We start from the raw sequence: 57,671 nt of genomic DNA on the forward strand, positions 1-57,671 counted from the left end.
AAAACATTACCAAGACTAAGTTACTAGAAGGCTATGGCCTAACAGAGGCTGCGCCTTTGGTGACTTGTTGTCCCTATAACCTCGAAGGTTACAATGGAGCAATCGGTTTTCCTGTTGCTATGACAGACATTCAAATTCGTGACGACGATGGTAAGGTGTTACCTCAAGGCGAAATTGGTGAACTCTTCGCTAAAGGCCCGCAAATTATGCAGGGATATTGGCAACGACCTGAAGAAACTGCCACAGTCATCGATAAGCAGGGCTACCTAGCTACGGGTGATATCGGTTACATGGATAAGCTAGGGTATTTCTATATTGTTGATCGTAAGAAAGATATGATTTTAGTCTCTGGTTTTAACGTCTTCCCAAATGAAGTGGAAGAAGTGATTGCCATGCATAAAGATGTGATTGAAGTCGCAGCGGTTGGGGTACCTAACGAGCTGTCTGGCGAAACGGTTAAGGTATTTGTGGTGCCAAGTGATAAATCTTTAAGCGAACGCGATATCATTAACCATTGCCGTGAGCATTTAACGGGATATAAAGTGCCTAAGCTGGTAGAATTCAGGGATGAGCTACCGAAAACCAACGTAGGTAAGATCTTACGTAGAGAGTTAAGGGATGAGGTTAAGTCAGCTTAAACCTGTTCCTGAATATATCAACTCTTGAAGCCGGCTATATGCCGGCTTTTATTATGGTTACGCCACGATCCCTGGGAGAATAATTTGTTAGCGTTTGAATATATAAAGGATGATGCGAGATTAACTGAGCTCGTGTCGCAATATCGCCAGAGCCATCTACTGGTAATAGATACTGAGTTTGTTCGCACACGTACTTATTATGCCCGCTTAGGTCTGATCCAAGCATACGACGGCAAAACGTTGGCTCTTATCGATCCTGTGGCAGTCTCTAATTTGTCTGAATTTTGGGACTTGCTTGTATTACCTGAAATAACCACTGTACTTCACTCTTGCAGTGAAGATTTAGAGGTGTTTGCGCGAAATGGTCAATGTCAGCCATATAAACTATTTGATAGCCAGATAGCGGCATCATTATGTGGCTTTGGCCATGGGCTGGGTTATGGCAAGCTGGTAGAGCAAACGTTAGACATTAGTCTAGATAAAGGCGAGTCACGCACTGACTGGATGAAGCGTCCCTTGAGTGAGGCTCAGTTAAATTATGCCGCGAACGATGTTTATTACCTCTATAACCTTTATCCTCAGTTGCTGGAAAAACTTGAGCAGCAAGGACGATTAGATTGGGTCTACGAGGAAGGCGCACGTATGACTAATGGTCGGCTCGCGGCGCCTAATGTCGAGCAAGCCTATCTCAAGGTTAAAAATGCATTTCAGTTAAGCTCTAGGCAACTCGCTTTTCTAAAAGTATTGGCTCAGTGGCGCTTAAAGCGAGCCATCACACGTGACTTAGCGGTAGGTTTCGTCGTTAAAGATCATGCTTTGATTGCCTTAGCTAAAAAGCAGCCGAAGAATAGTCAAGAACTGTTCAATATGACGGAGCTGACAGAGCAAGAAAAGCGAATTCACGGTAAGGATATTCTCGCTTTACTGCAGACTGCAGATGTAGAGAACCCACCGAAAACTATCGATGTTATAGCACTAAAAACGGGTTATAAGACGTCGTTTAAAGCGATTAAAAACTGTTTAGTCGCTATCGCAGAAGAGCAACTTGTACCGATCGAACTATTAGGTTCAAAACGCCATATTCATGAATACTTACAATGGCTTTGGGATGGTAAACAGGGTGATGCACCTTTACTGCTGTCAGGGTGGCGCAAAGGGCTTGTAGAAGCTAAATTGTCAGAACTGGTATTATCAAACATCTAGTTTTAATCTGAAAATAAATAAAAAAAACGCCGTGTCATTACTGATACGGCGTTTTTATTAGTAGATAAAATCTTAGTTACTTTTCAGGTAACGTCACGTTTAATTCGAGAACAGATAACTTATCATCGTTTTGGTCTAATTGTACTGAGACTTGATCTGTGTCGATCTTGACATATTTTCTGATGACATCAATAATTTCCTGCTTCATTTGAGGAAAATAATCAGGAGCATCACGTTCACCACGTTGATGGGCAACGATGATCTGCAATCGCTCTTTTGCCGTCGATGCAGTACTGGACTTCTTTTTTGTTTTGAAATAATCAAGTAAAGACATAATTAGCTACCAAATATCCTTTTTAAGAAACCTTTCTTCTCTTCTGTTACAAAGCGTAAAGGTAATTCCTGTCCTAGTAAACGTGCAACACTGTCACTGTATGCTTTTCCTGCGTCACTTTCTTGATCCATGATCACTGGCACGCCAGAGTTAGATGCTTTCAATACTGCTTGAGACTCCGGGATCACACCGATAAGCGGTATCGCTAAGATCTCCTCTACATCTTCAACACTGAGCATTTCACCAGTAGCAACACGAGCAGGAGAATAACGAGTCAGTAATAAGTACTCTTTTACGGGCTCTAAACCCTCTTCTGCGCGCTTAGATTTACTCTGTAACATTCCTAGGATTCGATCTGAATCGCGAACAGAACTCACCTCAGGATTGGTTGTGACAATTGCAATGTCGGCAAAATACAGTGCCATCATAGCACCGGTTTCGATTCCAGCTGGCGAGTCACAAATAATATATTCAAAATCTTTGGATAAATCTTGTAATACTTTACCAACGCCTTCCTTGGTTAAGGCATCTTTATCTCGGGTCTGTGAAGCGGGTAAAATAAATAATTTGTCGCAACGCTTATCTTTTATCAAGGTTTGGTTCAAATTAGCTTCACCATTGATTACGTTGACGAAGTCATATACAACACGACGTTCGCAGCCCATGATTAAATCTAAATTACGTAGTCCTATATCAAAATCGACAACGACAGTCTTATGTCCCTTCAATGCCAAACCTGTAGCAATAGCTGCACTGGTAGTTGTTTTACCAACGCCGCCTTTGCCTGAGGTGACAACAATAATTTGCGCCATGTGTTGTTCTATCCTTATATCTGTCTTTTAAAGTGGCAAGGCTTCGATAGTGAGAGATTCACCGTCTAGCCTAATGCAACCACTTTTCGTTGTACTATTTGCTTGTATATTTTCAGTAAGCCAATATTGCCCGGAGATCGAAACGAGCTCTGCTTCAATAGATTTGGCAATAATAACAGCATGTTTATCGCCGGCAGCACCTGCCATAGCTTTGCCTCTTAACGGGCCATAAACATGAATACTCCCGTCTGCAATTAACTCTGCACCGTTACCAACAGTTCCGACTACAATCAAGTCAGCATTTTTTGCATAAACCTGCTGGCCAGAACGGACATTTTGCTTAATGATTTTTGTGGTCTTAGGTAGCTGAGGTTGATTCGTTGATTGCTTACCTGATTTTATTTGCGCTAGGCCAAGCTGCTTAGCTTGTACAGCAATATCAGTGATCGCAGCAGTGATCCCGACAATGACGAGTTGCCTTGAAGTGAGCAGATCTTTGAGCGCCGCAAGATTATAATCAGGATCGGTAATCGCACTAAGATTGACAACCAAAGGGGCGCCAATAAAAAACTGCGGGGCGATAGCTAATTTGCTATCTAACTCTGCTGCGACTTTGTCCAGATCAAAATGATTGATATGAAGCACAGAAAGTGTAAAAGAGGAGCCTTTCAACTCTAGGCTGGGTTTCTGCATTCCGATATTGCTCTTTATAAATAATCAGCGCGAACGCTGATATGCATTATATTCCTAACCGTCCATGTTATAGTGTGACTCAATAGCTGGCAAGTTGAATAGTTTGGAAAGTTGGTAGTATATGATCTGTGCGGTATATAAGAGTCGTTGTAAAGCTGATAGTTATCTTTTTGTCGAGAAACGCAACGAATTTGAGCGTGTCCCTGAACCATTAATGGAAATGTTTGGTACTCCGACTTTGGTGATGATATTACCCCTGTCAAAGAGAGACCATTTAGGCTTTGCAGATATTAATAAAGTTAAAACTGAATTGGTAAAAAACGGATATTATTTACAATTACCCCCTCCAAAGGTTAACTTACTCGAACAGCATAAAAAAGAGATCGGCTATAGTAGGGATTAATAGTCAAAGGGAAGGGTATGGTGCTAAAAAAATTGAGTTTGTCTTGGGTATCATTATTGGTGACTTCGTTACTGTTAATGCCTACCGTTAGTGTGTTGGCCAGTGACAATCAATCCGTCACTAATTTCAATGACTTTTTGTCTCAGTTAGAGCAAGAGGCTAAAACATTAGGGATCAATGAATCGATACTGGCATCTACCTTTTCACAGATAAAACTGTTTAAGCAATCTACCCCCCCAAGGGTTCATGATAAAAACACTCAAGTTGCAACCCGCCCGCAGACTCTTGAAACTTATCTTCCTGAAATAATCACAGAAGCCAATGTGATCACTGTAAGAGCTATGTACAAAGAACATAAGACAGAGCTCGACGCTTTAGGTGATAAATACGGGATTCAACCTAGATTTATACTTGCATTATGGGGCATAGAGTCCAATTTTGGCGCTCAACGAGTCTCCTATCCAGCGCTGTCTGTCATAGCATCTTTGGCATATCAAGGGGATCAAGCGGACTTTTATAGGGCTGAATTTTTTGCTGCACTTAAGATTCTGGCTCAAGAACAGCTTGAGTATCGTGATTTAAGGGCTTCAAGAACCGGCGGAATAGGGCAAACCCAAATGAAGCCGAGCCAGTACTTGGCACATGCCCAAGATGGTAACGGTGATGGTAATAAAGATGTTTGGAATAGCTCTTTTGATGCCATGGCTTCAGCCGCAGCATTTCTTCAGCATTCCGGTTGGAAAATCAAAGAAACATGGGGTCGACAGGTGAGAACGCCTGAAAACCTGGATATCAGTTTAGCGTCTCTGTCTGTGAAAAAAACCTTTCCTCAATGGTCTGCTCTTGGTTTGACACGCTTTGATGGTAGCAAATTACCCAATCGCTCAGATATGCAAGTTTCTCTTATCATGCCTGATGGAGCTTCTGGTCGAAAATATCTGGTTTATGATAATTACCGAACACTGCTAGCGTGGAAGTCTTCAGATTACTTTGCTATATCTGTGACAAATTTATCCGAAAGAATTAAATATCCGCAGATTGATTAAAGGCAGTCATGTTCATTTGAGAGCACTCAGGTTCGATAATGCCTGCGGTGTTCTTCTTTTGTGCAACAGACAAGCCAGATCCTGTTTGAACAACTTCAATGATTTATCCATATAGTGTAAAATAGCCTGCGAAAGTAGGCTTTTTTATAGAATCAAATAATGGCATTTTGGAAAGAAAAAACATTAGCTGAGATGAATACATCTGAGTGGGAATCTTTGTGTGATGGTTGCGGTAAATGTTGCTTGAATAAGATCATCGATGATGAGACTGAAGAGCTGTACTACACCAACGCTGCATGTAAACTGCTTGACCCTCATGAGGCACATTGTATTCATTACACTCAACGGTTTAATTTCGTGCCATTATGCACTCAAGTGACAATAGATAATGTTGCTGAATTAACTTGGTTACCGGATAGTTGTGCCTATCGTCGACTCTATTCAGGCAAGTCATTACCGAGCTGGCACCCTTTACTGACAGGGTCTAAGAGTGAGATGCACCAACAAGGAATGTCGACCCAAGACAAAATCACTTGTGAGACAAAAGTGAAGTATATGGAAGATCATATCGTACTCTGGCCACTGAAAGATCTGGATTAAACGGTTTTTAATACTTTAAAAAAAACGCCCATCAGGGCGTTTTTTGATCTGACAGCTAATGGCGCTATCGGGCTTTATACCGATTGGTATTAGTTGCCGATAATGCTGGAATGAAGAAGATGGCAAGGGCAATGAGGTAAGCTGCAAAGGCGCCTATCATATATTGACCCATGGTTATTCCCATCATCTCCCACGGTATATCACTGCACATGCCACTTGGCATGAAGATAGACGGTAGCCATTCGTGTAGTGGCATCCAAGCAGGGAATTCAGGTAAGAAAGAGCAGGTAGAGAAAGGTGATGGGTTCATCTGCATATCTACAAGCTCAAGTGCGAGCTTTAACCCCCAAACGGCACTAATACCCCAGCCAATCAATGCCAAAAGCCTAGCAAAGCGGTTTCTATGGCCAATAACACCGATTAAGCCCGAGGCAAAAATACCTAATATGGCGAGTCTTTGATAAATACACATGACACATGGGTCTAGCTTCATCACATACTGGAAAAAGAGGGCACAGAGTTCTAATCCTAGCGCTGTGCCGCCAAGGATTAGCCACGCCATACGTGATTGAGCAAAACGAGTCATTGGGTTCAAAGCATATTCTCCATAATGTTCTTTAAAATATATCTGCAATTGCTGACATTATTTGTGCAATAAAAAAACGCCCGTAAAGGGCGTTTATAGGACTTTTATGAACCCAAAAAGTTCATTCAGTTGTCATAATTAATGACTAGATATAGCACCGTTAGCGACTTCTTTGACAGTATGATGAATAATCATTTGCGAGTCATAGAAATACTGGGTCATATCCTCTAGGAAACCAAATTGAATCGTCAATACACCAACAATAGATAACACAATGGTGTAAGGCAAAGCCATCCATACCATACGACCATAGGATAGTCTGACTAATGGCGCAATGGCCGAGGTCAATAGGAATAGAAACGCAGCTTGTCCGTTAGGTGTTGCAACAGATGGCAAGTTAGTGCCTGTGTTAACTGCGACCGCAAGTAGGTCGAACTGATCACGAGTGATCTGGCCGTCAATCAATGCCGATTTAAGCTCATTAATATAGACGGTGCCAACAAACACGTTATCACTGACCATAGACAATAAGCCATTAGCGATATAGAAAATCACTAACTGAGTATTACCTTCATAACTCAATGCCCATTGAATGACTGGAGCAAACAGTTGTTGATCGATAATGACACCGACAATAGCAAAGAATACCGCTAATAGCGCTGTAAATGGCAATGCTTCTTCGAAAGCTTTACCTAATGCATGTTCATTAGTCACACCATTAAAAGCAGTGGCAAGAATAATGACAGATAGACCAATCAGACCCACAGAGGCTAAATGTAATGCTAGACCTAAGACTAACCATACTCCAATAATAGCCTGGACAACCAGCTTCATCTTGTCGTGTTTAGTTCGGTGTGCATCTTCATAAGCATCATAATCAGATAAGATTTTATGAACGGCGTCAGGAAGCTGGACTCCATAGCTAAAGACTTTGAATTTTTCGACAAGAAAACATGTCATAACACCGGCGATAAACACTGGCACAGTGACTGGTGACATACGAAGTGCAAATTCTGCGAATTGCCAGTTGGCCTGAGCTGCAATGATTAAGTTTTGCGGCTCTCCAACCATAGTACATACGCCACCTAAGGCAGTACCCACACCTGCGTGCATTAATAAATTACGCAAGAAACCGCGAAATGCCTCTAACTCATCCTCACAAAGTTGATTGCCACCTTCATCAGTGTGGTCGTGATCTTCAGCAAAGTTTTTCCCTGAAGCGACTTTATGATAAATAGAGTAAAAGCCGACAGCGACTGCGATGATGACAGCGATAACCGTTAGCGCATCCAAAAATGCGGATAGGAAGGCTGACGCAACACAAAACATCAAAGAGACAACCACTTTTGAGCGGACTTTGGTGATCATTTTAGTGAAAGCAAATAATAATAATTGCTTCATAAAATAGATACCGGCCACCATGAAAATTAGAAGTAGTAATACTTCTAAGTTAGCTTCTATCTCATGTAAAACTTGGTTAGGTGATGTCATTCCTATGACCACGGCTTCAATTGCAAGCAAACCACCGGGCTGAAGCGGGTAACATTTTAACGCCATAGCTAAGGTAAAGATGAACTCAATAACGAGTAACCAACCTGCCGTAAAGGGGTCAATATAGAAAATAATTGGATTGATGATTAAAAAAGATAAAATCGCGATTTTGAACCACTTAGGTGAATTACCTAAGAAGTTATCAATAAACGCCTGACTCATTGTCACAGGCATGGCACCCTCTCAAATTGAAATTATATTATTGTAAGTATAAAGCTACAGTCTATTAGAATCGCCACAGTTTAGCCTAAAGAAAGCATTTAATTAATACCTTACTCACATCTAAAGCTTAAAATTGTCTTAAAAAATAGCTTTAGATAGCAAAAAAGTACTAAAAAGGTGATTCGAAATGGATTTTGTGGTTTTTTGAAGGATTAAACTTTGATCTTAGCCAGTATTACTTCAGATAAGGTTTCCATTTTTTGAAGCTCTGGTATGATCAGTTATCAAAATAACCCTAACTAGAGTGGGAAAATTACCCTGATGACAATTGCCCCAAAAGCTCCTACATCGTTAAAGTCCACCGACATTATTGAAGCTAAAGGACCGGCGAGCTTTGCTGAGAAATATATTGTTCGATCAATTTGGGAAGATAAATTTCCCCCAGGTACGATTTTACCTGCAGAGCGTGAGTTATCTGAGCTGATTGGAGTGACCCGAACCACCTTAAGAGAAGTACTCCAGCGTCTAGCACGAGATGGCTGGTTAACCATCCAACATGGCAAGCCAACCAAAGTTAATGATATTTGGGAAACATCTGGCCTAAATGTCTTAGAGACTATCGCGGATCTTAATCCGGCTGGTGAGCCTGTGCTACTCGAACAGTTATTGTCAGCACGAACCAATATTAGTGCCATTTACTTTAAAGGGGCGGTTCGACACAATCCAGACAAAGTATTAGAAGCCCTAGAGCAACTGATTAATTTAAGTGATGATCCCAAGGCTTATGTCGAGTTCGACTATCAGTTACATCACTGTTTAGCCTTTAACTCAGGTAATCCACTTTATGTACTCATTCTTAATGGGTTTAAAGGTCTATACAGCCGTGTAGGCGAAGATTATTTTGCCATTCCAAAAGCTCGCGAGTTAGCCTTTGAGTTTTATGAGGCATTGAAGCAGCTAGCTGTAGATAAGAATCACAACGCTATCCCAGCATTGATGCGCAGCTATGGTATTAACAGTGGTAAAGTGTGGCAAAAGTTTAAAAACTCTCAAACTGAGCAGGCTTAACGCCTGGCAGCGTGAGAATGATGAAACAGTAAAATGCTTCTTTTATGAGGCATTTTTTTACTTGAAAATAAGTGGTTCTCACCATTTACACGTTTATTTAGCGATTTAGCATAGGTTGAAGTTTAATCAATATCGAAGTTGTAATAGATATCTAATGATTGCTCTATCGTGCCAGAGACGGTTTCTAAATAGAGTTGTGATAACAGGTAGTATCTTACCGTCATCTCATAACCTGGATTAAAAACACCATAGCCGTACTTGACCATGAGGTCATCGCCAATAAAGCCACTGATCGCTACGCGTCCATCATCATTGGCATCGAGCTGCACATTCGAAAAACCTAATTTTTCAATCAAGCCAGTCGCAGAGTCGCCAATATTGTTCACTGCTCCCCCCCCTATTTGGTTCGTTAAGGTGAGAGCCGCCCCTAACATTAAACCGCTATTTTGAGCATTATCATTGCTGTGGAATCCAGTCCCCTTAATGATGTAGGAAAGGATCTCTGCTTGCTCTTTGGCGGGGGAAGAGAAAAGCGTAACGACAGGTTTGAGCGGTGTGCCTGTGATCCTGACCCCAGCAACAACATCCTCATCTTTAATTTCTCTGACAGCCTCAATATTGAGATTTGGCACTTCTAATGGGCCAATAAATTGTACTTCACCCGCTTTGATGTCTAGAGTTTGCCCCATAAATTTATATTTCCCATCAATAACACGGATATCGCCGTATAGGAGTGGAGGCTTAAATGCTTCTTGTTTTAAATCTAAGGTGCCGATTAATTTTCCTCTCAATCCCATACCGTCAATGCGTAATTTATCGGAAATATTTATCTTGATATCTGTGGTTAGGGCGACCGGGCTTTGGTTTACCACACCTGATGAGGTACGGTCATTGAAAACAACATCTTGGGAAACAGCGACACCGCCTTCTGGTAATTGCACTATTTTGATATGACCCGATGGCACATCGATGGCTCCAACCACATCAAAACTGTCTTTATTGAAATTTAACGTTAAATTTGGAGATAAATTGACGATGGCAAACGGTGGTTGAATAATGGCTAGATTGTCGCCATCTAATTTAATTGCGCCTTTGAACTGTTCTGCGCTCCAGTCAAGACTGCCAGACAGTTCTGCTTGGCCTTCCCCCATTTGCCATTGACCTTCTAGGATCGCTTTTTGTCCTGATAATGACATCGATATTTGAATGTCTTCCAGTAAGGTTGGATTAGCAGCAGCTAAGAGTTCGCCATTTTCTAGCTGCAACTTACCTGAGATGCTCGGCTTTGCTAAGGTACCTGCGATCTGCAACTGGCTTGAAATATTTCCTTCTATAGTCTCTAGTTGGGGCAAAAATTCTGATAGAGCCTTAAGGTTAATCTTATGTAGCCTTGTATAGCCGGATAAACTTCTGTCTGGCGTGACAGAGATATCCAGTTTACCTTCCCAGCTAGCAATGTCATGAGAGTCAAATTGTAGCCGAGTCGACAGGTACTCTTCATCAAGTCTTGCCTGTAATGCCAGGGTTTTATAGCCAATATCAACATTACGATTATTATCATTTAAGCTGAGGTGGCCAGGCTCAAAGGCTAAGTCTAGTGCCCCTTGTGGTTTTTGGTTCTCGGCCCATATGATGTGAGAGGTTAATTTAGCCTGTGCTTGCCATAAAATATTATCAGGTAATAACGGTGCTAAAATGGCACCAACATCACCTTCAAATAATAGACTGGCATCACCATTTTCACCGAGTTCAGCGGGGTCATCTAAACAAAGTTTGCCGTTGAGGTTAAATAAGCAAAACCTTGTAACAAGACCTGTTTGCTTGAGGTTATCCCAACTAACGGTCAAAGCATCTTCTAGGGACCAGGCCCCTAAGAAAGAGTCGATATTGAATGCACGAACTTCTGCCTGTAGGGTTTCAGTTTCACGATTAAAATTGGAATAGACCTTAGTGTTAACTTGATAGTCTCCTCTGGTTTCAAGTCTCAACTTTTGTTTGTTTTCGTCTCCTTTTACCCCCAGCGTGATGGAATCTAGCTTTACTGAATCGTAATTGAGGTTTCCCGCTCTGACTGATAATGCAAAATCTTGATTATCAAGAGGACGATAAGTACCTTTTATTAAGGCGTGATCCAATTGAATGTCTGTATACTGCAATTGCTGAACATCCGCATAGATGAAGACTTCAGGGTGTTCATTTTCACCAGAGACATTTATCTTAGCGTTAATACTGCCGGATGAATCAGCTTGCCAAAGGTTGAGATCGGGAATATCCAAATTAGCGTTAACAGCCCAATTTTCATCGGCTGTACCGGAAATGGTCAATACTGACTGTAGAGCGCTGAAGGTTAAATTTTCGGCACTAAGATTAAACTTCTCATTTAAACTCAGATCACCAATAAGCTCAAAGGGATAGCCTTGGATCTCTCCGGCTAATTCAGAGCGTGATATCGCAACATGCCATTGACTATCCTTAACCTGACCTTGAGTGCTTAATCTGCCACTAATGAAGCTTTCCGGTAATGGATTTTCCAGCATTAATGCTAATTGCTGCATATCGAAGTCGATCGTATTGATATCAGCATCCCAGCTAATGATGTTGCCGTAGCTGATATGTCCAGATGCTTCTACTTCGCCAATCAAGCCTTTTGCCCTAAGGTGGGATATGTCAACTCGGGAGCCACTATGGGTTAATTGGGTATCGACATTCAGTATGGGGTGATAGGGGGTATTTACTCGTCCTGAAAAACTCACCTTTTGACTATCTGTGTTACCGCTAGTTGATAACTCAATGTCTTTGGCTGAATAAGTATTACTATCAATAGGCCAACCAAGTTGCCGAGCGGTTAGAGATAGCTGATAAGCTAATCTGGGTTCGGCAAGGGCTATATCGCCATTGAGGCTAAAATCGACATCCCCTTGTCCCTTAGCCTCAACGCTTAGTTTGTTGAAACCACCTGATACATTTAGGTTTAGATGCTGCTGACTGAGGCTAGGTACTTCTTTGACATTACTGGCATTTATGTCGGCAATAAAGTCCATTGGGTAATCATCGATAAGGGATATTTCCCCTTCGAGAATGACATTACCGTAGGTATGCTCCACGAGGAGCTTTTCGACGTGAATGAGGAAGCTATGATAACTGGCTTCAAATTCAATTTTATTAAAAATATCGTCTCGCTGCCCTAATCTGAGGTGGCTGTTGTTCAGTGAAACCTGTTCGGCAAAAACTGGAATGGGCATAAACACTTGGGGCAGGTTTGCCATGGTCCAGCTCTCAGCTTGTTCATTTTTATCTTTAGATTGCTCAGCTGAATCGCCCGATAAAGGTATATCGACCAAGAGGCCATTGGACGTTAAATAGTTAACTCTTATTCCAGTAGCTTGCCACTGCGCTCTTGTTTGTAGTCGAGTGGCATTGAAATGCATATCATCGACTCTGACTTTTACATTGGCTAAATCGGCTTTAGTGAGGTCGATGCCAAAGGGGAGGGTGATCTCTTCATGGATATCATCGCCAGCTTCTTCAGCTTGGATGTGTGTGTTTACTTTGTGGTCCGCATTTGGAATCGGCGACGAATTAGCTTTAATACCTGTTTCATCTTCTTTAGCAGGAATAGAAGTGTCTACGTCGACAATGACTCTCGAGGCTGATAATTCATCCACGCAGAGCTGCTTACGCAGTAAACATAAGGGGTGCCAATCGAGGACTAAGTCATCAAGTTCAACTGAAACGCCAACCATTTTCCAGTGAACATTTGTGAGTGATAATCTGTTGTTGATCGCGCCATCGACATAGGTGATATCTAAGTCTGGTACTAAGCTATCTGCAACAAATACCGTTATGCGACTACCGAAATCGGTACCAATCAAGATGGCGACAGTGATCAGTATGCCTAAGGGGATATATATGACAGTTCGACAAAAACCTTTGAAACTGCGCCAAAGTACGTATCGTCGATTCGATTTTACTGATGATGCTTCATCTTGTTGTTCAACTTGATGGGTCATAGTTCGGCTCCCATCGTTAAGTGGATCCGCCAAGACCTATCTACCGTTTCTGTTTCTTTGAGTCCAACACCAAGATCTAGCTTAATGGGGCCGATTGGAGAGATCCAGTGTAGTCCTCCGCCGACAGAGACAATAGGTTCAATTTGATTAACATCGAATGCGTTACCCGCATCGATAAAGGTACCTACGCGCCATGTCGGGGTGACATAATATTGGTACTCGACACTGCCGACCATTAGATAGCGTCCACCAACAACCTCTCTTGCCTTATTGCCTTCACTATTTTCATACTCTATGTACGGACCAAGCTCTTGATAACTATAGCCTCTGATACTCTGATCGCCACCAGCAAAGTAGCGCAATGAAGGGGGTATAAGCGCTAAATCCGCTTCATCGGCTAAGTTCACTCCTAAGTCTAAGCGGGAGACAATTCTGTGCTTATCGAAAAAAGTCTCAATCCACTTGTATTTTGTCTGTAGTCGAGTGAGCTGGATAGCGGATCCCAAATTAGGATTAGCATACTCAATACTATAATGCTGAAAAAAGCCCGACTTGGGATCTAAGGTATTATCTCCACGACTCGTTTTGGAGATGCTGGCACCAAACAGTAAAAACTCAGGAGAATAATCAATGTCTGATTGGGTGTAATACTCTTTCATCCCTTCAACGGAATAGCTGAGTAGCCAGTTGTTACCCAGTCTTTGTTGTCGGATCACGGCAAGTAAGCCTTTACTGCCCTCAAGCTCACCTGTGTTTGAGTATTTATTTTCATCAGCATCATAGACTTGAGTGACGCCATATTTATCCCTGAGCATACCAAAACGAAATTTGAGCTGGTCATCTAAGGGATGGGTCAACGGGATCGTGTAAGTGGTGAGGTATTTTGGGCGGTCGGGAGACCATTCCAAGCTGGTTTCTTGAGAGTGACCATAGTTGTTTATCTGTGGAGTACGCCAGTTAATACTGACCCTAGGCTCTAATGTGTTGTCTGTCGTATTACCTATATCGACACCAAGACCTAACTCAATGGAGTGGCTGGGTTTTGGGCTTAATTCAACTTTTATGGGTACATCAAGACCTACCGCTTTATCTATCTGAGGTAATACCTTGATATTAGAAAAGTAGCTGGTGTCTAGTAACTCTCTATTTAACCGCGATAAACTTCCAGTGCTATAGGGTGAATTGTCTTCGAAAGGGATGAGTTCATCCAGAAAGCCATCTTGCAGAGTATGACCATCGAAACTCACTGCTCCCATATGGTACCTAAGGCCGGAATCATAATGCAGGGTGATTTTTGCTGTGTTCATATCGCGGTTTACTTCGATGGAAGACTTGATGTATTTTCCGTCAAAATAGCCTCTGGCCACAGCGAGAGTGATGAGCTGAGATTTTACCTGCTCATATACACCATGATTGAGTTTGTCACCCGGTTTGATATTAAGATTATCTAGCCATTGTAGGATAAATGAGTCATCGAGTATTTCACCATCAAAATGTAAGTCAACCCACTCTATTAACGTCGGTTTACCAGGTGTTATGGTCAATGATAATAGCCAAGGAGCGTCTTGGTTATTATTTACTTCTTGGTGTATTTTTGCGTGGTAATAACCTAAAGAGTTTAGCGCGGCATTGACATTATCTTCAGCATTGAAAACAAATGCCCTACGTTGAACCTTTGAGGTGGGTAAGGTCCCCAAATGTGCCTCAATATTGCGGGTCAGTGACCCACTTACCCCCGTTATTTTAAGGGTGAGGAGTTCACTAGCCATCACCGAGGTTGTACACAGTACATTGCACAACATTAAGAGGCTTAAAAATCTGAGGCGAATAGAAAACAAATGCAAAAATGGCGCTCTAATCTAGTCAATAAGAAATACTGTCTTTATTGTCTCTATATAATTGATTTCTAGCAAGCTGATGATTGTAATTAAATGAAAAAATGGTTACAAAGAGTGCAAATAAAAAATAAAGGACCTCTCTGTGAAAAATAACAACGTTTTTTGGGCTGTGCTTCTTACCCTCTCAACGCTTTCAGCGCCTTTCTCCTGGGCAGATGATAAGCCCATTTCGATTGCAATACACGGTGGTGCAGGCACCATTAAGCCGAGCAGTTTTACGCCTGAAAAGGAGCAGGCTTATCGCGAGAAGTTAAAAGAAGCGGTAGATGCAGGTTACGCCGTTTTAGATAAAGGCGGCTCGAGCCTAAATGCGGTTACATCAGCCATTAATGTTCTCGAGAATTCGCCATTCTTTAATGCGGGTAAAGGTGCGGTATACACGCATAACGAACAGCATGAGATGGATGCATCTATTATGGATGGTCAAACCATGAATGCTGGCGCCGTAGCTGGGGTTAAGCATATCAAGAACCCCATTGATCTGGCGCGTCTGGTCATGGATAAATCGGTTCATGTCATGCTCTATGGTGAAGGCGCCGAGGAGTTTGCACTCACTCAAGGTGTGACCTTAGTTGCTAATGAGAGTTTCGATACTCAACATAGATACGAGGCATTGCAGCGCGCTAAGGCTAAGATGGAAAAAGCCAAATTCGAGAACAAGGATTATCTCGCAGCCCATAGTGAACTCGACACCGAATATAAAGTGGGTACCGTTGGCGCAGTGGCGCTCGATAAACAAGGCAACATCAGCGCGGGGACATCGACCGGTGGAATGACTAACAAGCGTTATGGTCGTATCGGCGATTCACCTATTATAGGTGCTGGAACCTATGCCGAAAATGGTGTTTGTGCGGTATCCGCAACCGGTCATGGTGAGTATTTTATTCGTTATCAAGTGGCAGGGGATATCTGCGCCAAGGTGAAATACCAGAATAAATCTATTATCCAAGCGGCTGATGAAGTCATTAACCAGCGTCTAATCACGGCTGGTGGTACTGGTGGTGTGATAGCCATTGATCATCGCGGTAATATTGCCACGCCATTTAACACCGATGGAATGTATCGCGCTACTCGTAAGAATGGTGAAGAAGCACAAGTGATGATTTGGCGAGATAAGTAAGCCCAATATCGATGGGTATAAAAGGTCATTATAAGTTGTTTAAACTCGTGTTTAGCAGACAAGAAAGCTATTTCCTGTCTGCTAATTATTATGTTAACCCTACTACCTTCTTTGCTTTAAATACAGGGCTCCTATAGCGAGATTATTGCCATCGATATCAAGTTGCCGATTCACTGTTAAAGGGAAATTTCGGCCAAGTCTTAATGCCAGACGTTGGCTCAGTACTTCATTGGCAAACTCACTGCCTGCAAATATCACCGATTTGACACTTAAGTTTAGATCTAGGTGCTCGATCCAGTTTGCGATAAAGTCAGCGAGAGAATCCTGTAATCCAAAAGCGAGCTTTTGGGTGTTGTTATCATCAGCCAACCTGTAACTGATTAATGAACCGATTGTTTTGCACCAGTTCAGACTTCTGTGAGCCTCTCCTTTAGTGAGTGGGAAGTCGATACGAGGCGCGTTACTTCCCTGATGCTGCATTGCCGAGCTGATTAATGCATCACTTAGGCACTGTTTGGATGTGCTGTCGCTTTTTAGTCCTAGAATAACGGCTGCGATTGCCCATAAACTCTGTAGGTTATCTGTGGGAGGAGAAAAATTCAAATCGAGTAAGGTTAAATAATCATCAGGGTATTTAGTCTTAAACTTTTCAACGACCTGTTGTTGTGGGCTTTGCTCTAGTTGATAATAGATGTCATAACCCGTTGCCGGCAAAGAGGGGAGACTAAAAAATAGCTCGGTAGCCTGTTTACGGTCTTGTGTGATGATTTGACCTGTTTGTTGTTCACTGAAATAGATAACTGCACTGTTTTTACTCTGTTTATATTCCAGGTTACCAGCATGAAGTGCACAAAAACCGGCATTGCCTTTACTGGTTGAATTATCTTCATTGTTATATGGCTCACAGTAAATTTGGCCCTTTTCACTGCGCACAGAAAACTGATTAAAGCTGGCATTATCATGAAGTGGTTCAGGGTGATCATCCAAAGATGATATCGCGCTCTCTTCTCGTGGGATGCTGCTGATGTCACTCCATGCTGATTGAATCCAAGCCATTGGTTTTTTGTCAGTTTCAGAGTTGAAATAGATCCAGTCTATGCCTTTTTGTCTTAAGATTTCGCAGATAACAACCAGTGCTCGGTTATGGGCAAAACAGACATCGTACAGAGGAGAGGTCAATCTTGGGTGGCCATTAATTGGACGAAGCGTGATCATCGGTTTTTCAATACTCGATAGTGCGAGTACCTGATGATCTTTGAGGTGAAATTGAGCATTTAATGTGTTTGGGTTACAGATGAGTAGCTTTGGTCGCTTTACATTAGAAAAAGAGTTAAGGCTTAGGCTTAACGTGTCCTTTCCCCTAAAATCACAGGTACCCGATTGCAGTAGTTGTTGTGCCATTAATTGCAAGTCAGTCAGCTTTAGCTGCTGGTGATGATCATGAAGCCGTGTAGAGCCATGACAGCAATGGCATGGTATTGAAATTTCTCCAAATTTTACAGACTGATTATCACCAAACTGGGGGAAGCATTGCTGGCAAAATTCTTGTCTAACTTCGGCATTATCCAGGAGTTGGTAATTACCTAAGCGAGATTCAATTAAGATAATCTGTGAATCAACCAGCCAGACAGATATTAAAAAGTCATGAGCGATGGCGTCTGCGAGGTCCTCGAGCTGTTGTATTTGCCCCTGAGCCTCAATGAAATAGCAATTTTTAATACAGCCAACGGTAATATCGAGCTCACTGTGGTTAAGATATTGATTACACAGGTGAGCATACAGCGCTACGGGTCTAGAGCAAGTAAACTCGAATTTAATCATTTTCATGTTGTAGTACACCACGTTTGTATGAGCTTGGGATCAATGTGTTGATGCTCACATCATTGACACGCTTAAAGCCAAAACCGAGTTGTTCCATGTGTTGAAGCAAGGTCTTTTCCATCAGCGGTACCGCAGCTTCAATTTGCGGTGTAATACCCAGTACCATAGGTTCAAGAATGGTAGGTGTTACGCCCAGAATGAATGTTTTAGGCCTATCACCGACCATATCCATCATGTGTAGTGTTTGCAGCATCTCTACTTCATGGGCACTGCCTTGCCAGTCAATTTCAGCAGGTGCTTTATCAAAATCAAAAAAGTAAACCTCACCAGGTTTTACTCCAGCAGCATTCACGGTATCGACGACTATCATATAATCGTATTGACAGAGCATAGGAATAAGCCCTTGTGCTAACGTGCCCCCATCTGTGATATCTAACGTATCTTGAGGATGAGTAAATCTATAATTCTCAGAAATATAGTTAATAAAATGTACCCCGATGCCTTCATCAGCGAAGAGAACATTACCGATCCCTAATAGCAATATTTTCATTAAAAATTTGCCTTATTTATAATTATTTTAATTTAAACGTGAAAATACGCCGATAAAATATCGGCGTATTTGATAACGAAATATGACTATCTAATGCTTGTGGTAGTCATAACCGGAGACAATCGAGTCTACGGAGTTGTGCTTAAATCGAATTCCTGACCAAACAGCCATATAGACATGTATTAGTGTGAATATGATAAACACCCAAGTGAGGTAATGATGCCATGTCCTAACTGGAGCGAGTCCACCCATTTGAGCGATAAACCAGTTCGATATTTCCCATATCGCCCCCCCCATTCCTTGATGGTAGACATTTGCATAAAGCGCAAGCCCTGTGATGCAGATAAAAATAGCAACAACAGAGATGGCTAAATAGGTCATAAATTGCAAAGGCCCATAGATCCCGGCTTTATGCAGGTGACCGCTCCACATATATGACTTAAGCTGAGTTACCCAACTTTTTGGATTTATTACATCTTTAAAAGAGCGGCGTTCAATGTCACTTTTACTAAAGAAAAATAAGTACATCCTGACCAAAGTAACGGCGGTTAAAACAAAGCCGAATACTAGGTGGGCAAAGCGAATATAGCTTTGTACCTGAATATCATTTGTTTCAGGAGCCACTAAAAATGGCCATGAAATATAAAACCCTGTAATAACAAGTACAAGAATTGACAGCGCACGAAGCCAATGGAAAACTCGGATCGCAGGACTGAAAATCTGATGCCTAGTGTGGGTTGCAGAATGATTCATTTGCTATCCCTCCCTATCAATTATTACCCGTGGGGTCGATTCTAAACTTTCCTAGCTCTTGCCCCTTGAAATCCATGACATGTACTGAACATGCCATACATGGATCAAATGAATGGATGATACGAATAACTTCTAATGGTTTAGTGGGATCTTCTAGCTCCAAACCAATTAATGATGCCTCATAGGGCCCCATCTTACCGTTCGCATCCACAGGCCCCGCGTTCCAAGTTGTTGGGACCACGGCTTGGTAGTTCTCAACAAGACCATTCTTTATTCGGATCCAATGACTTAGCATGCCACGGGGGGCTTCAATCATTGAGTGGCCGATATACTCTTTAGTCGAGTCGATTTCAGGTTTTGTGTATGTGCTCTCATCCGATTGCAAGTTGACGAGCATGGCATCAAATGTCTTTAATCCCTCTTGTGCCACGATCACGGTTTGCAGCATTCGAGCCGCTGTGCGCCCTAAGGTGGTGAATAGGGCTTCAATAGGTAAGCCTGTGGTCTCGAGTAAGTCATTGACTGCGTCAATAACCACTTGGTTACCACGTGCATAGCTCACAAGAAGACATGCAAGTGGACCCACCTCCATCGGTTCATCATCATAGCGAGGAGACTTAACCCAACTGTATTTGCCGTCACCATCGACGGTAGGCAGCTTGCCATAAACGGTATCGCGTTCAACAAAACCGGTATAGTCAGGCACTGTTGTGCCGTCATAAGGGTGCTGTGCGCCGTCGGCCTTGTACCAGGCGTGAGTGACATCCTCTTTAATGAGATCAGGATTGATATCGGTAACACCAGCAAGATCACCATCCATGATCACACCTTGATCAAACATGTACTTGCCGTCAGCTAAGACAAAATCATTGGTGGCCATAAAGTTCTTAACATTCACACCACCTAGAACACTAGGCTCATTACCAAATGCCGCCGCTGCCATCACGATGTCAGCCTTGTATGCACGGTGGATGAAGTCTGTCACTATCGCATGCTTTTGTTTCCACTCTTGGAGACGAGCTGGGCTTAACATATCTCGAACCGAGGTGACTCCCCCCACAACCAATGATTGAGGATGAGGAGATTTCCCACCAAAAATAGCTAACATTTCTGATGCGACTCGTTGTACTTCCAACGCTTTAAGGTAGTGGGAGAGGGCTATCAGGTTTTGCTCTGGAGTAAACCTATAGGTTCTATTTCCCCAATAGGCATTGGCAAACGGCCCAAGCTTTCCTGTTTCTACAAACCCTTTTACCCGCTCTTGGACAGCTCTAAGATCGCCTTCACCCGCAGCAATTGGCTTATCTGTGTATTTAAGTGCTTCTTGGGCGGCTAAAGCTGGGTCAGCACTCAATGCAGACACTATATCGACGAAGTCTAGGCCATGGAGATGATAGAAGTGCACAATATGATCATGCATATAGAGTGAGGTTTGCATCAATGAACGCAAATACTTGGCATTGAGTGGAATTTCAGTACCCAGTGCGTTTTCTACGGCTTCAATACCACAGCGATAGTGAGAATAGGTACATACGCCACATATTCTCTGTACGATTAAGCCAACATCCATAGGGGTTCGCCCCTTAAGGATGACTTCAATACCGCGCCATAGAGTGGAAGATGACCATGCTTTGGTTATTACATTGTTTTCGTCAACTTCAACTTCGATGCGCAAGTGACCCTCAATACGGGTAATAGGGTCGATAACAACACGCTTGCTCATGGATTAATCCTCTAATGGTTTGGCAAAAATACTGGCAACTGCATGGGCACCGATGCCGACTGCTGTTGCGCCAAGAATAACGGCACCTACGGTATCTGCGGTCGCATCAACGCCATGAAGTAACTGTCTACCAAGTGGCTTTTCAAAATCAGCCATATCGTCCCAGAAGTTGGGCTCAGAGCAGCCCATACAGCCATGTCCTGCTAATACTGGCCAACTGGTGTGATGGTTAAAACGCTCAGTTGGGCAGTTGTTATAGGTGTATGGACCTTTGCAGCCGACTTTATAAAGGCAGTAGCCATCTTTAGCACCTTGATCACCAAACTCTTCGACAAACTCACCTGCGTCAAATCGACCGCGGCGTTCACAGTTATCGTGTACGCGTGCACCGTAAGCCCACTTAGGACGATTGAACATGTCTAATGCTGGTAGTTTTCCGAACATAATGAAGTACATTAACGTACCGACGATATTTTTTTCACTGGGTGGGCAACCACCTAGATTGATTACTGTTTTGTCGACAACTTCATATACCCCTTTAGCACCTGTAGGGTTTGGCGCCGCAGCTTGAACACCACCAAATGAAGAACAAGTCCCCACTGAGATAATCGCGGCTGCGTTCTGTGCCGCATGTTTCACGATCTCAAGACCAGTATGTCCCTTACAACCGACTGTGAGAAACGCACCATTGTTAGCAGTAGGAACCGCGCCTTCTACAGCGAGAAGATAGTTTCCTTTATAGGCCTCTAATGCATGCTCAAGGTTCTCTTCTGCCTGCCAGCCAGAAGCCGCCATTAACGTTTCATGATATTCAAGGGAGATATGATCGAAAATGAGCGAATCTAAGTTGGGCGTATCAGTACGAATAAGGGACTCTGAACAGCCAGTACATTCCGCTAAATGTAACCAGACTAAAGGCACTCTATCGGATAGTTCAGCAGCTTCAGCTACCAATGAGCTAAAGGGAAGGGGAAGCGCAAACATCGCTGAGACTGATGCTGTCCACTTCATAAAATCACGACGAGTGATCCCGTGATTTTCCATCTTTTTATTAAATGATTCTGATTGGCGAGGTTGGAGTTGTCTAAGCATCTCCAAGCGTGCCTTACCCTGTTCAAAAAGGGCTGCATGTGTATCCATGTTAAACCTTTATAGTTGTCTATAGTTTTGTTTTTGTTTACTCACTTGCTGAATCAATTCTATGCCTAATAAAATGAAAAATATTGACATGCATCAAGCTTTAATTTGCTTCGTTATAAAGTGATATTTATGTGTTTCTGAATATGAAGTGGATCGTCATTTATGTCGAAAGCGGGTCATTTTGTCGCAATTTTTGTGTTTTGATTCGTCACGTCACACTTTTTCAGTGGCATAATATTTTCACGTAGATCATTGAATATTTAAGCGTTGTACGGTAGGGAAGCTAGAGTGTAAAAGCCAATCAATAAAATTATGTATCAATATGCAGCGGTATTTAAAGTGATTAACTCTTGCTCAATTTCCTCATCTATAGGTATATTGGTAAATGCGAATTTACCAATCGATAAAAACAACAGGGGAAATATATGGATTCAATTAAAGTGAGTGAGCATATGGATCGTCAACCCGTACTACTGACCCCAGAAATGCCATTGGCAACTGCCGTTGAGGCACTATTAGATAGGAAGAAGTTAGGTGCCCCCGTTGTTGATGAGCATGGCAAGTTGGTGGGTTTTTTATCTCAGCAAGACTGTATGTCTGTGATGCTCAAGAGTAGCTATCATTGTGATTTGGTCGCAAGGGTGAAAGATTGTATGAGTGCAGAAGTACTTAGTGTTTCACCTGAACATAGCGTGTTACAGCTTGCAGAGCAGATGCTTGGTTCCAAACCTAAGGTCTACCCAGTCGTTGAGCAAGATAAAGTCATTGGCACCATTAACCGAACCAATGTGCTCAATGCGATAAATATTTATATGCAGCAGTGCTACTTGGCACCAGCCTAATTTGCCTAGCTTCGAATGAAGCTAGATGACATTTTGTCTTGGTTTTATTCGGTTTCATTTTGCTTCATTTGGTTTTAGCGTTACTTTTCGTCATTTTGGCAGATATTTTGAGCCGGAATCCAGTGGTTTTTGTTTTGTATTGAGGGGAGAGGTTGAAGCTTGTACTTTCAATTAAACCTAACGCCTGTCCGGCGGGGATTGTGCAGACGCTTCTGCGAGTCGCTATGACTTTTTGCAAAATGAAAGGTCCCTATACGCTCTGCGGTTTCATCTGACCCACACGGATGTGGGAAATGTCGAAAAATGTATGGAACATTTTTGGCCCTGATTTGGAAGCTCGCAGCTGCATCTACACTGGGTTATTCAAAAGGAGGTTATTTATTTAACCTTCCCTGTAAAAATTTTTTGAATCATGAGACCTAACTAATTCGCTATGACCCTGGCGAATCCCCACAAAAAGATAAGCAGAAATAATGAGATAGGAAAAATACTGAGGAACATTCATGGCATTTGGTGATCAAATTTATCGCCAAACAAAAATTACCACGAGTAAATGCCATGAATGCAAAGCAAGTTTTATCAAAATGTCTCTCCCTTGTCACCCCATTAATGCATAAAACTCGCCGACAGAGTTTGTTTTCAGCAATCGAAAGCTCAATGAATGGTGGCTCCCTATCAATCACAGGCCTTGGCCGCGACATTGATAGTAATACCTTGGAAAAACATAAGATTAAGCGTGTAGACAGACTCTGCTCTAACACTCAGCTACACCGTGATATCAAGCTCATCTATACTCGCATGGCTTACCTATTGGTGAGCAAAATGTCACAGCCAATAATCCATATCGATTGGTCTGATTTAGATGACAGGAAGGAGAGCTTTCTCATCCGCGCCTCCCTTGCAGCTCAAGGGCGCTCTTTAACACTCTATGAAGAGATTTATCCGTTAAACCTGAAAGAGAAACCTAAAATTCACCTGCAATTTATGACTCGGCTGAAGGCGATGCTACCAAGCAACTGCAAGCCAATTATCGTGACCGATGCAGGGTTTCGTATACCTTGGTTTAAGCAAGTGTTATCGCTTGAGTGGGATTACATAGGCCGCGTTAGAAACAGAACTCAATGCTTCAAATCGGGTGAGTATGATTGGCAACCAATCAAAAACTTATACCTGAAAGCGACCTCTCGCGCTAAGAGCCTAGGTGAATTTCTGCTAGGCCAAACTGTTGGATTTAAAACCCGTTTAGTTATCTATAAACGTCACCCAAAAGGTCGCACCTATTAACAGTGCCACCCACAATATTTTTGCTGTTCTAGGTGTTCGCAACTAAGCTAGAAAGAGAGTTGTTTAGTGAGGGGAGGCTGCTATGCCACGCCCAAGAAGAACGCAAGTTAGTATTGAAGACACGCCAATTTATCATTGCTGCAGTCGCGTAACTCGTCGAGCCTATCTCTTTGGCGACGATAAATTCACCGGTAAAAATTATGACCACAGACGGGGTTGGGTTGAATCTCAACTTCTTAAGCTCGGTGATATTTTTGCCATTGATATAGCAGCTTATGCTGTAATGTCTAACCATCTTCACCTTGTACTTCAGATAGATATCTATCAAGCGAATAGTTGGTCAGATAGAGAAGTCGTTGAGCGTTGGCATCGGCTATTTAAAGGGACGGATATCACGCAGAAGTTTGTAAATGGTGAGGTAATTGAAAGTCATGAAGTTACCAGGCTCAAATATGCTGTTGCACAGTATCGAAGTCGACTCAGTGATATCAGTTGGTTTATGAGGGCGCTAAATGAGCCTATTGCTCGTATGGCGAATAAAGAAGATAACTGTACAGGTCGTTTTTGGGAGGGAAGATTTAAAAGCCAAGCGTTACTCGATGAAGTGGCAGTCCTTGCTTGTATGGCTTATGTTGACCTCAATCCCATTCGCGCCAAGATGGCTCAAACACCAGAGAGCTCAGATTTCACCAGCATTCAACGGCGTATAAAAGCTGCGATGAATGGTGAACAGCCGCAAGTCCTGCTGCCTTTTGTGGGTAATGAGCGAAAAGAGATACCAAAAGGACTGATGTTCATCGCTAAAGATTACCTACAACTTGTTGATGATACGGGCCGTATCATAAGAGGTGATAAGCGTGGTGCCATCAGTTTTGAAAGCCAAAAACTTCTATCTAGATTAAATATTCCTGCCGATAACTGGCTTAAAATCACCAAAGAGTTTGGCAAGTTATTTAAAGGGCCCGTAGGTACTCTGCAAGAGCTGACATCATATTGTGAGCACTTAGATAAGCGAAGGCGACATTACAGCCAGTCCTGCCAGTACTTAACTGAAAGTTAGGTAAGATTTATCTTACTTAAAATTAACCTCTAAGCGGGCCCTTTTACCTGCTTGTCATTCGGTAAATCGCAAAGTTGCTCTCTAAATATAACTTCAAATGAATTGTTTTTGCTTTTTTAGCGCCTGTAGGTGATACCTATATCGAGTAGCGACCAGATGTTAAGTCATTATTGGCTGCATATTAGCGATGTGATACTAAATAGAATTTAGTATGGATGGCACTATTAAGTAATGTCGAATTTTATTTAATATGACAGGCACAAAAAAGGCCGCGTTGGCGACCTTCTTTTTTAATATCAGCTTGCGTTATTAGCGCTTCATTAAAGAGCGATAACATTGCTTGCTTGCAGACCTTTTGGGCCTTGCTCTACTTCGAAAGTCACTTTTTGACCTTCATCAAGAGTTTTGAAACCTTCTGATGCGATAGCACGAAAATGTACGAATACGTCAGCGCCACCATTATCTTGAGTAAGGAAACCGAATCCTTTATCTTCGTTAAACCATTTTACAGTACCAGTAATTGAATTAGACATGTGATGCCCCTTATTTATTTAATTTAAAAAAGTTCAACATTAACAATATGTTAATTTATTGAATTATATCATGTTACGCTAAATAAAAGGGAAACGTCTAGCTACAAAACACGGTTTTAGTAGTGGATGTTTTACTTGTACTTGATGCTGCATTTAATAACTCTCTGAACAACTGAGCGCTATAATAGCGATCGTTTGTTTTTTGCACAGTGTTTTTTTTGCTTTTTTTTTAATATCATTATTTAACAGTGATATACACATTTAAGTTTTAACCAGCATTGACCTTTGGTTACGATAAAGATTTTTCTCTGTGAGTGAAACCTTCCTGCCTAACGGTCAAAAGTCTGTCCTGAATGTCGACATGTTTTTGAAAGTAATGGTTAATATTGTATTGATGCTCACTAGACGTCATGCTATATGAAGCTGGACATCGCTATGCAAAGACCTGAAGCGGTAACCGATTGATGCACCAAAGTTAGCTAGCCTTCGAATGAAGACTGATTACATGTTCTTGATTCATTTCATTTTCGTTGATACATCCGTCTTTCCGGCAGAGCTTTTGAGCCGGAATCCAGTGCTCTTTGCGGTTGGAATAAGTCATTGAAGATCATAACTTCATTGTTATCTATCGCTTGCGGCTTGCTAATGTGCAGTCTTACTTTGACAAGAGTCTACGAGTCGCCGGCTCTTGGTTTCATAAAGAGTCTTCTATGTGGGCTCTGCGATTCCCAATAACTTCCATGTTTAACGGCCACTTCGGCATCCCAGCCTCTTATATGGACTCCCGTACCAAAAATATGGACAGGCATGCTTACCTTCCTCCGACTAAGAATTAATGATGAGTCTTATATAGGAGGTTATTATGCCCCGTCCCGCAGCACTCAAATTAGTATTGAAGATACGCCATATTATCATTGCTGCAGCCGAACAGTTAGACACGTCTACCTTACGGGAGTAGATGATTTTACGGGAATGAGCATCGTAGCATAACCAAGACACCCACAATTGTTAGGTAGAGGTTCCTCTCCCATAAAAGCGGTCACGTGAAGTGACCCTGTAAATTCAACCAAGAATTTAGTATGGATGGCACTGTTAAGTACATTGAAGTGAAAGCTGGTTACGGCAGCGTTGTGTTGTTGATTTATTATGGGTGGCCTGATTAAAGATGGGGAAATTCACCTTCTGCAGAATGTGGATTATTAACATTCAATAAATGATTACTAGTCAGCAGCTTTAATGGAGCGTATGAGCCCTATTAGTGCTAGCAAGTTTTTTCACCTTAATACCGTTCGATTCGAAATTTATTTATCTTAGTACCTGCCTCAGGCGTGAGTGCATTATTTAAGGAGATTAGTTTATTGTATTCATCAGGTAAAAACTTTTTAATTCGCGCAACTCTGGCGTAATGACTAGGTTTGAACTCAGGGTAAAGGGTTAGTAATTCGGTAATACTTTCGGTTAACTTGCCGCTTTCATAGATTTGCTCTAACAGTAGATCAAGTGCGTCTAGACCATACTTTTCTGTATTCAATTTAAAATTATTATCTACTAAAAACCTGATTGCTTGTGAAGAGTTTAATGCCGCAGCCATAAAAGCATCATTCCCCAATTGATCTGTAATAGAAAAATCAAATCCCTGATGGAGTAAATCCTGCCATTTTTCAACCGGTAAATGTTTTAATGAAATTAAAGATGATGGCGTTTTCGGTTCAATTCGTGCTTTCCATATTGGCGCGAATTCGCTATTTTCATTGAGCATAAACCTAAACAAGGTATCAGTCTCAGATAATGTGAGTGGGGTTAGTATGCTATATTCCAGAGCCAGTTCCGTTTTACCGTCATTTAATAAGTGTCTGAATTCATCATCAGGCTTTGAACTTAAGTGAAAGTCTTTGGCATTGAGTTCAAGTTCTTTCCATAGACTAACGAGAACAGGATCAATCTCTTGTAAGCGTGCCTCAATCTTCTGTGGGTTTTTCTTAATATTATCGATTAGTTGATATGTTTTCTTCCTGCTCTCAAAGCCTTCTTCAGCAAGCAATTGCTGCTTTATTGATACGCATGCTTCAGACTCACGTTTAAAAGCCATTTGTTTGATTTTCATCTCTGCAATGGCAGCTGACACTATGGAATCATCTATTTTACGTTGTTTTATATTGTGACTTTTATCTATCAGCTCAATACTTTGTATGAGCTCCCGCAACTTAGATTCTGGCAGCATATGGCTATTAAACTGCCTTTTTCCTGGGGCTCTAAAAAAGGTAATGGTTGCACTATCAAATTGCTTGTCTTTGCCGTGGGCTTTATAACCATTTTCTTTTAGATAAGTTAGGGTATTTAGATACTTATTGGAGTCGCTATCTAGTTCCTTGTAAACCTTGTCCTCTGAGGGCAAATTCATTATCGCTATGTCCATAGCCGTCATTATACCTGGCTCATTGGTTGGCTTAACACCATGTTGGTTTAATACTTTCAAAGCTTCAACATTAAAGTTAGCAACCGCTATATCTGCTAGATTTTCATAAGAGTCAGAATAGTCTTGGCGCGGTATAGGCATATCTTCAATATCAGCTGCTTGATCAAGTAATAAGATTAAGTATTCATTTGGCATATTGTTTTGTATTGCAAGTGCAACTTCATTTACGGTAAATGAACGCAAGGATATTGTCTGCTTATACTCATCAATATTCAGTTTTTCGGCGCTTAATATAAATAGAATCGATGGAGATAAAAAGGGGCTGTTTGCAATATAAAGGGGAGATTCTAAATACGTTGAAAAACTATGATTGTTATCAAGTAAAGCATAAACATCAGACTTAGTTATATTCTCAGATAAAGAGACAGACATATTTAGTCCGTGGTTTTTCCCTTCTAACGGCTCAAGCGCTTCGATTAGCTCACTGAGACTATCAGAGTTAACCCCTTCAATCACCGAAAGACCATTCCAGTTGTTTAATATTGAAACTGATTGTGTAAAGTGGTATTTAGTTTTTTCGATATTAATTTTAGCTTGTAAGAGTAAGTCATCGTAGCTTTTGTAATATGTTTCATATTGGTTTGAATAGGCTAATAGATCACGGTCTGATTTACCTTGTTTTAATTCATGCTCTAATGCTTCAATTATGTCCTGGTGGACATAAGCTATTTGATCGCCAATATCATAATTTTTTTGTTTGCATTGAGTATGGGCAATGGTGAGTTGCTCTAATTTTTTTGTGGCAAACTGTTTGTCATCTACCGTTTTAATCTTACCGTTAATCGTGTCACTAGGGCTTTTCGTGTTGAGAATGCTATCTCTGCCTTTTGAAAAGCCATCAGCCTCATAAAGGTAATAGGTAGTGGCACAAGTGAGTGTGACGAGCGACACTATCGCCAATTTCCGTATCATTGTATATCCATCCCTGTTATCTAAATTTTATTTATCAGCGAGCTACTGTTTTATCGGCATTATAAGCCTCAATACTCTTGCTTTGCCCTGTTTTAAGTTGCCGACATATTCCTTTAAATTGTCAAAACTTCAGGCTAAATAAGATGCTGTTAACACATATATATGCGATAAGTTTGCCACAATCCTACAGCTTCATGTGGATTATTCAATGCCATTTTACAGGAGGGGGGATGGAGCCTCAGGATCAGAGTAAACATTTTTATAGAAGATGATTGCAGTGCCTATTATTAGGGACTAACGCTTAATTGATTGCCAGGCTTTTCCTAATAAAACTTCACACATTAAAGGTCCCTTTCTCATAAAAAAAGCCGCCATGCTTAACTCTGCTATGGCATTGAGCTAGCGGCTTTTCTACTTTCAACTTTAGGCTATAACCCTATCGCTTAAAGGTCACGGCCTCAGTTTCCGCTAAATGGATCTCTGTCGTCGCTAATTGAGTCTGTGACAGTAATTTTCCGTGACGGATAGAGTATTGAACTGGCACCTGCCTGCGTACCGCATCGAAGCCATTATCGGCGGGTAAGATAAGTAAACTGCCAGGCTTGCCTTCCTCTAATCCGTAACTAGATTCGATATTCATGGTGCGTGCCGAGTTATTGCTGATCAATTCAAGAGACTGATTTATCTGCTCATAGCCCATTATCTGACAGATATGTAAGCCCATATGCAGTACCTGCAGCATATTTGCCGTACCCAGTGGATACCAAGGGTCGAAGATATCATCGTGGCCAAAGCAAACATTGATGTCTGCTGCCATCATCTCTTTGACTCGAGTAATGCCGCGGCGTTTCGGGTAGTCATCGAAACGTCCCTGAAGATGGATATTGACCAGTGGGTTGGCGACAAAGTTAATGCCTGACATCTTCAGTAAACGAAACAGACGAGAGGCGTATGCGCCGTTGTATGAGTGCATAGCTGTGGTGTGACTTGCTGTGACTCTCTCGCCCATCTCAAACTTATGGGCAAGTGCTGCTAGGGTCTCAATAAAACGAGATTGCTCATCATCTATCTCATCACAGTGTACATCGATGAGGCGATCATACTTTTGCGCCAGCTCAAAAACATAATGTAGCGACTCTATGCCATATTCCCGGGTGAATTCAAAATGAGGAATTGCGCCAATCACGTCGGCGCCCAGTTTGACGGCTTCTTCTAACAGTGCCTTACCATTGGGGTAGGAGAGTATGCCTTCCTGAGGAAAGGCGACGATTTGAATATCGACCCAAGCTTTCATCTCCTCTTTCACTTCGAGCATAGCTTTAAGTGCAATAAGCGTAGGATCTGACACATCAACATGAGTACGTACATGTTGAATGCCGTTAGCTATTTGCCATTTTAATGTCTGCTTAGCCCGTGTTTTTACATCTTGAATAGACAAGGTTTTCTTACGTTCTGACCAACGCTCGATACCCTCAAACAAGGTGCCCGATATATTCCAACTGGGCTCCCCGGCTGTTTGCGTGGTATCGAGGTGAACATGAGGCTCGCAAAAAGGGGCGATGGCCATTCCACCTTCACCGTCAATGACCTTAACGGAAGGGTCATATACTGTCATGGCCTCTGACATGGCCGTGAAGGAGGCAAACTCACCATGTTCAATGACGATCTGATGAAGGCCATCTTTCCCTGTGAGCGTCACATTGTTAATCAGCATGGTATTTGTACTATTCATTGGTGATCTCTTTTGTTGAATCTGAAGTTGACGTTAACCGTTTGAGCAGTGAGTCTAAGATGAGATAACTCATGGCGCCGGCTAATACTGCATTTATAGGGACAATACCCGGGAGAAGGTGACCGGCAGCGACACCTATTGCAACACCTAAGATAGCTGCCCAGTTGATATTGGAAAATTTGGCGGTTGAAAAATCTTTGTATTTGTCACGATTCTTTAAGTAATCGGCAATGATTATCCCGCCTATAGGGGGGATTGCTGCAGACAGAAAGGTCAACCATCCCACAAAATTATTATACAACCAAAGTGCACAAAGTGTACCTATTATGCCGTTGAGTATAGACAGGTACTTGCTGGGCAGCCCGGTGATATTCGAAAATCCCAGCCCCGAGGCATAGAGGGCATTATCGTTAGTGGTCCAAATGTTTAAACCCAAAATGACAATCGCTGGGATGAGTAGACCTTGGGCTATCATCACCTCAGAAATATCAGACTGACCAGTGGCCGCAGCGCCTGCTGCGCCGAAGATAAACATCAGAGAGTTACCAATAAAAAAGGCTGTCATCGTGATAAATACAGCCCCCATAGGCTTCTTACCGAAACGGACGAAGTCGGCGGTGAGGGTCCCCGCAGAGATAAATGAGCCAACCACAAGCACTAAAGCGGTTGAGAAGGCCATCGGCTCCTTAGGAATAAGACTATTTAACCCCTCCAGTCCACCGATACTCTCAATGGCAGTCAAGGCTGAGAAACCACCAAATAGGGCGATAGCGGGTACTGCTATGGCGGATAGCACCATCAAGGCGGCAATGCCGAAGTAAACCGTGGCCGTCATCATAAGACCTGAGATGATGATCAGTACGTTGGTATCTATACCCGTAGCTTTATGAACTGGAATAGCGAACATGGCGACTCCAACGCCAAACCAACCGACTTGTGTGCCGCCTAGCAGTAATGAAGGTAGCCACGAGCCCTTAATGCCAAAAGAGTAACGGGCCAGTAGATGGGTAGATAGTCCGGTTTTAGCCCCTATATACCCTAAACAAGATGTATAAATGCCGAGGATGAGGTTACCTAGTAGCACTGCCAGCAGAAAATCATTAAAGGAGAGTCCGGTGCCTAAGGTACCGCCAGTCCACATGCTGGCCGAAAAGAAGGTCAGTCCCAGCATCACCATGGTTAGCGAGAGCATCCCCTTTCTTGCCGATATTGGCACTGGCCCTAAGCTGTAATTATTATCGTTTGCCACTTTTCCCCCGAAAATATTCTGACTAAAGTTTATTGAATTGAAACTCGTTTGTTAATCGGCAAAAAGGGATCTTCATCACCATGATACAGACAAACGGCGCGTATTCTATGAGCTCTCGCTAAGGTGTCAACCGCTCTCTGCAGTATTTATGCATAATGACTTTATAGCTGACAAGATATCATTTAACTTCAAGGTGTTGAGATTGTTTTCTGAGGAGAATTTATAATTCACACAATAGTATTTTGGGTATATTGTTAACTAAAATAACGCTTTGTGTTGGCATGTATGCAAGTTAACAGGGAAAATACCAATCGGAATAAATGCAGGTTAAGTATTTCATCCAGTATTGCGCTGATTACTCATTCAATTGATTGAACATCCGCTAATAAGGCAAATAAAATTAAGTTGGCGGTTATTTATTAGACATATAGCGTTAATTTTCCGTACCAATAAGAATCGTTACTTGCTAGGATCGCTTTTTTGCTCTGAGTAATGGGATCTGACTTGAGTTCGCAACAACACCCGCTATCTAACAGTTATTTAAAACAGTGTTATCAGTCCGATGCTTCAAGGATCAAGCGTCGTCTCTTTAGACTCAATAAAGAGGTCGATTCGGATAAGAAGCGAGCGGATCTTGATAAGCTCGAGGCTCAGGCTGTTGCAGCATTCGAAAAAGTTGAGCGACGCCGACAAGCCCGTCCAGAGATCACCTATCCTGAAAGCTTACCAATATCCCAGAAGCGGGATGAGATTGCTCGAGCGATTGCTGGCAATCAGGTCGTTATTATCGCTGGGGAAACGGGCTCGGGTAAGACGACTCAGTTACCAAAAATCTGTTTAGAATTAGGCTTAGGTTGTCGCGGGTTAATTGGCCATACTCAACCCCGGCGTCTTGCGGCGCGAAGCGTTGCCAGCCGGGTTGCCGATGAGCTTAATAGCCCGCTCGGTGAGGTGGTAGGCTTTAAAGTTCGATTTGCCGATGCCATCAACCAAAACTCATATATTAAGTTGATGACAGACGGTATTTTACTGGCTGAACTCACTAACGATAAGCTTCTCGAACAATATGACACCATCATTATCGATGAGGCTCATGAGCGAAGCCTAAATATCGATTTTATCTTGGGTTATCTCAAGAATGTGTTGAAGAAGCGCCCAGATCTTAAGGTGATCATCACCTCGGCCACTATCGATCTGGAGAAGTTCTCTAAACATTTTAACGATGCACCGGTTATTGAGGTCTCAGGCCGTACTTATCCGGTGGAGACTCGCTATCGTCCTTTGGTGCGGGACGAAGGTGAAGATCTTGATCTCACCGAGGGCATATTCGAAGCGGTGGATGAACTGGTTGCCGAAGGGCCAGGCGATATTTTGATCTTTATGAACGGTGAGCGTGAGATCCGCGATGTAGCGGATCAACTCAACCGTCGTCAATACCGCGACACCGAGATTTTACCACTCTATGCCCGCCTGTCATATGGTGAGCAGTCTAAGGTATTTAAGAGTCATATTGGCCGCCGAATAGTGCTGGCCACTAACGTTGCAGAGACATCTCTGACGGTTCCCGGCATTCGTTACGTTATCGATCCCGGTACTGCGAGAATTAGCCGTTATAGTTACCGAACTAAAGTTCAACGTCTGCCTATCGAGCCTATCTCACAAGCCAGTGCCAACCAGCGTCAAGGACGTTGTGGCCGTGTTGCTGCGGGTATTTGTATCCGTTTATTTGCCGATGATGATTTCAATAACAGGCCCGAGTTTACCGATCCTGAGATCTTAAGGACTAACCTTGCCTCGGTTATCTTGAAAATGCTGTCAGTGGGCCTTGGCGACATAGAAGCATTTCCTTTCCTTCAATCGCCGGATCCCCGTTATATCCGTGATGGATTCCTGTTACTGGAAGAGTTAGAAGCGGTTAAACAATCACAAGGTCGCTTATCCTTGACGACATTGGGCAAGCAGCTTGCACATATTCCCGTGGATCCACGTCTGGCTCGTATGGTTATCGCCGCGAATGGTAATGGCTGTCTTCATGAAGCCTTGGTCATCACCTCTGCCTTGTCTATACAAGATCCCAGAGAGCGCCCCATGGACAAGAAACAGGCGGCGGATGAGGTGCACAAGAAGCACAGCGACAAGGACTCAGATTTTGTCTCATTCGTTAATCTGTGGGATCACCTAAAACTTCAACAGAAGTCCCTTTCCAGTAGTCAGTTCAGAAAGCAGTGTAAGAAAGAGTTTCTTGCCTACTTGAGGGTGCGTGAGTGGCAAGATCTCTATGCCCAGATGCGACAAGCCGTGCATGATTTGAAATGGCGTCTCAACAGCGAAGCTGCCGATTATGAACTGCTGCACAAGTCTCTGCTCACAGGTCTGTTGAGTCATGTGGGTTTCAAAGATAAAGACAACGAGTACCTCGGCGCACGTAATCGTAAATTCTTCGTATTTCCAGGATCGCCTCTGGCACGAAAAGGCCCTAAATGGATCATGGCCGCTGAGCTCACCGAGACCTCACGCCTGTTTGCACGATGTTGTGCAAAAATTCAACCTGAATGGATTGAGCCCTTGGCAGGCCATCTGGTTAAGAAAAACTATCTTGAGCCCCACTTTGAGGCGAAACAGGGCAGTGTGGTGGCCCTTGAAAATCAAATCCTCTATGGACTGACGATTGTTAACCGCCGTAAGACACAATACGGCCCTGTCAATCCACTGGAAGCGCGTGAAATCTTCATTCGCAGCGCCTTGGCCGATGGCGAGCTGCGAACCAACGAAGCCTTCTTTATCAAAAACCGCGACTTGCTCAAAGAGGTTGAGGACTTAGAGCACAAATCACGTCGTCGAGATATCTTGGTGGATGAGCAGGCCTTGGTGGATTTCTATGAGCCAAGGATCCCAGAAGGGATCTACAACGCACCAAAGTTCTTCAGCTGGTGGAAGCTTGAGCGTAAGAAAACCCCAGAGTTACTCGATTTCGAACGTGAGCAATTAATGCAGCGAGGAGATAGTCATATCTCGGCGCTGGATTTTCCGGATTTTTGGCATCAAGGCAACCTAAAGCTTTCCTTGAGTTATCATTTCGAGCCTTCGGCCGAAGATGATGGCGTGGCTGTGCATATTCCAGTTGCGCTACTCAATCAGATAGAAGATGTCGATTTTGACTGGCAGGTCCCCGGGCTAAGAGAAGAAAAGTGTATTGCTTTGATACGGTCTCTGCCTAAGAGCCTTAGACGTAATTTTGTTCCGGCGCCCGATTATGCTAATGCCTGTATGCAGGCGATGAAGCCCTTCGAGATGAGTTTCATCGATGCCATGTGTAAACAGTTGCTGCGCATGAGTGGCGTGCGCGTGAGCATCGATGATTTTGATCTCAGTCAATTGAGCAAGCACCTGTTAATGAATTTTAAGGTGGAGGATGATAGCGGCAAGTTAGTGGCTCAGTCACGAGACATTGAGCAGCTTAAAGCCAGCTTGCAAGGGCATGTTACTCAGGCTATTCGTAAAGTTGCCGATTCTGGCATCGAAAAAACTGAGCTAACCCAGTGGTCCTTCGGTGATCTACCAAAGGCATTTAAACAGAAGAAAGGCAATTTCGAGGTCAAGGCATTTCCGGCGCTAGTGGACGATAAATCCAGTGTTTCGATCAAATTATTTGATGATGAAAATGAGGCGGTTCGCTCCCATCAACTGGGTCTGCAGCGCTTGTTGTTAATCAATATACCGTCGCCGGTGAAACATCTGCAAAAAACCTTACCCAACAAGGCTAAACTGGCCATGTACTTTAACCCTTTCGGTCAAATACAGATCTTATTGGATGATATTTTATCGGCTGCGGTGCAGCAGCTACTCGATGAAAAAGGTCTGGATGTACGCTGTGAATCAGATTTTGAACAGGCTAAAGATTGGGTGAGACAAGAGCTTAATCCTACGGCGGCTAAGATAGCCCTCAGAGTCGAAGAGATATTAACCCTGTACCAAAAGGTAAAGAAGCGCTTGAAGGGCAAGATAAGCTTAGATATCGCCTTCGCGATGAGTGATATCCAGACTCAACTTGATAAGCTCGTATTCAGAGGCTTTGTCGAGGCTTGTGGCTGGAAGCGTTTACCCGACATGGTTCGGTATTTAAAAGCCATTGATAATCGCTTAGACAAGCTGCCTGTAGACCCTAATCGCGACCGCTTGCACATGCTCAGTATTGCCAATGTGCAGAAGGAACTGGATGGTCAATTAGCTAAAGTGCCGCGATCGGCAGCTATCCCTGAGTCACTGCTTGAGGCGAGATGGATGATCGAAGAGTATCGAGTCTCCTGTTTTGCACAAGTATTAGGGACCGCTTATCCGATCTCTGAAAAGCGCGTATTAAATAAAATCGAGCAGAATTAACTCTGTAGTAAAATAATCACTAGTGATTAAAAAGCACTCATCATTTGATGAGTGCTTTTTTTTTGAGCATATTGAGAGTGAGAAAAATATTGAGACCCTACCTATTAAGGTGTAATTTTAACAATTTCGTCACCTGGCAGGTTGATATTTAATCGGTTGTAACTCATTGTTTAGATGATGCTGAATAGTTACGCCCTGTTGCTTTGGCACGCTTCAATCTAAATACCTGTTTACACAGGGTGATCTAAGATTTATTTGCATAAAAAGGATGATCCAGATCAAGCTAATAGACCTTTACCAAATTGTGGGTATACTGTTTGTTACCAACTTGCGACTATGATCACCGGCACGTAAAGAGCATGAAAAAACAGAACGTTAGTTTCTATGAAAATCTTGAGCCAATGTTTGTTGACTCAACTTGCGAAGGGTTGAAGCCCTAAGTTGGAGTGTTTATGAATTCCATTTCAGTATTTTTTCCCCAGATAGATAAGGAACGCCCCCATGTCGTTACCTGAGGCGCATATCTCAAGCCTACTTGTTCAGGTTAGTCCTGAACATTTAGATGAAACTAAAAAAAGAATTGAAGCATTTGATGAAGCCGAAATTTATGGCGTCAGTGAAGTTGGAAAAATCGTTGTAGTCCTAGAGACTCAAGCAGAAGGCTTTATTACCGACGTGATTGAAAAAATTAATAATATGCCAGGCGTGCTTGGTGCCACTATGGTTTATCACCAAATTGATAGTGAACCCAATAACGATACTGATAACAGTTATAGTGTTAGCGAGGAACAAGTATGAAAATGTCTAGACGTGAGTTTATCAAAGCAAATGCAGCGGCATCAGCTGCAGCACTTGCAGGGATCACTCTTCCAGCCACAGCAACGAATTTAATTGCATCGAGTGAACAATCAAAAATTCATTGGGATAAAGCGCCTTGTCGTTTCTGTGGTACAGGTTGCTCGGTACTTGTTGGGACTCAAGAGGGTAAAGTTGTTGCGACTCAAGGCGACCCTGAAGCGCCTGTCAACAAAGGACTTAACTGTATTAAGGGTTACTTCCTTTCAAAAATCATGTACGGCAACGATCGCTTAACTCAGCCACTGTTACGTCAAACTAATGGAAAATTTGATAAAAATGGTGACTTTGCACCAGTAAGCTGGGATCAAGCCTTCGATATCATGGCTGATAAGTGGAAAGCGGCTTTAAAAGAGAAAGGGCCTACCAGTGTGGGCATGTTTGGCTCTGGTCAGTGGACCGTAATGGAAGGCTATGCTGCATCTAAGATGATGAAAGCAGGTTTTCGCTCTAACAACATCGACCCTAATGCACGTCACTGTATGGCTTCAGCCGTTGGTGGCTTTATGCGTAGCTTTGGTATCGATGAGCCAATGGGTTGTTATGATGATTTCGAAGAAGCCGATGCCTTTGTGTTATGGGGCTCGAATATGGCAGAGATGCACCCCATTTTATGGAGTCGCATCACCGACCGTCGCTTAAGTCATCCCCATGTGAAAGTGAACGTATTATCAACCTATTATCACCGTTCATTTGAACTTGCTGATAAAGGCTATATCTTTAAGCCGCAAACCGATCTTGCGATAGCCAACTTTATTGCTCACTACATCATTGAAAACGATGCAGTCAACTGGGATTTTGTTACTAAGCATACCCATTTCAAGCAAGCCACTACAGACATTGGTTATGGTCTAAGGGATGAGCATCCGCTGCAACAAAAGGCAGCTAACCCCAATGTAGGTAAAATACATTCAATTGACTTTGAAGAGTATAAAAAATCAGTAGCGCCATATACGCTTGAAAAAACAGCTGAAATGACCGGTCTAACTGAAGAGAAACTGATCACACTCGCTAAGCAGTTTGCCGATCCAAAGATTAAGGTGATGTCACTTTGGACTATGGGGATGAATCAACATACCCGTGGTGTGTGGATGAACTCTTTGGTTTATAACATTCATCTTTTAGTGGGTAAAATATCAACTCCTGGTAATGGACCATTCTCGTTAACTGGCCAACCTTCGGCGTGCGGTACTGCACGTGAAGTGGGAACGTTCTCGCATCGTTTACCTGCAGACATGGTCGTTGCCAACCCTAAGCATCGAAAGCTTGCTGAGAAGCTATGGAAAATTCCTGAAGGCACTATTCCACCAAAGCCTGGGTTCCATGCAGTACAGCAAGACCGTAAATTAAATGACGGTGTGCTTAATGCTTACTGGACTATGTGTAACAACAATATGCAGGCCGGTCCTAACATCAATGGTGAGCGTTTACCTGGCTACCGTAATCCGAAAAACTTTATTGTTTGTTCAGACCCATACCCAACGGCAACAGCACAAGCGGCTGACCTTATCTTACCGACTTCTATGTGGGTAGAAAAAGAGGGGGCTTACGGTAATGCTGAGCGTCGTACTCAGGTTTGGTATCAGCAGGTTAAAGCGCCTGGTGAATCTAAATCAGATTTATGGCAGATTATGGAATTTGCAAAACGCTTCAAAATTGAAGAAGTGTGGACCGAAGAACTGATCGCTAAGATGCCAGAAGTACGTGGTAAGAATATGTGTGAAGTGTTATTCGAAAACGGCCAAGTAAATAAGTTCCCATTATCAGAAGCGCAAGCGCTCAATGATGATGCACAAGATCAAGGTTACTATGTTCAAAAAGGTCTATTTGAAGAGTACGCAAGCTTTGGACGTGGACATGGCCATGATTTAGCGCCATACGAACGCTACCATAAAGAGCGTGGTTTACGCTGGCCTGTTGTCGATGGCAAAGAGACAAAATGGCGCTTTAAAGAGGGTTCAGATCCCTATGTTGGCAAAGGCAAAGGATTTGAATTCTATGGCAAGCCAGATGGCAAAGCGTGGATAATCTCAGCACCTTACGAGGCGCCACCAGAATCTCCAGATGAAGAGTTTCCTCTCTGGTTATGTACTGGTCGTGTACTTGAGCATTGGCATACGGGAACCATGACACGTCGTGTACCTGAGCTTTATAAGGCCGTCCCTGATGGGCTTTGTTACATGCATCCAGATGATGCTAAGTCTCATGGTGTACGTCGTGGTGATGAAGTGCTAATGAGTAACAAGCGTGGTGATATTCGTGTTCGTGTAGAGACTCGAGGCCGTAACCGTCCACCAAAAGGTTTGGTGTTTGTGCCTTTCTTTGATGCACGTATCTTAATTAATAAACTTATTTTAGATGCAACCGATCCGTTATCGAAACAGACAGACTATAAAAAGTGTCCTGTTAAAATTACTAAAATAGCATAAGGCAGGGTTAGGATGAAAAAATCAATTTTATTGACGTTGAGCATTACCTTAACTCTGATCAGTGGTTTTGCTATCAGTCAGGATCGTGGTATTGGTGGTGTTGAGTCTTTACGCGGCACTGCTGAGTTAGAAGTCACAAGAGCGGCAGATCCTATGAAGAAGGTGCCGCGAGATCAGGTGGATATTGAAAGCAGTTATGTGTTTCAGCCACCACTGATCCCGCATCACATCAGAAGCTATGAAGTCTCTCTTAATGCAAACAAGTGTTTATCATGCCATGGTTGGAAAAATGCCAAGCAGATGGGCGCGACTAAAATTAGTGTGACTCACTTTACTAATCGAAACGATGAAGTGTTGGCTGATGTTTCTCCTCGACGATACTTTTGCCTGCAGTGTCACGTGACACAAGCAGATGCGAAACCGTTAGTGGGTAACTCGTTTGAACGTGTTCAGTCACTGCAAAAATAGAATAGGCAGGTAATAATATGAAATTAATTATTAATGCCTTAAAAGGCTTCTGGAGCATATTGAGGCGGCCGAGTAAAGCCGCGGTAGGTATCGTTCTATTTATGGGCTTTGCAGGTGGACTCATGTTCTGGGGTGCATTTAACACAGGTATGGAAGCGACAAACACTGAAGAGTTTTGTTCTGGATGTCACGCCCCAATTGTGGCGGAAATTCGAGAAACTATTCACTACGCTAACCGCTCTGGTGTTCGTGCTATCTGTTCAGATTGTCACGTGCCTCATGCTTGGACGGATAAAATCATCCGTAAAGTTCAGGCTTCTAAAGAACTGTTTGCGTATTTTGTTACTCAAACCATTAACTCGCCAGAGAAGTTCAAAGAGCGACGCGCTCATTTAGCCGAAAGGGAGTGGGCAAGAATGAAAAAGAACGACTCTTTAGAGTGTCGTAACTGTCATAACTTTGAATTTATGGACTTCTCTGAGCAGAGCCCACGCAGTGTTAGACAGCACTCTACTGCGCTTGCTAGTGGTGAAAAGACCTGTGTGGATTGCCATAAAGGTATTGCCCATAGATTACCAGATATGCACAAAGTTGAAGGTTGGAATTAAGGAGCCATTATGAGTACATTAGAGAATGTTATATGGCATGTCCTTGGCTACAGCGCCATGCCGGTCATTATACTAGGTGGTTTTTCTGTCGTTGCAGTTGCCTCTATTTGGATTCTGTCCAAAACAGCAGATAAGTAAAGAGGCTTGTATCAGTCGGCTAAGAGCAAGGTGACTTAAACCGACTGGTATTAAACAATAAATGATGCAATAAAACCTAAAAGCCTGACTTTAATATTAAAGTCAGGCTTTTTTATGCGCTGCACTTCTACTTTGGTGCCTGATATGACCCCCTAAAAGTGGACACCTTATATAAGCGATAAGGTGCCATGAAAATAATAACTCGTAAGACCCACACAGCAGCCTTCAAATTAGCTGCTGTTCAACAATCCTTAAACTCTCCCGATACAGTAAAGGCTTTAGCTGGTAAATTAGGTATCCATCCCGCTTTGCTCAGTAAATGGAGAGCTCAATTGACGTCGAAGAAACACACTTCTAAACCTATTAAAAATGTCGGTCCTAATAAGGGGCTAGCTGAACTTGAACGTGAAAACCGTGGGCTAAAAAAACGATTAGAGCGTGCAGAGTTGGAGAACGATATCTTAAAAAAGGCGAAGGAGTTCTTCGACAAACACCAGGGATAAAGTTTCAGTTTATCCAAGGTTATTGCTCAACTCGAAGAACGATAAAATTGCTCTGTGATATTTTTGGTGTATCTCGCTCAGGCTATTACAGCTGGCTTGTTCGTAAGCCTTCTCAACGCGATAAAGATAACGAAGTACTGTCTGACTTTCTCAAAGAAAAGATAGCTGAGCACAGGAGCATAGCGGGTTATAGGAAGTTATGGCTGGATGCTGTAGCTAATGGTTTCGATTGTAATAAAAAGCGAGTACAAAGCTTGTTACAGGTGTTTGATTACAGGTCTAAAGCATGTAAAAGGAAGTTCGGTGTAGTGAAGCCTAGGTTGATTGAAACAAGAGCGCCGAATTACTTAAACAGAGAGTTTGAAGTAGCTAAACCTAATACTGTTTGGGTATCAGATATTACACAAATTAGGTGCAAAGAGGGCTGGCAGTATCTATGTGTCATCATCGATTTGTACTCACGTAAAGTGGTGGGCTGGGCAACGAGCTACATAAATTCGAGCGAACTGGTGATGAAGTCACTCAAACAAGCTTGGGTAGAACGAAGGCCAAATGGGAGTGAGCTGATGTTTCACTCTGACCAGGGGGCTCAATACAGAAGCTTTGAAGTACTTAAGTGGCTAACGAAGCGTAAGGTCACAGTGAGTATGTCGAGAAAGGGGAATTGCTGGGATAATGCTTGCTCAGAAAGCTTTTTTGCTCAGTTAAAGAAAGAATGGTTCTCTAACTTAGAAGAGCTAAGCAGAAAAGAAATGACAACACAGTGTCGATTTTATATCGATGATTATTATAATATGGTGAGAAGACATGGGACTCTAAATGGAGTGAGTCCCATAGTATTTGAATCAAGAATTTAAACCCTGTGTCCACTTTACTGGGGTCATATCAGCCTAGTGCCTAGTGCCTAGTGCCTAGTAACTTAAACCTTAAACCGGATAAACTTGCTGCACCGACTCTATGATCATCTCCCTGAGCCATCGATGACTCGGGTCTAAGTCAAAATGCCTGTGCCAGAGTAAAACGTAAGTACCCGGCACGAGTTTAGTGGGAACAGGCAGTGTGATTAGTTGGTAATGTCCCAACATCTCCTTGGCGTATTTGGCGGGGGAGCAAAGAATGAGATCGCTCTTCTCACAGAGCAGCATGGCACTATTGAAGTCGGTGAGGTTAATGGCGATATCTCGTTTCAGGTGCTGTATTTGTAGCACATCGTCTAATAGCCATTGGGCGATACCGCCAAAGGTCACTTGCAGGTGACGATATTTAAGAAATGTGTCTAAATTCCACTCTTCTTTTAATAAGGGGTGGTCTTTTCTTACCAGACACACAGAATGATCGCGAGTCAGTTCGGTATAGTTAAGCTCGTCGGGTAGATTCTTTATGTGTAAAAGGGAGCGTTCATCCCATTCTCGGCAGGCTATCCCAATATCGGTTTCGCAGCGTAATAACTTATCCATGCTCTGGCTGTGCCAAGTTTTACTGTCGATACTGACATTCGGTGCCTGTTTGAGCAGCTCGGGCATAAAATTGGGATAGGTGAGTGAGTAAGCCGTCTCAACCAATTCTATACGAAATTTTCTCCGGCTCAAGGAGGGATCAAACTCGCTGGGTCTGGTTAGCTGTTCGACTTGATTGAGGACCCGTCGTAATTCTGGTGCCAGTTGCTTGGCCTTAGGCGTCGGTCGAAGACCATAGGCGGTGCGCTCAAACAGTTTATCGTCGAAGGTTTCTCTGAGCTTTGAAAGCTGTTTGCTCACCGCCGACTGGCTCAGGTGTAGACGCGCCGCCGCTGCGGTGACGCTTTGCTCTTCGAGTAATACTTCAAGTACCGTGAGTAAGTTAAAGTCAAAATTCTTCAATCAACTACCGCCATTAAGGTTTTAATTTGTCCAAGAAAATTAAATATTCTCTCTTGGCTTAGTGTAATTATTTTTATCCGAAAAACAAGGAGATGATTGGCACAAACATAGCGCCTCAGCCATAGTTATAGAAGGTTGAATTTGACATGTTAGATAATTGGAGAGGGCAAGTGATACATCCTAATAAACATTATTTACTCTTTGTGCTATTTATCTTCTTAGTGTTTATCAGTTTCACTGTTACCGCAGAGTTTAAGCCTAAGTCAAATGCTGCTAAGCATTGGGTTAATAATGAGTTCCAGCCATCAACTTTGACTGTAGATGAGCAGATGCAAGAGATGGCCTGGTTTACATCGGCCAGTCAACCATTTGTGGGCATGAAAATCCGTGTGGTGTCCGAGCGAATTGCGACCCATTGGTATGAGGCCAGTACGTTGGCAAAGGCTTTTTATGAGATCACTGGTATTCATGTTGTGCATGAATTAACTGGTGAAGATGATGTGATCAAGAAGTTGTCTGCACAGATCATGACCCAGCAAAATCTCTATGATGCTTATATCAATGACAGCGACTTGATAGGGACTCACTTTAGATCCAATGCGGTGGTTTCTCTGTCTGATTTCATGAAATTAGAGGGAGAAAGTGTCACCTTACCTACGTTAGATCTACAGGACTTTATCGGACTTAAATTTACCACTGGCCCCGATGGTCACTTGTATCAGTTACCTGATCAGCAGTTTGCCAACCTCTACTGGTATCGCCATGATTGGTTCAATCGAAAAGATTTCCAGAAACGATTCAGATCCCGTTATGGCTATGAGCTTGGGGTGCCACAAAACTGGCAGGCTTATGAAGATATCGCTGAGTTTTTCAGTGAAGATATTAAGGAGATTGATGGCGAACGTATTTATGGTCATATGGATTATGCTAAAACAGATCCCTCTCTGGGTTGGCGTATGTCCGATGCTTGGCTTTCCATGGCTGGAGTGGGAGATAAAGGGTTACCCAATGGTTTACCTGTCGATGAGTGGGGAATACGCGTAGAAGGATGCCACCCGGTCGGAGCCAGCGTTGAGCGAGGTGGGGCGTTAAATGGTCCGGCGGCAGTCTATGCGGTGGATAAGTTCATCTATTGGTTAAACCGATTCGCACCAGAAGAGTCGATTCACCTCAACTTTACTCAGGCCGGAGAGTGGCCAGGAAAAGGGCTAATCGCCCAACAGATCTTCTGGTATACGGCATTTGTTGCCGATCTAACGAATCCTAGCTTGCCTGTCGTTAATCAAGATGGCACCCCAAAATGGCGCGTGGCACCATCGCCTGTCGGCAAGTATTGGCAGGCAGGAATGAAATCTGGTTATCAGGATGCGGGCTCATGGACGTTACTTAAATCGACACCTCTGAAGCGCCAACAGGCGGCCTGGCTCTATGCTCAGTTCGTCGTCTCGAAAACGGTGTCATTAAAGAAGACCTTAGTGGGGCTAACGCCTATTAGGCGATCCGATATAGAGTCTGAAGTGATGACGCAGCGAGCCCCTTATCTCGGCGGTTTGGTAGAGTTTTATCGCAGCCGAGGTCGTGACGTATGGACGCCAACCGGTACCAATGTGCCGGATTATCCTGGGCTCGCTAATTATTGGTGGCAATATATCTCCTTGATCATAGAGGGTAAGGTTACCACTCAGAAAGGCATGGATAATTTTGCCGCCGCGGTTGATGAGCGATTAGCATTAATCGCCGATAATAATGGAATGAGCTGCGAGCCTAAGTTAAACCCTAAATCGACACGTGAATTCTGGCTTGAAAAAACAGGATCGCCTAAGCAAAAAATACTCCAGCAGCCCAAGGGAAGAACCCTTCAATATGAGGAGGCAATTAATGTGTGGCAATAATGGGAGATATGGTCTTCTCACTAGTGTGCTTATCATCATGTCACTGACTGTGACCCAACTAAGGGCTGAAACTTTGCAGATCCTCACCTATGAGGAGTCTCCCTTCGCCTTAAGAGTTGGAAAGACGCATAAGGGGCTGTTGGTTGACATGTTAAAGGAGCTATTTTCCCGTACCGATCTTCAATATGAACTTAAGTTTATTCCACTTAAACGAGCCATCATTACCACAGAAAGGATGCCGGGTCATTGCGTGCTTCCCGTTGGTCGCAGTCAAGAGAGGGAAGCGAGTTTTCACTGGATAAGTCCAGTGCTGGTATCTCGTTACGGCCTCTATAGCCGAGATGATGTCATCATTCCCCTAACCACACTCAGTGATGCTAAACCTTATACAATTGGGAGTTTTCTGGGCAGTGGCATAGGCGAATACCTCACCGATCTTGGCTTCGATGTCGACCTTGCATCTGTGAGTGCACAAAATTTACGTAAGCTTAAGCGCTCCAGGATTGAACTCTGGGCGGCTGAATTGATCAGTGCCCGGGAGCAGATGCAGAAACAGGCGATTAACTTTGGTGCTCCCGAGCTTATCTTCTACACCTCATTACGTGCAATGGCATGCAATCGTGAGATGTCTCTAGAGACAACATTGAAGCTGGAACAGGCGTTGACCAGCATGTACCTTGATGGCTATATGAGTGAACTCTATCTTGAATATGGCGTGGAAATATAGGACTAAATATAGGGTTTATCGCTTAATACTCAGTCCATAGATACTCAGGCCACAGGTATTATGTGGCCGGAGTTTAATCATCAGACGTTCTTACTCAGTTGGTCCATTATGTTGCGGTTGAGGTAATCGCTGAAATCATCACCGTGGTTTTGTAACATCTTGGGAAACATGGAGATGGGAGTTAGACCTGGAAAGGTATTAATCTCATTGAGAAGAATCTCATTGTCCTGGGTGAGAAAGAAGTCGATACGGGACAGATGACTGAGCTTCATTCCCTTAAATATCTTGACTGCATATTCACGGATCTCTTGGCTGACACTCTCACTGATATCGGCAACCACCTTAGTTTCTGCCTGACTGTTCTCGGCGTACTTTTCCTCGAAGGTGTAGAAGGTGTTGCTCGCACAGATGATCTCACCAGGCTGAGTCGCAATGACTTCGCCATTGATTTCGTAAACGGCCACTTCTAGCTCTCTGGCTTCAATGGTCTTTTCAATGATGACATAGGGTGAATAGGTGAAAGCTTGTTTCAATGACTCAGTTAGCTCTTCTTGGCTGTCTACACGGTAACAACCTACCGAGGACCCTTGTGACGCGGCTTTGATGAATATAGAGCCCCAAGATACTAAAGCCTGCTTGGCCTGAGTGATGGCGTCATCATTAAATTCATTGAGAAAAATATAGGGGGTATTGGGGATCCCAAGCGCCGAGAACCACATTTTTGCGGTGACCTTATTGAAGCAATTACGACTCGCTTCTGAATCGCAACCAAAATAGGGCAAGTTGATCAGCTCGAAATAGGACTGAATATCACCCGTTTCTCCCGGGTAACCGTGAATGCAGGGAATGACGTAATCTACTGGCCAAGGTGCTTTATTCGTATCGTCAAAACGGATCTGCTTGCGGTTGGTCAATTCACAGAGTTCGCCGTCGCTAGTCCGATAATGGCCCTGGGCATCAAGCTCGACTTTCAATAGGTTTATATGGGCAAGTTTGGCCAGTGAGGCTTCAAAAAATTTGGCTGACATTAGTGATATAGCGTGTTCATCCCCACCGCCACCACATAATAATAGTAGATTCGTTTGGCTCATTGTCTCTCCATATCCTGACAGTATTCTCGATTGCAGGCTCACTATGACGCTATGGTTATTTATTGCAACCACAGACACCAAACTTCTGCACTAAGTGATGATTTTCTATGCTGAGTCGATTTATCTATACTCGAATATCAGCCCCCGCAACTTATACTCGTCTTTCCAGCAACTTAATACTTGTCTTTCCAGCAACTTAATACTTGTCTTTCCCGCAACTTAATACTCGTCATTCCCGCAATGCTTGTGGGCGGAAATCCAGCCCCTTTGATGATTCTTCGAATGAAGGCTGATTACATTTTCTGGTTTAGCTTTTGGCTGAGTTGGTATTGAGGAGTGTGTTTGAAAGTCGTACTTTCATGTCAACCTAACGCTTCCCAGCGGAGGGCTATGTAGACACTTCTGCGAGTCGCCGCAAGCACATCCCTGTGGGCTCTGCGATGACTTCCATGTCATCGAAGCTCGCAGCCGTATCTACACTTGATTATCTGTCTCTTCGATTTTGATTTTGTTGGTTGAGTCGCTAGATCAGAAATGGCCAAAGTTTGCTAGCCTTGGAATGAAAGCTTAATACATGTTTTTGGTCGTTACTTTTCGTCATTCCGGCAATTCAATACTCATCTTTCCCGCAACTTTATACTCATCTTTCCCACAACTTAATACTCGTCATTCCCGCAATGCTTGTGGGCGGGAATCTAGCTCTTTGGTGATTCTTCGAATGAAGACTGATTACATTTTTTGTTCGATTCACTTGGCTTAATTCGTATTGGGATTTGTGATTGAAGGTCGTACCTTCAATGTAACCAAACGCCTGTCCGGCGAGGAATGTGCAGCTACTTCTGCGGCGCGCTGACTATTGATTTCATAAGAGTTATCCCTATACGCTCTGCGGCTTCACTGATGTGAATGGATTCACAAATGCCGTGGAGACATGGATGTCATAGAACGGCCCTGAAGCCGAACTCCGCAGTCGCACCTACACTCGGTTATTTCTCTCTTCGATTGTGGTTATGGCTAGTGTTCCGTAACTCACTTATGTCCCAAAGTGAGTTATAAATTGATATCTCTTGAGGTAAAGCTATTTTCACCTCCCCTTAAAAAGGTAATACCACCTTTAATCAGATGGCCAGATTCGTTATATAGCTATACCTCTACCTCTAGGCACTAACTGTGATGGAAGAACAAGTTAACATTGCCGCGTCTCACCTAACGCGATACGCTCTGTGATATGAATGATATATTACTAATAATTATTACTATCGCTGCAGGATTTTTAGGCTTCGGCGCGTTAATCTTTGGAGCTCTTGGTCTTTATTCTGTTGCCGAGCAAAAAGGTGTACTAGGCATATCAATATATATTGCTTGCTGGTTGTTTCTAGGACCCTTCATAGCGACGATGTCGATAATAGCGGGTCTATATCTATTGTTTCAACTCGTAAACGGTTCTAGTGCAAGTACCACCTAGCTCCAAAATAATAGTGCCACCCTCATTAAATAATTGATTAATAATGGTTGGCTAAATTTTTTGTTGATTTGCCGCCGCGTTCAACATGCAAATGCGCCAATACGATCATTAAGGCCAATAACATTCTGACCTTAAACAGGCTGACACAGACACGTTTATGCGCCAAAGTCTGCTAGCCTTCGAATGAAGACTGGTTATTGGCAGCTTTATTTTTGAGTAGTCGTTTGAAGTTCGTTCCTTCATTGTAACCTTACGCCTGTTGGCGAGGATTGTGCAGTCTTTATTTTGAGAAGGTTCTGCGAGTCGCAGCAAGTCTATCCATGGAAGCTCTGCCAAATAATCACTGATCTGGAAGCTCGCACGCAGCCATATCTACACTTGATTATCTATCTCTTCGATTTTGATTTTGTTGGTTGAGTCGCTAAATCAGAAATGGTCAAAGTTTGCTAGCCTGGAATGAAAGCTTAATACATGTTTTTGGTCGTTACTTTTCGTTATTCCGGCAATTCAATACTCATCTTCCCAGCAACTTTATACTCATCTTTCCCGCAACTTAATACTCGTCATTCCCGCAATGCTTGTGGGCGGGAATCCAGCCCCCTTTGATGATTCTTCGAATGAAGGCTGATTACATTTTCTGGTTTAGCTTTTGGCTGAGTTGATATTGAGGAGTGTGTTTGAAGCTCGTTCCTCCATGGTTATCTATCGCCTGTCCGGCGAGATTGTGCACTCTGATTTTATAAGAGTACATCTGACCTCCAAGGGCCAATGATACTCCCGGTATCATTATGGCATTCCCTACATCCCTGTAGGTCAAGGAGGGAATGCCAATTTTTGTATGGAACAAAAATGGCCATGTAGTCTCTGCGGCAGCGTCCATGCTGCCGAAGCTTTCTTTAGCAACAAACCCTGAAGCAAGCATGTGCCACAGTAGAAACTGTCATGATAATGCAGTAGTTGAATGCTTTTTTCATTGTTGAAGAAAGATAGAGTGAAGCGGAGAAGCGATAAAAGCAGGGACGAGTCACACTCCGAGAGATTAGCTACTGCTAACCCCCTAGAACAGTAGTTAATTCATTGAATTCAGTCTATTGTTTTTATACTAATTAGGTAAATTAATTTACAATAGTGATGTTTAAACAACAACATTAATGATGGCTATAATGACAAATGATAAACCGTGGTTAAAACAATATCCTGAGGATGTGCCCACAAGAATAGATTCAAGTATGTATAACAATATCAATGATTTGTTTAAAGAGTCTTTTAGTGCACATGCTAAAAAAGCAGCATATATTAATATGGGACATAGCTTATCCTACCAAGATCTCGAAAATAAAAGTAACGCTTTTGCTGCTTATCTACAATCTGAACTAAAAATGAAAAAAGGCGAACGAATCGCCTTGATGATGCCTAATTTATTGCAATATCCCATAACTATTCTAGGTGCATTAAAAGCAGGGCTCATTATTGTAAATGTTAATCCACTTTATACCCCTCGAGAGTTAAAACATCAATTACGAGACTCTGGGTCCAGTGCTATTGTTGCCGTAACAAATTTTGGTAATAACCTTCAGCAAATACTGCATGAGACTAACATTAAGCATGTTATTTTAACCAAAATAGGCGATGAGTTAGCTATTCATAAGCGTACATTGGTTAACTTTCTTATCAAACATGTCAAAAAAATAGTGCCTAAATATCATATTACCGACGCTATTTCATTGCGTAGAGCGTTAACCGAAGGCAAGAAACTTCCCTTTATTGATCCCCAAATAACAGTAGATGATTTAGCATACCTCCAATATACAGGTGGAACGACGGGTCCTGCGAAAGGGGCAATGCTTACTCATAGTAATATTATTTCTAACGTTCTACAGGTTCATGCTCATTTTAGCCCAAGAACCTTATATGATAAGGAATATGCAGTAACCCCACTTCCGCTTTATCATATTTTTGCCAACTCAGTGAGTATGATGTTTATGCTCTTTCTCGGTGCAACGAATTTACTCATTACCAATCCAAGAGATATAGATGGTTTCGTAGCAGATTTAAGTAAATATCCATTCACAATGGTTTTTGGTTTAAATACACTTTTTAATGGTCTAAACAATCATGCTGGTTTTCAAGAATTAGATTTTAGTCACGCTCGTTTTACTATTGCAGGTGGAATGCCGACGCAGAAACATATTGCTGATCGTTGGCTAGAGCTCACTGGAATGCCTGTCATTGAAGGTTATGGCTTAACTGAATGTTCCCCAGTGGTCGCTGCAGGTACTCATCAACAACAATCATTTATTTCTTCAATTGGTGTTCCTTTACCCAGCACTGAACTCCGTATCGTTAATGATAAAAATGAACCTTTAGGTCCCAACCAAATTGGTGAAATTCAAATTAGAGGGCCCCAAGTGATGAAAGGCTATTGGCAACAAGAAGCCGAAACCAATACTGTAATGCATGCAGGAGGTTGGTTAAGCTCTGGCGATATAGGAAGAATGGATGACGATGGGATTTTTTATATTGAAGACCGTAAAAAAGATATGATTCTAGTTTCGGGATTTAATGTTTTTCCAACTGAAATTGAAGAAGTTGCAACACTTCACCCTCACATCCTTGAAGCTGCGGCCATTGGCATTCCTGATGACGCCACAGGAGAAAAAGTTAAATTATTTATTGTACGCAAAGGTAATGTGACGGTTGATGAGATAAAAAAACATTGTAGAAAATATCTTACCGGTTATAAAAACCCAAGGATAATCGAATTTAGAGATGAATTGCCAAAATCAAATGTTGGGAAGATCTTACGTCGAGAATTGCGAGATTCATAGGAGCTATTGCTGACGTCTTAAGGATAACCAACATATTTGGCATAGATAAAGGAGATAAAGGGGTAAGAGCGAATTAGGGGGGTTAGATAAACTAAGATACTTTTTCTAATCAATGTCAGGCTTATTCGACTCAATGATCTAAAACGTTTTTGTCCAAAAGTGAGTTACTAACAGTAAACCCCAATCGTAGAGATGAATAATCAGGTGTAGATGCAGCTGAGAGCTTCGATGACATGGATGTCATCGCAGAGACTACAGGGATTGTACTTGCGGCGGCTCACAGAGGTATCTGCACATTAGCCTGCTGCAGGCAATAAACACCAATGAAGCTTTGGTACTCAGTAAACTAACCAAGTATCAAACCAGCCAAATGAACCCTACTCAAAGAATATTTAAGTAACTTGTTATCCGACAAGCACAAAAAAATAGGACTGGCACATCTTTATTATCTGATGTTTATTAAGTGTCGATAGCTGGTTTGATAATCCAGATAATCAAGTGGTATCGGGCTAAGGCTGCCATTGTGTTCCAACACCAAGGAGGGAAAGCCTTGAATGGGCAGTGCCCGAACCTGGTGGATTTCTGTCATCAAGTCATGGTTTATCGCCTCGCTACTCAGTTGCAGGGCAAACTCTTTGGGGTCTATGTCTAAGTTTATGGATGCGGCAATTGATATTAGGGTGGTGAGATCAGATGGGTTCATGGCTTTCAGGTAGTAGGCCTGCTGAATGCCATCAAGCATGGCTTGTTCTAGACCTTGCTCCCGTGCGATCAAGGCGGCGCGGCACGCCGGATAGGTCGAGCGCCTAGGCTGGCACTGGCGCCAAAAGTCGAAATTAAACTCGGTACCAAGCTCAACCGCTATCTTATGCCAGGTCTGCTCGAGAAAGGCTTTCATCTCATCTGGCATAGGCAGATCTGAATCAGGAGCCAGACCACCGAGACGATATTCGACGCTTATTCCTGATTCTCTTAGCGCTGCCCTGAGCTTATTCCAGGTTGGGGCATAGCCCCAGCACCAACTGCACATAGGATCGTAGACGTAATAGAGTGTTGGTTTGCGGCTATTGTTCATTTGCATATTGTCTACAGCCATAGTCGCCTCGCCAGTCCAGATGAGCGCTTGGTTGCCTGCAGGCTGGCCTGCTCGAAGACGGTTTGACTCCCCAAACAGGTAAAGTGATGCTTGGCTCGGGTGATGGCCGTATACACCAGCTCCTTGGTGAGTAGCTGTTTCTGCGCCTGGCTGGGCCAGAGGGGGAGCACCATGGCGACCTTGCTAAACTCACTGCCTTGACTCTTATGTACTGTCATGGCGAAACAGGTATCGTGGCTCGGCAGGCGTGCGGGGAGTACCTTCAAGATACTGCCATCGGCCTGGATAAAGTGAGCCATCAAGCGGGGGGCTGTGTGGGTTGCTTGCTGGTGGGCGCTATCGGGTAAGATGAGGCCGATATCACCGTTAAACAGGCCTAAGTTATAATCATTGCTCTGTATGATGACGGGGCGTCCCGGGTAGAACTCGTGTTCAGGCGAGATTAACTTGGCCTGTTTCAAGGCGTCTTTGACTCCCTGATTGATGCCATCGACGCCGTATTCGCCCGCGCGCATGGCGCACAATATACGGAACTCGTTGTAACACTCTATGATATCCAGAGGATCACTTTGCGGATCTTTAGCCATTTCCAGATACGCCCTGTAGTGACTCACTGACTGAGTCAGTAACTGTTCGAGTCCGGCATTTCCTGTGCTTGTTTTCTGATGTTCAATCCAATACAGCTCATCGTAGCCTGATTGCCACACCTGCATGATGCGTGACTTATCTGAATTATTGACGGCACTTGCTAACTGGCCGATCCCCGCGTCGCCCTTAAATCTATGGCTGTGCATCAACATGCATAAACTGTCACCTATGCCTGGGGATGCGCTGATAAAGCCACTTAAATCATGACCTGTTAGCTGAGATAAACGTTTGGCATAGGGAGCCGAGTAACACATCTGCCATTTTTCCGATTGGCTCTTGTCTGCCTTGAGCCCGGCGCAGATATCGGCGAGTACGGCGCCAGCTTCGACTGAGGCCAGCTGATCCTGATCGCCCAGCAAGATGAGCCTGGCATGGCTAGGTAAGGCCGACAGTAACTTGTGCATCATGGGCAGGTCGACCATGGAGGCTTCATCGACGACTAACAGATCCAACCTGAGAGGATTATCCTTGTGGTGGCGAAATTGAGGTGAGTTAGGGATCACGCCAAGTAACCTGTGCAGGGTCGATGCTTCCTCGGGAACCCGGCTTAAGCTATTGATATCGATTTTGTCGGCGAAGGGGGCCAGTTCAGATTTTAATCGCACCTTAGAGGCCTTGATTGATTCACTGAGTCTGGCGGCTGCCTTACCCGTTGGGGCGACCAGCTTGATGGTCAAGTCGGCTTCTTGGGTCATTAGAAACAGGAGTTTGGTGACTGTGGTGGTTTTTCCCGTGCCTGGCCCGCCGGTTATTACTGCCAGGCGTTTGGTGAAGGCGGTGGCCGTGGCTATCTTCTGCCAATCATACACACTCTCATGCTTAGGAAAAGGGGACTCTGTGGCCGCATTTTTTGGGGGATTGTGGGGAAACAGTATGTTCAAGGTCTCCTGCGTCGCAGTGGGTAGCCCTTGGACCTCATCTTGGGCAAGGTATCTAAGTTTGTCTGCTACCTGAGTCTCAAATTGATAATAGCGCTGCAGATAGAGAGAGCCTTGATCTAATACCAGAGGCGTCGAGCTACTCTCCTGCAGGCTATCTTGAGGAACACTATCTTGAGGTACCCCAATCGCACTGAACTGACTCAATAAGGCCATAAGTTCGGCGTGACTGCAGGTGATTTTACACTGGGCAGTCTGCTCATTCATGGGGTTATCCAGCGAGATTTGCTCTATGGGCAAACAGGTGTGCTGCTGGGAAAGCTGATGACTGAGCAGGGCACATATGAGTAGAAACAACTCATTGTGAGACTCGTTGTGCTGGTCAAGCTGTTGTCGATGAAACTCAGCGAGCTCGAGTGCAAAATGACGATCCAATGGGGTGATGAGTCGCTCGATTTCCCATGATTTAAGCAGGGCTTTTATGGATTGCTTTGACTGGATCATAACTTAAGCCCCATCTGATCATTATCTATTGCCGCCTGTAGCGCTTTTTTGTGCGCCATATCATCCACAGGTGGTGTTTGTTTACTGTCAAATAGTGCGTCTAGGGCCTGAATAAGCGCTTTAGGCGGCTTATCATAGAAGATCCCTGACAGTGGTGAATCCACCGACATGCCACGCAGGAAGAGGTAATAACTGCCACCAATGTGCTGGTCATAATCGTAGTGGGTCATTCTCAAATTTAAGTATCTGTGCAGGGCTAAGGTATAGATGATGTACTGCAAGTCGTATCTGTGGCTACGAATGGCGCCTGCCATAGCGTCAATACCATAATGAGAAAACTCATCACCCAGATGGTTCGATTTGTAATCGGCGATAAAAAATTGTCCTTTATGCTCGAAGGTCAGATCGATAAAGCCTTTAAGCATCCCCTTGAGGGATTCAAAATTGAGTCCGGCGCTGTAACCATAACCTTCGAGCAGTTCATTGAGCTCATCCGCCTTAAGCTGATCAATGGGCAGATAAAACTCCATCTCCACCAACTTTTGACTCGGGGTCAGCTGAGCGAGTGTCAGTGAGCCATCTTGAGTCAGGGGCGCGTCGAGAATATCCAGATACCAAGTATTGAGCATGCTAAACCAAGACTCATCGATGCCATATTTCTCCATGGCGACGGGCAGCTGTACTGGCAATTCAGCCTCGGCCAAGGTGAAATCAATCAGCTCAAGCACTAGGTGCATAAAGCTACCGGCATTGGCACCACGCTCGAAGGTAAATCGAGAAGGAGTCGAGTCGACTTCATCCTGGATTATCTCAAGCTCGGGGAAACTTTCATCATCGGCGCCGGGGGCAACACGCTCATGGGGCAAGTCTTTGACTAACCCCGAGTAACTGCCCACTCGCCATGGAGTATAACGTTTACGTTTAAGTTTTCTGGGGGCTAAGGTAAGCTTTTTATCTGTGACTCTGATCAAGGATTGCGTCGAGACATCAGGTTCAACTTCACTGACACTGATGGCATCACAGATTAACGCTTGGGCCTGGGTTTGAATGCGAGAAAAATCACAGGCTTTATCTTCTATTCCCAGCAGGTAGCCAATGCCGGTCTCGTGGAGTTGACTGGTGATCCCGGCTTTTTTGGTGAACCGGCTATGGTTGGCGATATAGAGATAGCATTGATAAACAGGCCGCGTGATGGCGACATATAACAAGCGCAGATCTTCGGCTAAGTTTTCCCGTTTATGACGCTCCCAGCCTTCATCTGTTTGCTCAATGTCCCATATAAGCCGATTGTTATCATGGTAAAGCATGGGGGCTGGCTTACGGCGATTATCCCGGGCCAGACTGACAAAGGGAATAAAGCAGACGGGATACTCGAGTCCCTTACTCTTATGTATGGTGACGATTTGCACTAGGTTCTGTTCACTCGCGAGCCTGAGCTGTGCCTCTTCGTTGCCATTGTTGGCGATAAGGGCTTGCTCGTACCAGTTAACCAGGGCGCTAATACCGTCCAGCTCAGTAGCCTTTTGTTGTAACAGTTCGGCTAAGTGCCTGAAATCGGTCAGACGTCGCTCGCCATCTTCGCCTTGGAGTAGGCGCTCGATAAGCAGAGTCTCATTGGCCAGACTGAGCAGGGCGGGCATGATCCCGCGCCTCAACCAATGTTGATGCAGATTATCAAATTGCTCCAGCAAGTCTTGCCTAATCATTTCATCTTGGTTGAATCCATGAATTGCTACGGCGTTATAACCCAGTAAAGAGGTGGTTAGGGCAGAGCGCAATGCTCGCTCATCTTTAGGCGTGGCTAAGGCGTGTAACACCAAAGCCAATTCCCGGGCTTCTAAGGTATTAAATACGCTGTCGCGGCTTAAGAATACCGAGCCAATTTGGCGCTGAGATAATGATTCACGTATTACCCCTGCTTCGTTTCTATCACGCACCAGCACGGCGATATCTTGGGCTTTGAGCGCCTTACCACTGATGCAGCATTGACCCTGTTGAGATTCCGTCAGCAACCTTGTTATTTCGGCGGCGGCGTCTTCGGCTAAACGCTTTCTGGCGCTGGCTTTGTTGAGTCCCTTATCCGGGTCTTCGCTCAGCAGCTTTATCTTCAGCGCCGAAGCGTCTCTATTTTGTTCGACGAATATTTTCTTATCGGAGAAGGGGGACGGCTGCACCGACTCGAACACAATCGCCTCATTGATAAAAGGATCGTCTCGATTCTCAAACAGGGCGTTGACCGACAAGACCATGTTGCGGCTAGAGCGGTAGTTGGTGCCTAAGCTATAGTGCTGCTCGGTTTGCTCTCGGGCCTGAATATAGGTGTGAATATCGGCGCCCCTGAAGGCATAAATGGCCTGTTTGGGATCGCCAATCATCAAGAGACTCACCCCTTTGGATGTTGGCTTACTCTGGTTATTATCAGCACTATTATCGGTGTTATTCTCGAAACTATAGTCTGCCGTTGAGGTCCATTCTTGTTGATAGATCCGGTTAAAGATAGCGAACTGCAGGGGATCGGTATCTTGAAACTCATCGATGAGGGCCACGGGAAAACGCTTGGCTATCAGGTTAGCCAAGCTATTGCTGTTCTCAGTAATATCACCAGTGTCCGGCCGCAGGGCGTGTTCCAGAGTGAGCAAGAGATCGTCCGGTGTCATCAAATTACGCTCAGACTTTTGCAATGAAAAACGTTTCGATATGCCGGCTCTGGCACAATAGAGGAAGCTTGGAATGAAATCTTTGATGAGTAAACACAGGCGCTCGATATGATCCAGAACTGGGGCTTGTTCCGGGGTCGGGACTTCGCCGCCTTTATTGAGTTTTAGCCCGCTCAGGGAAAGACTCTCCATCACCTTCAACGGTGGCAGGCTGGTACTGAACTTACACCAGTTGTCCATGGCATCGAGCATGATGGCCAATTTGGGGTAAGCATCAGGCTTCTTACCGAAACGTACGCCATTGAGGGGCAGCGAATGCAGTAAGGTTTCTATAGCTTCACGTTCTCTGGGCCAGATGATCTTGAGTCGGCTCATGCTCTGTGTGAGCGTGCCCTGGAGCTTGGTAAAGTCTTCGGGCTGTGGATGAGCATTGGCCTGACTGGCAC

Annotated in this window: 42 protein-coding genes and 2 pseudogenes (2 of these 44 running past the window's edge); 21 read left to right on the forward strand and 23 right to left on the reverse strand. The window is 43.5% G+C overall.

Annotated features, from left to right (window positions below; translation table 11 throughout):
• Together fadD and rnd are read left to right on the forward strand one after the other, a co-directional pair.
• Positions 1 to 638: the final stretch of a long-chain-fatty-acid--CoA ligase FadD gene (gene fadD / locus FM038_RS10480; protein WP_142870727.1), read on the forward strand. 1,036 nt of this gene lie to the left of the window's left edge; only the last 638 of its 1,674 coding nucleotides appear in the window; its start codon lies beyond the left edge, outside the window; its stop codon occupies positions 636 to 638.
• A gap of 84 nt (positions 639 to 722) precedes the next feature.
• Positions 723 to 1,841 (forward strand): ribonuclease D, encoded by a 1,119-nt coding sequence (gene rnd / locus FM038_RS10485; protein WP_142870726.1) that lies wholly within the window; start codon positions 723 to 725, stop codon positions 1,839 to 1,841.
• A gap of 76 nt (positions 1,842 to 1,917) precedes the next feature.
• On the opposite strand, the gene minE is transcribed toward rnd, so the two are convergent.
• From minE to minC, 3 genes are read right to left on the reverse strand one after another with little or no spacing between them, the layout of a single operon-like run.
• Positions 1,918 to 2,175 (reverse strand): cell division topological specificity factor MinE, encoded by a 258-nt coding sequence (minE, locus tag FM038_RS10490; protein WP_142870725.1) that lies wholly within the window; start codon positions 2,173 to 2,175, stop codon positions 1,918 to 1,920.
• A gap of 2 nt (positions 2,176 to 2,177) precedes the next feature.
• Positions 2,178 to 2,987: a septum site-determining protein MinD gene (gene minD, locus FM038_RS10495; RefSeq protein WP_142870724.1), complete on the reverse strand. Its 810-nt coding sequence runs from the start codon at positions 2,985 to 2,987 to the stop codon at positions 2,178 to 2,180.
• A 27-nt stretch (positions 2,988 to 3,014) separates the two neighbouring features.
• Entirely contained in the window at positions 3,015 to 3,680 is a 666-nt protein-coding gene (gene minC / locus FM038_RS10500) for a septum site-determining protein MinC (protein ID WP_142870723.1), read from the reverse strand.
• A gap of 121 nt (positions 3,681 to 3,801) precedes the next feature.
• Here minC and FM038_RS10505 point away from each other — a divergent pair, with 121 nt between their 5' ends.
• From FM038_RS10505 to FM038_RS10515, 3 genes are all read left to right on the forward strand, one after another.
• Complete coding sequence (locus FM038_RS10505) at positions 3,802 to 4,083, forward strand: YcgL domain-containing protein (RefSeq protein ID WP_195873247.1); 282 nt, start codon at positions 3,802 to 3,804, stop codon at positions 4,081 to 4,083.
• 17 nt (positions 4,084 to 4,100) lie between these two features.
• Complete coding sequence (locus FM038_RS10510) at positions 4,101 to 5,129, forward strand: lytic murein transglycosylase (protein ID WP_142870721.1); 1,029 nt, start codon at positions 4,101 to 4,103, stop codon at positions 5,127 to 5,129.
• 159 nt (positions 5,130 to 5,288) lie between these two features.
• Positions 5,289 to 5,729, forward strand: coding sequence for a YcgN family cysteine cluster protein (locus FM038_RS10515; RefSeq protein ID WP_142870720.1), 441 nt, complete (start codon positions 5,289 to 5,291; stop codon positions 5,727 to 5,729).
• A 64-nt stretch (positions 5,730 to 5,793) separates the two neighbouring features.
• Here the strand turns inward: FM038_RS10515 and dsbB are convergent, their stop codons facing one another.
• A complete protein-coding gene (gene dsbB / locus FM038_RS10520; RefSeq protein ID WP_195873248.1) occupies positions 5,794 to 6,324 on the reverse strand; it encodes a disulfide bond formation protein DsbB in 531 nt (176 codons plus the stop codon).
• Positions 6,325 to 6,453: 129 nt separating this feature from the next.
• Entirely contained in the window at positions 6,454 to 8,040 is a 1,587-nt protein-coding gene (nhaB, locus tag FM038_RS10525; RefSeq protein ID WP_142870719.1) for a sodium/proton antiporter NhaB, read from the reverse strand.
• A 309-nt stretch (positions 8,041 to 8,349) separates the two neighbouring features.
• On the opposite strand from nhaB, the gene fadR reads away from it, so the two are divergent.
• Positions 8,350 to 9,096 (forward strand): fatty acid metabolism transcriptional regulator FadR, encoded by a 747-nt coding sequence (gene fadR / locus FM038_RS10530; RefSeq protein WP_142870718.1) that lies wholly within the window; start codon positions 8,350 to 8,352, stop codon positions 9,094 to 9,096.
• Positions 9,097 to 9,218: 122 nt separating this feature from the next.
• On the opposite strand, the gene tamB is transcribed toward fadR, so the two are convergent.
• Positions 9,219 to 13,106, reverse strand: coding sequence for an autotransporter assembly complex protein TamB (tamB, locus tag FM038_RS10535; RefSeq protein WP_142870717.1), 3,888 nt, complete (start codon positions 13,104 to 13,106; stop codon positions 9,219 to 9,221).
• On the reverse strand, positions 13,103 to 14,908 hold the full coding sequence (locus FM038_RS10540) for an autotransporter assembly complex protein TamA (RefSeq protein WP_185965676.1): 1,806 nt from the start codon (positions 14,906 to 14,908) through the stop codon (positions 13,103 to 13,105). Before FM038_RS10540 ends, tamB begins: the two co-directional genes overlap by 4 nt.
• Before the next feature lie 205 nt (positions 14,909 to 15,113).
• Here FM038_RS10540 and FM038_RS10545 point away from each other — a divergent pair, with 205 nt between their 5' ends.
• Positions 15,114 to 16,124 carry an isoaspartyl peptidase/L-asparaginase family protein gene (locus FM038_RS10545; RefSeq protein WP_419555642.1) on the forward strand — a complete coding sequence of 337 codons (1,011 nt, stop codon included), beginning with the start codon at positions 15,114 to 15,116 and terminating at the stop codon, positions 16,122 to 16,124.
• Between the two features lie 102 nt (positions 16,125 to 16,226).
• On the opposite strand, the gene FM038_RS10550 is transcribed toward FM038_RS10545, so the two are convergent.
• From FM038_RS10550 to hyaA, 5 genes are all read right to left on the reverse strand, one after another.
• Positions 16,227 to 17,951 carry a Kae1-like domain-containing protein gene (locus FM038_RS10550; protein ID WP_142870714.1) on the reverse strand — a complete coding sequence of 575 codons (1,725 nt, stop codon included), beginning with the start codon at positions 17,949 to 17,951 and terminating at the stop codon, positions 16,227 to 16,229.
• Positions 17,938 to 18,495, reverse strand: coding sequence for a HyaD/HybD family hydrogenase maturation endopeptidase (locus FM038_RS10555; protein ID WP_142870713.1), 558 nt, complete (start codon positions 18,493 to 18,495; stop codon positions 17,938 to 17,940). Before FM038_RS10555 ends, FM038_RS10550 begins: the two co-directional genes overlap by 14 nt.
• Before the next feature lie 90 nt (positions 18,496 to 18,585).
• Positions 18,586 to 19,248: a Ni/Fe-hydrogenase, b-type cytochrome subunit gene (cybH, locus tag FM038_RS10560; RefSeq protein WP_142870712.1), complete on the reverse strand. Its 663-nt coding sequence runs from the start codon at positions 19,246 to 19,248 to the stop codon at positions 18,586 to 18,588.
• A 16-nt stretch (positions 19,249 to 19,264) separates the two neighbouring features.
• Complete coding sequence (gene hyaB, locus FM038_RS10565; protein WP_142870711.1) at positions 19,265 to 20,971, reverse strand: nickel-dependent hydrogenase large subunit; 1,707 nt, start codon at positions 20,969 to 20,971, stop codon at positions 19,265 to 19,267.
• A gap of 3 nt (positions 20,972 to 20,974) precedes the next feature.
• On the reverse strand, positions 20,975 to 22,111 hold the full coding sequence (gene hyaA / locus FM038_RS10570; RefSeq protein WP_142870710.1) for a nickel-dependent hydrogenase small subunit: 1,137 nt from the start codon (positions 22,109 to 22,111) through the stop codon (positions 20,975 to 20,977).
• Between the two features lie 425 nt (positions 22,112 to 22,536).
• On the opposite strand from hyaA, the gene FM038_RS10575 reads away from it, so the two are divergent.
• From FM038_RS10575 to FM038_RS10585, 3 genes and pseudogenes are all read left to right on the forward strand, one after another.
• Positions 22,537 to 22,953 (forward strand): CBS domain-containing protein, encoded by a 417-nt coding sequence (locus tag FM038_RS10575; RefSeq protein ID WP_142870709.1) that lies wholly within the window; start codon positions 22,537 to 22,539, stop codon positions 22,951 to 22,953.
• A gap of 558 nt (positions 22,954 to 23,511) precedes the next feature.
• Positions 23,512 to 24,228, forward strand: a pseudogene (locus tag FM038_RS10580) (IS4 family transposase); the annotation flags it as partial.
• 91 nt (positions 24,229 to 24,319) lie between these two features.
• The gene (locus FM038_RS10585; RefSeq protein ID WP_142870708.1) at positions 24,320 to 25,297 is read left to right on the forward strand and encodes a transposase; all 978 of its coding nucleotides are present in this window, start codon (positions 24,320 to 24,322) and stop codon (positions 25,295 to 25,297) included.
• A 320-nt stretch (positions 25,298 to 25,617) separates the two neighbouring features.
• Here the strand turns inward: FM038_RS10585 and cspE are convergent, their stop codons facing one another.
• From cspE to codB, 5 genes are all read right to left on the reverse strand, one after another.
• Positions 25,618 to 25,830 (reverse strand): transcription antiterminator/RNA stability regulator CspE, encoded by a 213-nt coding sequence (gene cspE, locus FM038_RS10590; protein WP_142870707.1) that lies wholly within the window; start codon positions 25,828 to 25,830, stop codon positions 25,618 to 25,620.
• Between the two features lie 671 nt (positions 25,831 to 26,501).
• On the reverse strand, positions 26,502 to 26,639 hold the full coding sequence (locus FM038_RS10595) for a hypothetical protein (RefSeq protein ID WP_185965675.1): 138 nt from the start codon (positions 26,637 to 26,639) through the stop codon (positions 26,502 to 26,504).
• Between the two features lie 470 nt (positions 26,640 to 27,109).
• Positions 27,110 to 29,218, reverse strand: a complete 2,109-nt coding sequence (locus FM038_RS10600) for a hypothetical protein (RefSeq protein WP_142870705.1) — start codon at positions 29,216 to 29,218, stop codon at positions 27,110 to 27,112.
• A gap of 436 nt (positions 29,219 to 29,654) precedes the next feature.
• Positions 29,655 to 30,950: a cytosine deaminase gene (locus FM038_RS10605; protein ID WP_142870704.1), complete on the reverse strand. Its 1,296-nt coding sequence runs from the start codon at positions 30,948 to 30,950 to the stop codon at positions 29,655 to 29,657.
• A complete protein-coding gene (gene codB / locus FM038_RS10610; protein WP_142870703.1) occupies positions 30,943 to 32,199 on the reverse strand; it encodes a cytosine permease in 1,257 nt (418 codons plus the stop codon). Before codB ends, FM038_RS10605 begins: the two co-directional genes overlap by 8 nt.
• A gap of 492 nt (positions 32,200 to 32,691) precedes the next feature.
• Here codB and hrpA point away from each other — a divergent pair, with 492 nt between their 5' ends.
• The 7 genes from hrpA to FM038_RS10645 all read left to right on the forward strand — a co-directional run bounded on the left by hrpA (position 32,692) and on the right by FM038_RS10645 (position 42,437).
• Positions 32,692 to 36,579 carry an ATP-dependent RNA helicase HrpA gene (hrpA, locus tag FM038_RS10615; RefSeq protein WP_142870702.1) on the forward strand — a complete coding sequence of 1,296 codons (3,888 nt, stop codon included), beginning with the start codon at positions 32,692 to 32,694 and terminating at the stop codon, positions 36,577 to 36,579.
• Between the two features lie 501 nt (positions 36,580 to 37,080).
• Positions 37,081 to 37,377 (forward strand): chaperone NapD, encoded by a 297-nt coding sequence (locus tag FM038_RS10620; protein WP_142870701.1) that lies wholly within the window; start codon positions 37,081 to 37,083, stop codon positions 37,375 to 37,377.
• Positions 37,374 to 39,863: a nitrate reductase catalytic subunit NapA gene (napA, locus tag FM038_RS10625; RefSeq protein WP_142870700.1), complete on the forward strand. Its 2,490-nt coding sequence runs from the start codon at positions 37,374 to 37,376 to the stop codon at positions 39,861 to 39,863. Before FM038_RS10620 ends, napA begins: the two co-directional genes overlap by 4 nt.
• Before the next feature lie 12 nt (positions 39,864 to 39,875).
• Positions 39,876 to 40,331 carry a nitrate reductase cytochrome c-type subunit gene (locus tag FM038_RS10630; protein ID WP_142870699.1) on the forward strand — a complete coding sequence of 152 codons (456 nt, stop codon included), beginning with the start codon at positions 39,876 to 39,878 and terminating at the stop codon, positions 40,329 to 40,331.
• 17 nt (positions 40,332 to 40,348) lie between these two features.
• Entirely contained in the window at positions 40,349 to 40,939 is a 591-nt protein-coding gene (locus FM038_RS10635) for a NapC/NirT family cytochrome c (RefSeq protein WP_142870698.1), read from the forward strand.
• A 9-nt stretch (positions 40,940 to 40,948) separates the two neighbouring features.
• Positions 40,949 to 41,077 carry a TIGR02808 family protein gene (locus FM038_RS10640; protein WP_142870697.1) on the forward strand — a complete coding sequence of 43 codons (129 nt, stop codon included), beginning with the start codon at positions 40,949 to 40,951 and terminating at the stop codon, positions 41,075 to 41,077.
• Positions 41,078 to 41,265: 188 nt separating this feature from the next.
• Positions 41,266 to 42,437, forward strand: a protein-coding gene (locus FM038_RS10645; RefSeq protein ID WP_142872721.1) for an IS3 family transposase whose coding sequence is annotated in 2 segments (ribosomal slippage) — positions 41,266 to 41,536 and positions 41,536 to 42,437 — 1,173 coding nt in all. Because the reading frame shifts where the segments join, the coding sequence is not laid out codon by codon here.
• A 69-nt stretch (positions 42,438 to 42,506) separates the two neighbouring features.
• Here FM038_RS10645 and FM038_RS10650 read toward each other — a convergent pair.
• Positions 42,507 to 43,439: a LysR family transcriptional regulator gene (locus tag FM038_RS10650; RefSeq protein ID WP_142870695.1), complete on the reverse strand. Its 933-nt coding sequence runs from the start codon at positions 43,437 to 43,439 to the stop codon at positions 42,507 to 42,509.
• A gap of 170 nt (positions 43,440 to 43,609) precedes the next feature.
• Here FM038_RS10650 and FM038_RS10655 point away from each other — a divergent pair, with 170 nt between their 5' ends.
• Positions 43,610 to 45,331 carry an ABC transporter substrate-binding protein gene (locus tag FM038_RS10655; protein WP_142870871.1) on the forward strand — a complete coding sequence of 574 codons (1,722 nt, stop codon included), beginning with the start codon at positions 43,610 to 43,612 and terminating at the stop codon, positions 45,329 to 45,331.
• Positions 45,318 to 46,058, forward strand: coding sequence for a substrate-binding periplasmic protein (locus FM038_RS10660; RefSeq protein WP_142870694.1), 741 nt, complete (start codon positions 45,318 to 45,320; stop codon positions 46,056 to 46,058). Before FM038_RS10655 ends, FM038_RS10660 begins: the two co-directional genes overlap by 14 nt.
• An 80-nt stretch (positions 46,059 to 46,138) precedes the next feature.
• Here FM038_RS10660 and FM038_RS10665 read toward each other — a convergent pair whose 3' ends face one another.
• Both FM038_RS10665 and FM038_RS25300 read right to left on the reverse strand, forming a co-directional pair.
• Positions 46,139 to 47,149, reverse strand: coding sequence for a D-alanine--D-alanine ligase (locus FM038_RS10665; protein ID WP_142870693.1), 1,011 nt, complete (start codon positions 47,147 to 47,149; stop codon positions 46,139 to 46,141).
• Between the two features lie 2,093 nt (positions 47,150 to 49,242).
• Entirely contained in the window at positions 49,243 to 49,365 is a 123-nt protein-coding gene (locus FM038_RS25300) for a hypothetical protein (RefSeq protein WP_272877525.1), read from the reverse strand.
• A 154-nt stretch (positions 49,366 to 49,519) separates the two neighbouring features.
• On the opposite strand from FM038_RS25300, the pseudogene FM038_RS10670 reads away from it, so the two are divergent.
• Together FM038_RS10670 and FM038_RS10675 are read left to right on the forward strand one after the other, a co-directional pair.
• Positions 49,520 to 49,650: pseudogene (locus tag FM038_RS10670) on the forward strand (IS3 family transposase); the annotation flags it as partial.
• Between the two features lie 115 nt (positions 49,651 to 49,765).
• Positions 49,766 to 51,442, forward strand: a complete 1,677-nt coding sequence (locus tag FM038_RS10675) for an AMP-binding protein (RefSeq protein ID WP_142870692.1) — start codon at positions 49,766 to 49,768, stop codon at positions 51,440 to 51,442.
• A gap of 445 nt (positions 51,443 to 51,887) precedes the next feature.
• Here FM038_RS10675 and FM038_RS10680 read toward each other — a convergent pair whose 3' ends face one another.
• The 3 genes in view from FM038_RS10680 to recB are tightly spaced (each overlapping or abutting the next) and all read right to left on the reverse strand, a layout consistent with a single transcriptional unit that may run on beyond the window.
• A complete protein-coding gene (locus FM038_RS10680; RefSeq protein ID WP_142870691.1) occupies positions 51,888 to 52,538 on the reverse strand; it encodes a DsbA family protein in 651 nt (216 codons plus the stop codon).
• On the reverse strand, positions 52,529 to 54,568 hold the full coding sequence (gene recD / locus FM038_RS10685) for an exodeoxyribonuclease V subunit alpha (RefSeq protein WP_142870690.1): 2,040 nt from the start codon (positions 54,566 to 54,568) through the stop codon (positions 52,529 to 52,531). The genes FM038_RS10680 and recD overlap by 10 nt, the downstream gene beginning before the upstream one ends.
• On the reverse strand, positions 54,565 to 57,671 hold the 3' portion of the coding sequence (gene recB / locus FM038_RS10690) for an exodeoxyribonuclease V subunit beta (protein WP_142870870.1). 601 nt of this gene lie beyond the right edge of the window; only the last 3,107 of its 3,708 coding nucleotides appear in the window; its start codon lies beyond the right edge, outside the window; it ends in the stop codon at positions 54,565 to 54,567. The genes recD and recB overlap by 4 nt, the downstream gene beginning before the upstream one ends.

This window comes from Shewanella eurypsychrophilus (assembly GCF_007004545.3).
In the GTDB taxonomy this organism is placed as follows: Bacteria; Pseudomonadota; Gammaproteobacteria; order Enterobacterales; family Shewanellaceae; genus Shewanella; species Shewanella eurypsychrophilus.

Excerpts from the sequence above, each read along its gene's own strand:
- minE (WP_142870725.1), bottom strand. The coding sequence starts at position 2,175 with ATGTCTTTACTTGATTATTTCAAAACAAAAAAGAAGTCCAGTACTGCA.
- minD (WP_142870724.1), bottom strand. The coding sequence starts at position 2,987 with ATGGCGCAAATTATTGTTGTCACCTCAGGCAAAGGCGGCGTTGGTAAA.
- minC (WP_142870723.1), bottom strand. The coding sequence starts at position 3,680 with ATGCAGAAACCCAGCCTAGAGTTGAAAGGCTCCTCTTTTACACTTTCT.
- FM038_RS10505 (WP_195873247.1), top strand. The coding sequence starts at position 3,802 with ATGATCTGTGCGGTATATAAGAGTCGTTGTAAAGCTGATAGTTATCTT.
- FM038_RS10510 (WP_142870721.1), top strand. The coding sequence starts at position 4,101 with ATGGTGCTAAAAAAATTGAGTTTGTCTTGGGTATCATTATTGGTGACT.
- FM038_RS10515 (WP_142870720.1), top strand. The coding sequence starts at position 5,289 with ATGGCATTTTGGAAAGAAAAAACATTAGCTGAGATGAATACATCTGAG.
- nhaB (WP_142870719.1), bottom strand. The coding sequence starts at position 8,040 with ATGCCTGTGACAATGAGTCAGGCGTTTATTGATAACTTCTTAGGTAAT.
- fadR (WP_142870718.1), top strand. The coding sequence starts at position 8,350 with ATGACAATTGCCCCAAAAGCTCCTACATCGTTAAAGTCCACCGACATT.
- tamB (WP_142870717.1), bottom strand. The coding sequence starts at position 13,106 with ATGACCCATCAAGTTGAACAACAAGATGAAGCATCATCAGTAAAATCG.
- FM038_RS10540 (WP_185965676.1), bottom strand. The coding sequence starts at position 14,908 with ATGTTGTGCAATGTACTGTGTACAACCTCGGTGATGGCTAGTGAACTC.
- FM038_RS10550 (WP_142870714.1), bottom strand. The coding sequence starts at position 17,951 with ATGAAAATGATTAAATTCGAGTTTACTTGCTCTAGACCCGTAGCGCTG.
- FM038_RS10555 (WP_142870713.1), bottom strand. The coding sequence starts at position 18,495 with ATGAAAATATTGCTATTAGGGATCGGTAATGTTCTCTTCGCTGATGAA.
- cybH (WP_142870712.1), bottom strand. The coding sequence starts at position 19,248 with ATGAATCATTCTGCAACCCACACTAGGCATCAGATTTTCAGTCCTGCG.
- hyaB (WP_142870711.1), bottom strand. The coding sequence starts at position 20,971 with ATGAGCAAGCGTGTTGTTATCGACCCTATTACCCGTATTGAGGGTCAC.
- hyaA (WP_142870710.1), bottom strand. The coding sequence starts at position 22,111 with ATGGATACACATGCAGCCCTTTTTGAACAGGGTAAGGCACGCTTGGAG.
- FM038_RS10575 (WP_142870709.1), top strand. The coding sequence starts at position 22,537 with ATGGATTCAATTAAAGTGAGTGAGCATATGGATCGTCAACCCGTACTA.
- FM038_RS10585 (WP_142870708.1), top strand. The coding sequence starts at position 24,320 with ATGCCACGCCCAAGAAGAACGCAAGTTAGTATTGAAGACACGCCAATT.
- cspE (WP_142870707.1), bottom strand. The coding sequence starts at position 25,830 with ATGTCTAATTCAATTACTGGTACTGTAAAATGGTTTAACGAAGATAAA.
- FM038_RS10595 (WP_185965675.1), bottom strand. The coding sequence starts at position 26,639 with ATGCCTGTCCATATTTTTGGTACGGGAGTCCATATAAGAGGCTGGGAT.
- FM038_RS10600 (WP_142870705.1), bottom strand. The coding sequence starts at position 29,218 with ATGATACGGAAATTGGCGATAGTGTCGCTCGTCACACTCACTTGTGCC.
- FM038_RS10605 (WP_142870704.1), bottom strand. The coding sequence starts at position 30,950 with ATGAATAGTACAAATACCATGCTGATTAACAATGTGACGCTCACAGGG.
- hrpA (WP_142870702.1), top strand. The coding sequence starts at position 32,692 with ATGGGATCTGACTTGAGTTCGCAACAACACCCGCTATCTAACAGTTAT.
- FM038_RS10620 (WP_142870701.1), top strand. The coding sequence starts at position 37,081 with ATGTCGTTACCTGAGGCGCATATCTCAAGCCTACTTGTTCAGGTTAGT.
- napA (WP_142870700.1), top strand. The coding sequence starts at position 37,374 with ATGAAAATGTCTAGACGTGAGTTTATCAAAGCAAATGCAGCGGCATCA.
- FM038_RS10630 (WP_142870699.1), top strand. The coding sequence starts at position 39,876 with ATGAAAAAATCAATTTTATTGACGTTGAGCATTACCTTAACTCTGATC.
- FM038_RS10635 (WP_142870698.1), top strand. The coding sequence starts at position 40,349 with ATGAAATTAATTATTAATGCCTTAAAAGGCTTCTGGAGCATATTGAGG.
- FM038_RS10640 (WP_142870697.1), top strand. The coding sequence starts at position 40,949 with ATGAGTACATTAGAGAATGTTATATGGCATGTCCTTGGCTACAGCGCC.
- FM038_RS10660 (WP_142870694.1), top strand. The coding sequence starts at position 45,318 with ATGTGTGGCAATAATGGGAGATATGGTCTTCTCACTAGTGTGCTTATC.
- FM038_RS10665 (WP_142870693.1), bottom strand. The coding sequence starts at position 47,149 with ATGAGCCAAACGAATCTACTATTATTATGTGGTGGCGGTGGGGATGAA.
- FM038_RS25300 (WP_272877525.1), bottom strand. The coding sequence starts at position 49,365 with ATGTACTCTTATAAAATCAGAGTGCACAATCTCGCCGGACAGGCGATA.
- FM038_RS10675 (WP_142870692.1), top strand. The coding sequence starts at position 49,766 with ATGATGGCTATAATGACAAATGATAAACCGTGGTTAAAACAATATCCT.
- FM038_RS10680 (WP_142870691.1), bottom strand. The coding sequence starts at position 52,538 with ATGGCTGTAGACAATATGCAAATGAACAATAGCCGCAAACCAACACTC.
- recD (WP_142870690.1), bottom strand. The coding sequence starts at position 54,568 with ATGATCCAGTCAAAGCAATCCATAAAAGCCCTGCTTAAATCATGGGAA.